The sequence below is a fragment of the Pedococcus sp. P2_D9 genome (assembly GCF_056404275.1).
Genome location: NZ_JBFUEI010000004.1, coordinates 516,001 through 573,048, shown reverse-complemented (window position 1 = coordinate 573,048; position 57,048 = coordinate 516,001). Strand labels below are relative to the sequence as shown.

Here is a 57,048-nt window from a genome sequence, read left to right as displayed (position 1 = left end):
CGTGTCTCACGGCCTAGCATGGGTACGCGCACCACCAACTGCACGACGACCGAAGGGAATGGCAGTGACCGCGGCAGAGGCAATCCGAGTGCTCGTCGCTGACGACGACCCGGATATTCGCGATCTCGTCGAGTTCAAACTCACCCAAGCCGGTTATGCCGTGCAGGCTGTTCCCGACGGACTGAGCGCCTGGGAGGCGTTCCAGGCCGAGGCGCCGGCGCTCGTCATCCTCGACGTGATGATGCCCGGCCTCTCGGGCATCGACGTCCTGCGCAAGATCCGGGACAGCGGTGCCGCCACCGTCCCGGTCCTGTTGCTCAGCGCGAAGTCGCGAGACAGCGACGTCGACACCGGCTTCGCCGTCGGCGCCGACGACTACGTCATCAAGCCATTCAGTCCACGAGAGCTGTTGCACCGGGTCAACGGGATCCTGGCGCGCGTCCGGTGACCCGGCACGACCTGCTGTGGGCCTCCTCAGCTCTGGTCCTGCTGGCCTGTCTTGCCCTGGTGCTGCTCATCGTGCTCACCAAGGTGTCGCGCACCGTCCGCGAGCGACGCACCGCTGAGCTCGTCGCACCCCATCGTGCGCACCTGCTCGCTGTCGCCTCCGGTGAGGACGATGACGGGAGCCATCGTGACGCCCTCATGGAGGTGGACGGTCCCGCCCGCGAGGCAGTGGATGACGTCGTCCTCGAGCTCCTGGGCAAGGTGCGCGGGGTCCCGGCAGAGGAGCTGGCGTCGGTGCTCCTCGTCCATGGCGCCGTGGACCGCGCACCCCACGACCTGCGCGACCGCAGCACCCTGCGTCGGGCACGGGCGGCGCACATCCTCGGCCTGTGCCATGTGGGCACGGCGCTGCCGCTGCTCGTCCAGGCGCTCGGCGACCCCGCGCCAGAGGTCCGCGTCGCCGCGACCAGGGCCCTGGGCCGGCTCGGCGAGCCGACGGCGTCGGCCGCCCTGCTCGTGGCCGTCGGGGCCGAGCGCGTGGTCCCGGCCGGGCCCGCTGCTGACGCCCTCGAAGGAATGGGGGTCGGCATCTCCGGATCGCTGGTGAACGCCCTGTCGGCGAGCAGCCCGACCACTCGCACGGTCGCGGCATACCTCAGCGGGGAGGGCAGCTTCTCGCGGTCCCTGGACGCGCTGCGCGTCGCCCTGGCGAGCGACGACGACCACACCGTGCGTGAGGCGGCGGCGGTCGCCCTCGGACGGATGGGCCGGGCCGAGGACGTGGCGGGGCTCCTGCGCCAGACCGCAGCGGACCGGCCACGATCACTGCGTCGGGCTTGCGCCGCGGCCTTGGGTGAGCTCGGCGAACCCTCTGCCGTCGACGGTCTGGGCGAGCTGCTGGGCGACCCGGATCCGCGGTTGGCCGAGATGGCGGCCACCTCGCTCCTTGCCCTGGGCCCGGCCGGGCGTGCCGTGCTCGAGTCGGCGCCGACCAACGCGTCTGTCGAGACGGCACTGGCCCTGGCCCGCCTGAAGGGGAGCGCGGCGTGAGCTGGGAGGGCTCCGTCGACGGCCTCCGGGCCGCGGTGGTCTGGGTGATGGACTTCAGCTCGGTGCCGATCCTTGTCTACTTCGCGGTCATCAACCTCTCCTACCTCCTGCTGATCGTCCTGGCCAGCATCGACTTCCGGGCCCAGCACCGCCGTCGCGAGGCCGTGGTCGAGACCTTCGGTGGTGCGCTGACCCCGGGGGTCTCACTCCTCGTGCCGGCCCACAACGAGGAGATGGGCATCGTGACCTCGGTGCAGGCGCTGCTCTCACTGCGCTATCCCCGGCACGAGGTGGTCGTCGTCGACGACGGCAGCTCCGACGCGACCTTCGAGCGACTGCGCGCGGCCTTCGACCTGGTCCCCATCCCGCGCGAGATCCCGCAGGACGTCCCGATCCGGGCGCGGATCATCGACGTGCACGTGCCCCGTGACGGTCGGACCCGGCTGCTCGTGGTGCGCAAGGAGAACTCCGGCCGGTCCGAGGCGATCAACGTGGCCCTCAACGCGGCCACCGAACCACTCGTCGCCATGATCGACGCCGACTCCATCCTCGAGCCCGACGCCCTGCTCCGGGTGACGCAGCCATTCGCCGACGACCCGATCCGCATGGTGGCGGCCGGGGGTGCCATCCGGCCCGTCAACGGCAGTCGGGTCGTCTCCGGGCGCATCGTCAAGGTCCAGATGCCGAAGCCGTGGCTGGCCCGCATCCAGGTGGTCGAGTACCTCCGCGCGTTCCTGCTCGGCCGGACCGGGTGGTCGCGTTTCGGGGCCCTCATCCTGATCAGCGGGGCGTTCGGCCTGTTCCGCCGCGACGTCGTCGTCGAGGTCGGTGGGCTCGACCCCGACAGCATCGGTGAGGACTTCGAGCTGGTCCTGCGCATCCACCGCAAGCTGCACGACGAGAAACGCGACTACCGCGTCGGGTTCGTCCCGGAGCCGGTCCTGTGGACCGAGGTCCCCTCGACCTTCTCGGTGCTGCGCAACCAACGGCGACGCTGGCACCGCGGGCTGTGGGAGACCCTGTGGGCCTACCGCGGCATGCTGCTGCGGCCCCGCTACGGCAAGGTCGGCCTGATCGCGTTGCCCTACTACTGGGTCTTCGAGCTCTTCGCCCCGCTGCTGGAGTTCTTTGGCATCATCATCGTGCCGCTCGCGCTGGTCCTCGGCGTGGTCAACATCCCCTACGCGCTGCTGTTCCTCGCGCTGGCCTACGGTCTCGCGGTCCTCGTGACGCTGTCGGCCATGGCCGCCGAGGAGTGGTCGTTCCACCGTCACGAACGGTGGCGCGACCTCGGGCTCACCCTGGTCGCGTCGGTGCTGGAGAACGTCGGCTACCGCCAGCTCACCGTGTGGTGGCGCCTCGAGGGCTGGTGGGCGAGCTTGCGGCGCAAGAAGCAGGTGTGGGGTGTGATGACCCGCACCGGCTTCGGCGAGGCGGGCGAGTGACCAAGCTCGGCAGCCGTTCGGTCTCCGGACAGCTCAGGGTCCTCGGGCTCTCGCTGGTCCTGTTGTTCCCCATCGTCGCGATCGCGTCGCTCTCGAACATCACCAGCCAGAGTCGCGACGTCCAGGCGCTGACGCTGTCCTACGGCCCCGCCTTCGACGCCAACAACGCCGTCCTCATCGAGATGACCGAGGCCAACGCCGGGTGGAGCCAGCTGATCGGCGGCTCCGCCCCGCTGACGCGCTACGACCTCAAGCGCGAGCCGGTCTCCGCGGACCTCGCCACCATCGAGCGCGCCCTGAGGTCCCCGACGATCCGCGCCGAGACCCGCTCGACGTATGCCGCGTTGCTGGGCACTCAGCGCGCTGCCGTCGACGCGTGGTTCAAGGCGGCGCGGGCAGCCGAGGTCGGCGCGCAGGGCACCCCGTCGGCGCGCAGCGTCCTCGAGGCCGACGCGATCGACCGGTTCCGGCAGTTCCGCGCCAGCAACCGGGGTCTGCACGAGGAAATCCGACTCGAGCGGGACGCGGCTCGGGAGGGCGCGCGGGACTCGGTCCAGAGGATCGTGGCGATCGCGGCCGGCACCATGGTGCTGGCCATGGCCATCGTGCTCGGTGGGTGGCGGCTGCTGGAGCGATCGGTCAGCGGCCCGCTGGAGCGGTTGCGATCGGTCGTCGAGCGCCAGCGTGACGGTGACCGCGACGCCCTGGCCGACGTCGAAACCGGCGCCGCGGAAGTTCGCGGACTGGCTGCCGACTTCAACGGACTGACCCGCTCCAACCAGGTGCTCCAGGAGCAGCAGTCGGTCGTCCTGCTCGCCCACCAGCTGGTGCTCGACGTCGCCCGGGTGGTGCACGGGGCGCCGGACATCGACTCCGCCCTGCACACCGTCTGCGCGATGCTCGGGCAGGGCCTGTCCGTCGACCGGATCATGCTCTACACCCACGACGAGTCGGGGGTGATCGACCAGCGGACCCAGTGGCACCGTGACGACCTGCCCGACCTCGGGGCGCTGCCACCATCCCTCGCCGGCGAGGTCAAGGAAGTCGGGGACGAGCTGCGCCGCGAAGCCACCGTGTTCGTCCTCTCGGACTTCCTCCACGCAGAGGTCCAGACACAGGACCGCGCCGGGCGGTTCTACCGCGCCACCGGCGCCAAGTCGCTCCTCATGGTGCCCGTGGGCATCGGCGAGCAGGGCCTGGGCGTGTTGTCCCTGATGACGGTCGACACCCCGAGGCGCTGGCGCCGCTACGAGATCCAGGCAGTCCAGCAGTGTGCGGGCTACGTCGCCCAGTCCATCGTCGACCTTCGGCTGCGCGAGATGCGCGAGGCGCAGGTCGACCAGCTCACCGCACTCGACCGGCAGAAGACCGACTTCATGGCCACCGTGTCCCACGAGCTGCGGACGCCGCTGACCTCCATCAACGGCTACCTCGAGCTCCTCGAGGACGGTGACTTCGGCGACCTCTCCACGGCACAACGTGGTGCCCTCGACATCATCGGACGCAACGCCAGCAGGTTGCGCGGCCTCATCGAGGACCTCCTCGTGCTCAACAAGATCGAGGCCACCGGGTTGCAGTCCTCGGTCGAGGAAGTCGCCGTGGACGAGCTGGTGGCGGACGTCGCCGACATGCTGCGCCCCGTGGCCGACGCGGCCGGCGTCACGCTGGTCGTCGAACCCATCGACCCCCAGCTCCTGATCCGGGTCGACCGGGGTCAGCTGGAGCGCAGCCTCATCAACCTCGGGTCGAACGCGGTCAAGTTCACCAGGTCCGGCGGGCAGGCAACCATCGGCGCAGCGGAAGCCAACGGTCGCGTCGTCGTCACGGTGGCCGACACCGGCATCGGCATCCCCGAGGGGGACCTGCCGCAGCTGTTCGGCCGCTTCTTCCGCGCCTCGAACGCCACAGCCGCCGCGATCCCCGGCACGGGTCTGGGGCTGGCAATCGTGCGGGCCATCGTCGAGGGCCACGGTGGCGAGCTGTCCATCGACTCGGTCGAGGGCGAGGGCACCGTCATCCGGGTGGCCCTGCCGACGGGGAATGTCGGCACCCTGTCCACCGTTTAGGAGATGTGCGCCGCTCTCTGGCACACTTGACTGCTGACCGGTTCACGGCATGGACACGTCCAGGGCAACCCGCCCAGCCGACCCGGCCACATGACTCAAGGAGCACGTTTTGCAGAAGGACATCCACCCCGAGTACGTCGAGACCACGGTCACCTGTACCTGTGGGTCCACGTTCACCACTCGCAGCACCGCGACCTCCGGCCAGATCCGCGCCGAGGTGTGCTCGCAGTGCCACCCGTTCTACACCGGCAAGCAGAAGATCCTCGACACCGGTGGCCGCGTGGCCCGGTTCGAGGCCCGCTACGGCAAGAAGGCTGCTGCCGAGAGCAAGTAGCTTTCCCGATGCGCCGGTCCTGACCTCTGGGGTCAGGGCCGGCGCATTGCTTTCCCCGCCTCGCCGTCCCTGCCACGTCGCCGTCCGCGCACCACCACCCGGCACCACCACCCGCACGACCTCAGGAGCCCTCATGTTGGAGTCCGCTGCAGCGCTCGTCCAGGAGCATGCCGACCTCGAGAAGCAGCTGGCGGATCCCGAGGTCTTCGGCGACCAGAACCTGGTCCGCAAGCTGAACAAGAGGTATGCCGCGCTGGCGCCGACCGTCGCGGCATACCACGCGTGGCATGCTGCGACCGACGACTTGGCGGCTGCGCGCGAGCTCGCCAAGGAGGACGAGGGTTTCGCCGCCGAGGTGCCCGGGCTCGAGGCACGTCTCACCCAGACCGAGGACACCCTCCGCAGGCTGCTCATCCCGCGCGACCCCGACGACGACCGCGACGTGATCCTCGAGGTGAAGGCCGGTGAGGGTGGCGAGGAGTCGGCCCTGTTCGCCGGCGACCTGTTGCGGATGTACCTGCGGTTCGCTGAGCGGCGCGGGTGGAAGACCGAGGTCATCGACGCGACCGAGTCCGACCTGGGCGGCTACAAGGACGTGCAGGTGGCGGTGAAGGCCAAGGGCACGCCGGCGCTGGGGGAGGGCCCCTGGGCGAGGCTGAAGTACGAGGGCGGCGTGCACCGCGTGCAGCGGGTGCCCGTCACGGAGAGCCAGGGCCGGATCCACACGTCCGCGGCCGGGGTCCTGGTCATGCCCGAGGCGGAGGAGGTCGAGGTCACCATCGACGCCAACGACCTCAAGATCGACGTCTACCGCTCGTCCGGGCCCGGCGGCCAGTCGGTCAACACAACCGACTCGGCTGTGCGGATCACCCACCTGCCGACGGGGGTGGTGGTGTCCTGCCAGAACGAGAAGAGCCAGCTCCAGAACAAGGAGTCGGCGATGCGGGTGCTGCGCGCTCGGCTCCACGCTGTCGCCAAGGAGGCCGCCGACGCCGAGGCGAGTGCGGCCCGACGGAGCCAGATCCGCACGGTCGACCGCTCGGAGCGGATCCGCACCTACAACTTCCCCGAGAACCGGCTGTCCGACCACCGCACGGGCTTCAAGTCCTACAACCTCGACGCCGTGCTCGACGGCGACCTCGAGGCAGTGGTCCAGTCCGCCGTCGACGCCGACGAGGCCGCGCAGATGGCGGCCGTCGCCGAGGGCGCCGGTCAGTGACGACCTTGCGATCGGAGGTCGTGCGGGCCACGGCTGAGCTCGCCGAGGAGGGTGTGCCCTCGCCCGAGGCGGACGCCGTCGCCCTGGCCGCGTTCGCCCTCGGCAGCGATGTCGCGGAGGTCAGGCGTCGCATGGTGATGCTCGACGAGGCCGATCCCGGTTTCCTCGATCGCTACGCAGGTCTGGTCGCGGAACGTGGTGCACGGATCCCGTTGCAACACCTGACCGGGCGGGCGGGGTTCCGCCGGCTCGAGCTCAGCGTGGGGCCCGGCGTCTTCGTGCCGCGGCCCGAGACCGAGTTCGTCGCCGGGCTGGCCATCGACGCCGCACTCGCACTGGAGGCGCCGCTGGTGGTGGACCTGTGCACCGGTTCGGGCGCGATCGCGCTCGCGGTCGCCGACGAGGTGCCGGCCGCGACCGTGTATGCCGTGGAGCTGGGTCGCGAGGCGCACGCCTGGGCCGAGCGCAACGTCGCCGACTCCGGCCTCGCGGTCGACCTGCGTCAGGGCGACGCCACCGAGGCCCTCCCCGAGCTGGAGGGGACGGTCGACGTGGTCGTGTCGAACCCGGCCTACATCCCGCTCGGCATGGTGCCGCTCGATCCCGAGGTCCGCGACCACGATCCCGAGCTCGCGCTCTATGGCGGCAGCGAGGACGGTCTTGCCATCCCCCTGGCTGTGGCGGCGCGCGCGGCTGTGCTGCTGCGCCACGGTGGGTTGCTGGTCATCGAGCACGCCGACAGCCAGGGAGTCACGCTGCCGGGTGCCCTGCGCCGGACCGGCGAGTGGACCGAGGTGGCCGACCACGACGACCTGACCGGTCGTCCGCGAGCCACCACCGCCATCCGGGCCTGACCCCGGCGCCGCGGCCCGGGTCGCAACGACAGCCCCGTCCGACCCGACGGCCGTCAGCGCAACAGGTAGAACCGCCAGAACCCGAAGTCCTCGATCGGCAGCACCTCGAGGGAGCTGAAGCCGGCCTGCTCGGCATAGCGACGAAGGGTCGAGGGACGCATCACCGTGCCCGTGCCGACGCTGTCGTGGCCGGACATGCCGTCGGGCAGGCAGATCAGCAGGCTGTAGCCGTACATGACGCGCTCGAGCTCGTCGCCGTCCGGCGCGAACTCCTCGGCGACTGCCTCGTCCATCACCACCATGAAGCCGTTCGGCGCGAGCGAGGCCCGCGCGGCGGCCAGCACCTCCACCGGGCGGGGCATGTCGTGGACGCACTCGAAGGCGAACGCCGCGGTGAACTGCCCCACCGGCATACCTGCGGCGTCACCGGCCGTGAACGTGACCCGGTCGGCCACGCCCTGCTCCGCGGCGTTGGCGGTGGCCATCGCCACCGAAGGGGCGTCGATGTCGTACCCGTGGACCGTGGCGCCGGGATAGGCCTTGGCCAGCGCGATGCTGGACCAGCCGGCCCCGCAGCCGACATCGGCGATCGTTGCCCCGGGAGCCGACAGGGGATCGTGCACGGACGGGACCGCGGCCAGGGCGTCAGCGAGCCGCAGCTCGTACCACGGCCGGTTGGCATCGGCCTGGGACTCACGGGCATCGGTCCCGAGCTGGTCCCAGCTCACCCCACCGCCGTGACGGTAGGCGTCGAGCAACCCGCCGAGCTGCGGACCCACGGCCGCGAACATGCGCRCCACGGGAGCCAGGTAGCTCAGGCTGCTCTCGTCCGTCAGCACCTCCTGGGCGGCCGCCGGGATCGAGTAGACGCGGGAGTCAGGGTCGTCGTCGGGGCGGTCGAGGGCCAGCAGGCCCGTCACGGCCTGCTGCTCCAGCCACTCGCGCGCGTACCGTGGGTGGGTGCCGGTGCGTTCGGCGAGGTCCGGTGCCGTGGCCGGTCCGTCAGCAGCGAGGGTGCGGTACCAGCCGAGCCGGTCGCCGAGGTAGATGGACATGATGTCGGCGGTGCCGAGCAGGGCCCCGAAGATCCGTTCGGCGAGCTCGTCGGTGGTCGGAGTCGTCGGCGGGGGCGTCGTGGGGGGCAAGGTGGTGTTGCTCATCCCGACATGGTGCCGCCGCTCGTGGGGCCCTGCCCTCGGCCACCTGACGTACTGACCTGCGACGGGTCCTAGGCTGGCGAGCATGAGTCCGGTCTATGACTGCAGCACCGAAGAAGGCCGTGTCGAGGGCGTCGCCAAGGCGGTCGAGGCGGTCCGCGCCGGGGAGATCGTCGTCCTGCCCACCGACACGGTCTACGGCGTCGGTGCCGACGCGTTCTCGGCCGAGGCGGTGGCGTCCCTGCTAGCTGCGAAGGGACGCGGTCGCGAGATGCCTCCGCCGGTGCTGGTGCCCAGCGTGCGCACCGTCGACGGGCTGGCGACCGACGTGCCGGCCTGGGCGCGCGACCTGATCCGCGAGTTCTGGCCAGGGCCACTCACCCTGGTCTTCAAGGCCCAGTCCTCGCTGATGTGGGACCTGGGCGAGACCAACGGCACCGTCGCGCTGCGGATGCCCCAGGACGACATCGCGCTCGCAGTGCTGAGCGAGGTGGGGCCGATGGCGGTGACGAGCGCCAACCTCACCGGCCAGCCGGCGGCCACGACCGTCACGGCGGCGGCCTCCCAGCTCGGTGCGGCCGTGACCGTCTACCTCGACGGCGGGCCGACCACGAGCACCGAGGTGTCGACGATCCTGGACTGCACCGGCGAGGAGTTCGTCCTGCTCAGGGCGGGAGCCATCACTGTCGAGCAGATCAGGGCCGTGCTCGAGACCGAGGACGCCTCGGAGGACGACGCGTCGGGCACCCCCGAGGACGCACACGACGAGGCAATAGAGTTGCCTGCGGATCCCACCGTCGACAGCCCCCTGCCAGGAGACACCCATGAGCGCTGACACCTTCTACGGTTCCGACTTCGGTGCCCTCGAGTCGTTCGATCCCGAGATCGCGGGGGTGCTCGTTTCCGAGCTCGACCGCATCCGCGGAGGTCTCCAGCTGATCGCGTCGGAGAACATGTCGAGCCCCCGGGTGCTCACGGCACTGGGCTCCACGCTGTCCAACAAGTACGCCGAGGGCTACCCGGGTCGCCGCTACTACGGCGGCTGCTCCGAGGTCGACAAGGCCGAGATCCTCGCGATCGAGCGGTGCAAGGCCCTGTTCGACGCCGACCACGCCAACGTCCAGGCGCACTCCGGCGCCAGCGCCAACCAGGCGGTCTACGGCGCGTTCATGCAACCCGGCGACACCATCCTCGCGATGGCCCTGCCGATGGGCGGCCACCTCACGCACGGCACCAAGGTGTCCTTCTCCGGCAAGTGGTTCAATGCCGTGCACTACGGCGTCGACAAGCAGACCGAGAACATCGACTACGCCGAGGTCGAGCGCCTCGCCAAGGAGCACCGACCCAAGGTCATCCTCGCCGGCGGGTCGGCGATCCCACGGCTCATCGACTTCGAGTTCTTCCGCAAGCTGGCCGACGAGATCGGCGCGATCTTCTGGGTCGACGCCGCCCACTTCATCGGCCTCGTCGCAGGCAAGGCGATCCCCAGCCCCGTGCCCTACGCCGACGTCGTCAGCTTCACGACCCACAAGGTGCTGCGCGGACCACGCTCGGGCGCTCTCGTCTGCAAGGAGGAGCACGCGGCCAAGCTCGACAAGGCCGTCTTCCCGATGATGCAGGGCGGCCCCCAGATGCACACGATCGCGGCCAAGGCGGTCAACTTCAAGGAGTGCGCGACTCCTGAGTACCAGGCCTACGCCAAGCAGGTCATCGAGAACGCCTCTGTCCTCGCGACCTCGCTGGGTGAGCGGGGGATCCGTCCGACGACCGGCGGCACGGACACCCACCTGAGCCTGCACGACCTCCAGGGTGTGGGCGTCACCGGCGCCGACGCCGAGGCGCGGGCCGACGCCGCGGGCATCGTCCTCAACAAGAACGCCATCCCGTTCGACCCGCAGAAGCCCAACATCGCCAGCGGCATCCGCGTCGGCACGCCGTGCGTGACCACCCAGGGCATGGGCACCGACGAGATGCGCGAGATCGCCGAGCTGATCGCCAAGGCCGTCACGGAGGGTGACGCCGACCCCGACCACGCCGTCTCCAAGGAGGTCCGCGCCAGTGTCACGGACCTCGTCACCAGGTTCCCGGCCTACCCTCGAGGCTGAGTCCCGACCCACCCGAGCTCTGGGAGACACGCCTAGGTGCGCGAGTACCTCCTCGTCCTGATGGTCGCCGCGGTGATCACGTATGCCGCGACGCCGCTGATGCGCGCTGTCGCGGTGCGGACGGGCGCCTTCACGCCGGTGCGTGACCGGGATGTCCACTCGACCCCGATCCCGCGGCTCGGGGGAGTGGCGATCTACCTGGGGTTCGCCGCCTCGATGGTCGCGGCGAGCCACCTGCCGTTCCTCGGCCAGGTCTTCCGGCTGGGGCCAGAGCTCCGGGGGGTGCTCGTGGGCGCCGGCATAGTCTGCGTGATCGGCGCGATCGACGACATCCGTGAGATGGACTGGTTGACCAAGATGGGCGGCCAGATGATCGCCGCGGGGATCATGGCCTTCAGCGGGGTGCTGCTCTACCAGCTGCCGATCGGCGGCGTGACCGTGCTCCCGCAGCCGATCATGGTGGGGCTGACGGTCTTTGCCGTCGTGCTGTTCACGAACGCGGTCAACTTCATCGACGGGCTCGACGGGCTGGCCGCCGGCGTCGTCGTGATCGCGGGTGCGGCGTTCTTCATCTACAGCTACGGCATCTCGCGCAGCTACGACCCGCCCAACGTCTTCTCGTCGGCGACCCTCATCTCGGCGGCGCTGATCGGCTGCTGCGTCGGGTTCCTCCCCCACAACTACCACCCGGCCCGGCTCTTCATGGGCGACTCGGGCGCCCTGCTGCTCGGGCTGCTGCTCGCCGCCGCGACGATCTCCACCACCGGAAACGTCACGCCCGCGCAGGTGAGCACGAACCCTGTCGCGGCGACCCTGTTGCCGCTGGTGGTCCCCGCGGCGATCATCCTGCTGCCCCTGGTCGACATCCTGCTGGCCGTGGTCCGCCGGACCCGGCGCGGCGAGCGACCGTGGCACCCGGACAAGCAGCACCTGCACCATCGCATGCTCCAGCTCGGTCACGGTCACCGCCGCGCGGTGTTCCTCCTGTGGCTGTGGGCCGCGGTCGCCGCGCTCGGGTCGGTGAGCTTCATCTTCATCGACGACGCCAGGGTCGCCGGCGGGGGAGTGCTGGCCGCCGTCGTCGTCACCGGGGTGCTGACCATCTGGCTGCCCCGCTGGTCCGTCCCGGGACACCGCCCGAAGCTGACTGACGCCGCCGGCTAGCTAGCCGCCCGGCATACCCAGTCGTCGTTCGAGGCCGGCCCGCACGGACGGCCACTCCTGCGCCAGCACGCTGAAGACCACCGTGTCGCGGAAGCTGCCGTCAGCGCGCTTGGTGTGCCGTCGCAGGATGCCCTCACGGGTGGCGCCGAGCTTGGCGATGGCCGCCTGCGAGCGCAGGTTGACCGCGTCGGTCTGGATCTTGACCCGACCGAACCCGCAGTCGAACGAGTGTCCCAGCAGCAGCAGCTTGCACTCGGGGTTGACCTGGGTGCCCCACCACCGGGACGCGTACATCGTCCAGCCGAGGTGCACCCGCTCGTTGGCGAGGTCGACGTCGCCGAGCGAGGAGGTGCCCACGATCGTGCCGGCCTCGCCGAGCCCACCCTCGCCTGTGAGCCGGACCGTGTATGCCGTGCGGCCGGCAGCGCGTGCCGCGATGTTCCCGGCGGTGTCCGCGCGGGTGGCGGCGAGGTCGGCCGGGGGCGGTCGCATGATGAAGCCCTGGTCGTAGACGGCCGGGTCGGTGTAGACCGCGTGCAGGCCTTCCGCGTCGCCGGGCGCCATCACGTCGAGGCGGACGAACCGGCCCGGGAGGGCGTCACCGGTCGGGGGAGTGGCTGACATGTCGGCAGGCTATCGGTGCCCGGAATCCCGTCACAGCCAAGGAGATCCGTGCCACGTGACGCGCGGCGGCATCCGGGCACGGACCCCCGGTAGCGGGGTCCAAACGCTTGTGATACCTTTCACAAGCACCCCAAGGAGGGTGCAGACCACCCCGTTCGCCAGGCACCGCAGCCCCGACGAATCAGGCAGGCCAGATCGATGAGCGAAGCTCCGCAGACCGACCGCGACCCGTTCGCGGTAATGCTGCGTGGGGCCTTCCTGCCGACGTTGGCCGTCGGACCAGTTGCCGTCGTCGTGGCGGCGGTCGTGGGCGGTGGCAAGGCGGCCCTGGGCGCTGCCCTCGGCTTCGCGATCGCCATGGTCTTCTTCGCCCTCGGCCTGCTGGTCATGCGCCGCCTGGGTGGGGCGTCAGACCCCCTGCGCTTCCTCGCCAGCGCCCTGGCCGTCTTCATGGGCCAGATGATCTTCCTGCTGCTCGTCATCATCGCGCTGCAGGACGCGTCCTGGCTGGACGGCACCGCCTTCGGTGTCGCCGTCCTCGCCGTCGCGCTGGTGTGGCAGGTGTTCCAGGTGATCGCCTTCGTCCGTTCCCGCAGGCTTGCTTTCGACGCACCGCAGGAAACCGGGCAGGATGGGGGCTCGGCCACATGACCATGGGAGCTCACCGTGACCACACCCTCCTCGCAGCCGTCGCCGGAGTCCCGGCAGACGCCGCTGCAGCAGGCAGACTCGGGTCATCAGCGGCTCGACGAAGCACGGATGTGGAACGTCGTGTCCTACCTCATCACCGGGCCGGCGATGTTCGGCGCGGCAGGGTGGGGACTGGACCGCTGGCTGGGCACGACGTGGCTGGTTGCCGTGGGGATCGTGGGTGGGATGGCCCTGTCGCTGTACCTCGTGTGGTTCCGGTACGGTACGCAATGACTTCCGCAGGTCAGCTCCCCCCTGTGTATGCCGGGCCCGGGCGCGAGAACGCTGCCTTCGTTGGCCCGTGGACTGTTTCGAACGCAAAGCTCAAGGAGAACCTGTGAGTCTGAACGTGCTGGGCACCATCAGCCTGGCTGCCGAGGGCGGTGAGGGCGAGGGCTTCCACGCCCCGACGCCGGCCGAGTTCTACCAGCCCCTGATCGGGCACGGCGACTTCGCGATCACCCGCCCGATGGTGGTCCTGGCCATCTCCGTGGGCTTGATCGCGTGGTTCCTCGTGGCGACGACCAAGCGTGCAGCGGTCGTTCCGGGCAAGGGCCAGTGGGTCACCGAGAACGCCTACAACTTCGTGCGTAACGGCGTGGCCCGCGACATCATCGGCAGCCACGACTTCCTCAAGTTCGTCCCGTTGCTGTTCAGCATGTTCATGCTGATCCTGGTCAACAACCTCTTCGGCATCATCCCGCCGATCCAGTACCCCACGATGAGCCGCATCGGCTTCCCGATCGCGCTGACCCTGCTGGTCTTCGTGATCTACCACGCTGTCGGCATCAAGAAGAACGGCGCGTGGGGACACGTCAAGCACATGATCCCGCCGGGGCTGCCCAAGGGCATCTACGTGCTGATCATCCCGCTCGAGCTGCTGACCTACTTCGTGACCCGCCCGCTGACGCTCGCGCTGCGACTGTTCGGCAACATGTTCGCCGGCCACATGCTCCTGCTGCTGTTCATCACCGGCGGCGAGTACATGCTGATCCACGGCGGGCTCGGGCTCAAGGTCGCGGGCGTCGGCTCCTTCGGCATGGCCTTCGTGCTGACCGCCTTCGAGGGACTGATCGAGTTCCTGCAGGCCTACATCTTCACGCTGCTCGCAGCCACCTACATCGCCGGCTCGCTCGCCGACGAGCACTGAGATCGTCCGGGCCTCGAGGCTCGGTGCAGGACCGCCAGACCCACAACTGAATACGCCACACGAACTCCCGCTCGGCGAGGTGCCGACGGATCTGATAACCGAAAGAGGACCTCTGACATGACTGGCAACATCGCCATCCTCGGCTACGGCCTGTCTGCGATCGGCCCCGGTGTGGGCATCGGCTTGATCTTCGCCGCCTACATCAACGGTGTCGCCCGCCAGCCCGAGGCGCGCGGCGTCCTCCAGGGCATCGCCATCCTCGGCTTCGCCCTCGCGGAGGCGCTGGCCATCTTCGGTCTGGTTCTCGCGTTCGTCTTCAAGTAAGCCGAACCACCCAGCCCAACGCCCCCTGGCACCACAGCACTAGGAGAACCCGTGCAGCACTTCACCGGCATCACGCAGGTGGTTGTCGCGGCCGCCGCCGAGGACAAGACCGGCGAACGCCTGCCGATCCTGCCCCTCTGGGGTGAGCTGATCTTCGGCGTCATCGCCTTCGCGATCCTGTACTGGGTCGTGGCCACCAAGGTCGTGCCCAACCTCGAGAAGGCGTACGCCGAGCGCACCGCCGCGATCGAGGGCGGGATGCAGCAGGCCGAGGAGGCCCAGCAGCAGGCCCAGGCGGCACTGGAGCAGTACCAGGCCCAGCTGACCGAGGCTCGTGCCGAGGCTGCGCGGATCCGCGAGGAGGCTCGCGAGCAGGGTGCGGCCATCGTCGTCGAGATGCGCGGTCACGCGCAGACCGAGGCGGCGCGCATCACCGAGGCGGCCCACAAGCAGATCGAGGCCGAGCGCCAGCAGGCGGTCGTCTCGCTGCGTGCCGAGGTGGGTCGCCTGTCGACCGACCTGGCCAGCCGCATCGTGGGTGAGTCGCTGCACGAGGAGACCCGCCAGAAGGGCATCGTCGACCGGTTCCTGGCCGAGCTCGAGGCCGGGGAGATCCAGCCCGAGAAGGTCGGGGAGGACGCCTGATGCGTGGATCGTCGCGTGCGGCCGCCATCGCCGGGAGCAAGGCGCTCGACGCCGCGCTCGCCGGTGGGGCAGACCCTCGCGCGCTCGGTGACGAGCTGCTCGCAGTCGTCGGTGTCATCGACGGGTCGGCCACCCTGCGCCGCGCCCTCGCCGACCCGTCCCGCGAGGGCGTCGAGAAGCAGACCCTGGCCGAGCGCCTGCTCGAAGGCAAGGTCTCGGCCGAGGCGATCGTCGTGGTCAAGAACCTCGTCGGGCAGCGCTGGTCCACCGAGCGTGACCTGTCCGACACCCTCGAGGAGCTTGCCGTCACGGCGATCCTCGCGGGCGCCGAGAAGGCCGGCCGGATCGACCGGGTCGAGGACGAGCTGTTCCGCTTCGAGCGCATCGTGGCGGGCAGCCCCGAGCTCCGCGACCGCCTCACCAACCGCCAGGGCGACGTCGACGCCAAGGCCGGCGTGGTGAGCCAGCTGCTCGACGGCAAGGCCAGCGAGGAGACGGTGCACCTGGCTCGCCAGGCCGTGCTGCATCCGCGTGGTCGCAAGCTGGACCGCACGCTCGAGCACTACCTCGGTCTCGCGGCCAGGCGTCGTGAGCAGATCACCGCGGTCGTGACGGCGGCGACCGACCTCACCGAGCAGCAGCGCGAGCGGTTGTCGGCGGCGTTGCAGAGCATCTACGGCAAGCCGGTCCTGCTCCAGGTCGTCATCGAGGAGCAGGTCCTCGGCGGCATCCGGGTCCAGGTCGGTGACGAGGTCGTCGACGGCACCGTGCTGCGGCGCCTGGACGAGGCCCGCCGGCACATCGCCGGCTGACCCACCGCCCCAGCGCCACGACACCAAGAACGTGGCATACCGCACCACAACTGAAGAAGCTGGACCACACCACAGACTTTGGCCCGACCCACCGGGCCAGCAATCGAGGAGAAGAGATCACATGACGGAGCTTTCGATCCGTCCGGAGGAGATCCGGGACGCGCTGGACAACTTCGTTCAGTCCTACGAGCCCGGGACGGCCTCGCGCGAAGAGGTCGGCCGGGTCAGCGACGCCGGTGACGGCATCGCGCACGTCGAGGGCCTGCCGTCGTGCATGACCAACGAGCTGCTCGAGTTCGAGGACGGCACGCTGGGCCTCGCGCTCAACCTCGACGTCCACGAGATCGGTGTGGTCATCCTCGGTGACTTCTCCAAGATCGAGGAGGGCCAGGAGGTCAAGCGCACCGGAGAGGTCCTGTCGGTCCCGGTCGGCGACGCGTTCCTCGGTCGCGTGGTCAACCCCCTCGGCCAGCCGATCGACGGCCTCGGCGCGATCGAGACGACCGAGCGTCGCGCCCTCGAGCTCCAGGCGCCCACGGTGGTCCAGCGCAAGTCGGTGCACCAGCCGCTGCAGACCGGCCTCAAGGCCGTCGACGCCATGACCCCCATCGGTCGCGGGCAGCGCCAGCTCATCATCGGTGACCGCCAGACCGGCAAGACCACGGTCGCGGTCGACACGATCATCAACCAGAAGCAGAACTGGGACTCCGGCGACCCGGAGCAGCAGGTCCGCTGCATCTACGTCGCCATGGGCCAGAAGGGCTCCACCATCGCTGCCGTCCGCGGCACCCTGGAGGAGGCCGGCGCGCTGGAGTACACCACGATCGTCGCGGCCCCCGCGTCCGACTCGGCGGGCTTCAAGTACCTCGCGCCCTACACCGGTTCGGCCATCGGCCAGCACTGGATGTACCAGGGCAAGCACGTCCTCATCGTGTTCGACGACCTGTCCAAGCAGGCCGAGGCCTACCGCGCCGTGTCGCTGCTGCTACGCCGCCCGCCGGGCCGCGAGGCCTACCCCGGTGACGTGTTCTACCTGCACTCCCGCCTGCTCGAGCGTTGCGCCAAGCTCTCCGACGACCTGGGCGCGGGCTCGATGACCGGTCTGCCGATCATCGAGACCAAGGCCGGCGACGTCTCGGCGTACATCCCGACCAACGTCATCTCCATCACCGACGGCCAGATCTACCTCCAGGCCGACCTGTTCAACGCCAACGTGCGTCCCGCGATCGACGTGGGTGTCTCCGTCTCCCGAGTCGGTGGCGCCGCGCAGATCAAGGCCATGAAGGACGTCTCCGGTCGTCTGAAGCTCGACCTCGCGCAGTTCCGCGCGATGGAGGCCTTCGCGATGTTCGCCTCGGACCTCGACCCGGCCTCCCGCGCCCAGCTCGCGAAGGGTGCCCGCCTCGTCGAGCTCCTCAAGCAGCGCCAGGCCGCGCCGTTCCCGGTCGAGGAGCAGGTCGTGTCGATCTGGGCCGGCACCGCGGGTCAGATCGACTCCGTCGCCGTCGAGGACGTGTCCCGCTTCGAGAGCGAGTTCCTGGACTACCTGCGCCGCGAGAAGTCCGGTCTGCTGAGTGCGATCCGCGAGTCCAAGAAGTTCGAGGACGAGACCCGCGCCGGACTCGAAGAGGCCGTGACCAAGTTCAAGGAGCAGTTCCAGGCGTCCGGCGCCGAGAACACCCCCGTGGGCCACGAGGCCGACCCGGGTGCGCTCGAGCACGACGTCGAGCAGGAGAAGATCGTCAAGCAGAAGCGCTGACCGGTATGCCGGGTGCGCACCTCGTGCGCACCCGGCACCGCAGCGACCGTGCCGCCCACGCGGCATACCCGACAGTGCAGGACCAAGACGTGCAGCACACGACGACACGAAACTGAGAGAGGCGGCAACATATGGGAGCGCAGATGCGGGTCTACCGCCAGCGCATCCGGTCCGTCCAGGCGACCAAGAAGATAACGCGCGCCATGGAGCTGATCGCAGCCTCCCGCGTGGTGAAGGCGCAGCAGCGGGTGCGGGAGTCCTCGCCCTATGCGCGCGCCCTGACCCGAGCGGTCTCGGCCGTCGCGACCTTCTCCAACGTCGACCACCCGCTGACCACCGAGCACGAGGACGTCCGCCGTGCGGCGGTCCTCGTGGTGACGTCCGACCGCGGTCTGGCCGGCGCCTACAGCTCCTCGGTGCTCAAGGAGAGCGAGCGCCTGATCGGCGACCTGCGGGGCGCCGGCAAGGAGGTCGTCCCCTACCTCGTCGGCCGCAAGGCGGTGGGGTTCTACAAGTTCCGCAAGCGTGAGTTCGCGGACGAGTGGACCGGGTTCACCGACCAGCCGACCTTCGAGGTGGCGCGGGAGATCGGCGACGCGCTCGTCGCCGCGTTCAACCAGGACTTCGCCGAGGGCGGGGTGGACGAGGTCCACATCGTCTTCACGCGCTTCGTCAACATGGTGACGCAGGAGCCCGACGTCATCCGCATGCTGCCGCTCGAGGTGGTCGAGGGTGAAGAGGCCCCCGCCGAGGACGACGTCCTGCCCCTCTACGAGTTCGAGCCGAGTGCCGAGCAGGTGTTGGACGCGCTGCTGCCCAAGTACGTGGGTGCGCGCATCTACAACTGCCTCCTGCAGGCTGCCGCGTCCGAGCTGGCCTCGCGCCAGCGGGCCATGAAGTCGGCCACGGACAACGCCGAAGAGCTCATCAAGAAGTACACCCGGCTGGCCAACCAGGCTCGCCAGGCCGAGATCACCCAAGAGATCAGCGAGATCGTGGGCGGCTCCGACGCCCTCGCCGACGCCAGTTGAGAAGGTAGAGAGAAACCAATGACTGCCACTGTCACTGAAGAGACCAAGGCCGCCACCCCCGGTGGCATCGGCCGCATCTCCCGCATCATCGGCCCGGTCGTCGACGTCGAGTTCCCCGCCGACGCGATGCCCGAGCAGTACAACCTGCTGACCACCACGGTCGAGCTCTCGGGTGAGAAGAACAACCTCAACCTCGAGGTCGCCCAGCACATCGGCGACAACATGGTCCGCGCCATCTCGCTCCAGCCGACCGACGGCCTCGTCCGCGGCACGCAGGTGCAGGACACCGGCGGCCCCATCACGGTCCCCGTGGGCGACGCGACGCTCGGCAAGGTCTTCAACACGACCGGTGACGTCATGAACCTCGCCGAGGGTGAGACCTTCGAGGTCAAGGAGCGCTGGGGCATCCACCGCAAGGCCCCTGCCTTCGACCAGCTCGAGTCCAAGACCGAGATGTTCGAGACCGGCATCAAGATCATCGACCTGCTGACCCCCTACGTGCAGGGTGGCAAGATCGGCCTGTTCGGCGGCGCCGGCGTGGGCAAGACGGTGCTCATCCAGGAGATGATCGCCCGTGTCGCCCGCGACCACGGTGGTGTGTCGGTGTTCGCCGGTGTCGGCGAGCGCACCCGTGAGGGCAACGACCTCATGGTCGAGATGGAGGAGGCCGGCGTCCTCGGCCAGACCGCCCTCGTCTTCGGCCAGATGGACGAGCCGCCGGGCACCCGCCTTCGTGTCGCGCTCTCCGCGCTGACGATGGCGGAGTACTTCCGCGACGTGCAGAACCAGGACGTGCTGCTCTTCATCGACAACATCTTCCGCTTCACCCAGGCCGGTTCCGAGGTCTCCACCCTCCTCGGCCGGATGCCGTCCGCCGTGGGCTACCAGCCGACCCTGGCCGACGAGATGGGCACGCTCCAGGAGCGGATCACCTCGACGCGTGGTCACTCGATCACCTCGATGCAGGCGATCTACGTGCCGGCCGACGACTACACCGACCCGGCCCCGGCGACGACCTTCGCCCACCTCGACGCGACGACCGAGCTGTCCCGCGAGATCGCCTCGCTCGGCATCTACCCGGCGGTGGACCCGCTCAGCTCCACCTCGCGGATCCTCGACCGCCGCTACATCGCGGAGGACCACTACTCCACCGCGGTGCGGGTCAAGCAGATCCTGCAGCGCAACAAGGAGCTCCAGGACATCATCGCGATCCTCGGGATCGACGAGCTCTCCGAAGAGGACAAGATCCTCGTCAACCGCGCCCGTCGCATCCAGCGCTTCCTCGGTCAGAACACCTACGTCGCCAAGCAGTTCACCGGCATCGAGGGTTCGACCGTGCCGCTGGCCGACACGATCGAGGCGTTCACCAAGATCGCCGACGGCGAGTACGACCACGTGCCGGAGCAGGCGTTCTTCATGTGTGGTGGCCTCGACGACGTCGAGCGCCAGGCCGCCGAGATCGAGAACAGCCTCTAGGTCGGCGGACGCCGTCCCTGAGGACAACGAGACGTAACTGGAATGCCACTGGGGCCGGCCGCACTGGGTCGGCCCCACGGCATACCACTGGTCGGCGGGGCACCCACCGCGGGCCGATAGACTTCACACGCACCACTCGTGCCGTACCACCGGAGGACACCGTGAGCACCCTGCAGGTTGAACTCGTCGCAGCGGACCGCAAGGTCTGGGAAGGCGACGCCGACATGGTCGTGGCCCGCACGGTCGACGGCGAGCTGGGCATCCTGCCCGGCCACACCCCGCTGCTCGGCGTCCTGGTCGAGGGTGAGGTCCGGATCAAGTCCGGCGAGGGTTCGCAGTCCGCCACCATCGACGGCGGGTTCCTGTCCGTCGACCGCGACAAGGTGATCATCATCGCCGAGGCCGTCGACGCCTCGGCCTTCAAGGCCTAGCCGCCGGGACACTCAGCCGGGACACTCGGAAGGAGAGAGCATGTCGCCCGTCATCTCCGCGGAGATCGTCGCCGGCGCGCTCATCCTGCTTGCGGTCCTCGCGCTCACGTACATCTTCGTGCGGCGCCGGCTGCTCGCCTCCGGTGCGCCGCTCATGCTCTGCGCGCTCCAGCCCCACGGTCGGTCTCAGTACCGCCTGGGGCTGCTGCGGTTCTCGGGCTCCAGCCTCGAGTGGTACACCCTGATCGGCCCGTCGCCGCGGTCGGCCAGGACGTGGGACCGGACCCGTCTCGAGCTCGGGCCACCAACGCTACCGGAGACCACGATCGCCGGGCTCCCCGAGGCCGTGACCGTGGACTGCCACTACGGCACCGACACCTTCTCCCTCGCCCTGGCGCCTTCTGCCTACACGGCCATGCGCAGCTGGCTGGAGAGCTCGCCTCCCGGCTTCAACGTCAACGTCGCCTGAGGGCAGGCGCTCTGGTCGCCAGCGGGCCGGCGCGGTCGGTGCGCGCTAGGCCTTCCGTTTGCCAGGACCCTCGGCACGGCCGCCGCCGGGCTGCCAGAGGACGTCACCCCCGATGGGGAGGTTGGCGACGCGGGCGAGCACGAACAGCAGGTCGGACAGCCGGTTGAGGTACTTCGCGGTCAGGACGTTCACGCCACCCTCGCCCTTGGTTCCAGAGCCGGGCTGGTCGCCGTAGGCCGCGATGGCTGCCCAGGCCTGCCGCTCCGCGCGGCGGACCACCGTGGTGGCGACGTGCAGGTGGGCCGATCCCACGGTGCCGCCGGGCAGGATGAACGAGCGGAGCTTCTCCACCCGTTCGAGGTAGTGGTCGCAGTCGGTTTCGAGCTCGTCGATCCAGGCGGCCTCGACGCGCAACGGTGGGTACTCGTACGTCTCCTGGAGCGGCGTGCACAGGTCGGCGCCGACGTCGAACAGGTCGTTCTGGACCCGCAGCAGGGTGGCTCTGATGTCGTCGGGCAGCTCGCCTGCCGCCAGGGCGACCCCGATGGCGGCGTTGGCCTCGTTGACGTCGGCGTACGCGAGCAGCCGCACGTCGGTCTTGCTCGTCCTGCTCATGTCACCGAGGTGGGTCTGGCCGTCGTCGCCCGTGCGGGTGTAGATGCGCGTGAGGTTGACCATGGCTGCAGCCTCTCAGACGGCGGCGTCGAGGACGTCACCACCCGGCATACCCGTGCCTGTGCACTCGCATAGGGTGGGCGGGTGGCAGAACGTTTCCGGGTCGTCGGCGGCACCAGGCTGCGCGGCGAGGTGGCCGTCTGGGGCGCCAAGAACAGCGCCCTCAAGCTCATGGCGGCAGCGCTGCTCGCGGTGGGTCGCACCCGGCTGACCAACGTCCCGGCCATCCTCGACGTGACGATCATGGCCGAGCTCCTGCGCCGACTCGGCTGCACCGTCGACTACGACGCCGTCGCCGGTGTCGTGGAGATCGAGGTGCCGGACCAGATCGGGCACCGCGCCGACTACGACCTGGTCCGCGCCCTGCGAGCCTCGACCGCCGTGCTGGGCCCGCTGGTCGCGCGCACCGGTGCGGCCGACGTCGCGATCCCCGGTGGTGACGCCATCGGGTCGCGTGGCCTGGACCTGCACGCCGCAGGACTCGAGGCGTTGGGCGCCAGGGTCCACGTCACCCACGGCTTCCTCGTCGCGGAGGCGCCCGGGGGGCTCGACGGGGCCGAGATCCGCCTCGACTTCCCGAGCGTCGGCGCCACCGAGAACGTCCTGACCGCCGCGGTCCTGGCGCGGGGGACGACCCGCCTGGAGAACGCCGCCCGCGAGCCCGAGATCGTCGACATCGCGGAGATGCTCATCGCGATGGGCGCCCGGATCAGCGGGGCCGGCTCGTCGGTGATCGACATCGAGGGCGTCCGGTCGCTGCGACCCACCGAGCACGCCGTCGTCCCCGACCGGATCGCGGCAGGCACGTGGGCGTTCGCGGCGGCCGCCACGCGCGGCGACGTCGAGGTGGTGGGAGCCCGGCCGGAGCACCTCCTCAGTGCCCTGGAGCTGGTCAGGGCGAGCGGCGCCACCGTGACGACGACGGACCGTGGGTTCCGGGTGGACTCCGGAGGCCGTCGACCGCAGGCCTTCGACGTGGCCACGCTGCCCTATCCCGGCTTTCCCACCGACCTCCAGCCGTTCGCCCTGGCGTGCAACGCGGTGGCCGAGGGGTCGGCGATGATCACCGAGAACCTCTTCGAGGCTCGGTTCCGCACCGTCCAGGAGCTCAACCGGCTCGGTGCCGAGACCCGCATCGACGGCCACCACGTGATGGTCCACGGTGTGGAGACGCTGTCGGGAGCGCCGGTCGAGGCCAGTGACATCAGGGCGGGGGCGGCCCTGGTGATCGCGGGGCTCGTGGCCGACGGGATCACGACGGTGAGCGGTGCCCAGCACATCGACCGCGGCTATGCCGGGTTCGCCGAGAGCATGCAGGGGCTGGGGGCGGACGTCACGCGTGAGCCGGATGACGACCCCTTCGTCTGAGCCGTCTCAGCACCTTTACCAGATCTTGATCTGGGTCGCGGCAACCGAAGCCCCCCAACCAGGCGTCCTTGTGGGTGAATGTTCACGGACAAGGGGGTTCGCATGTCGATCAGCGCTACCGGGGCTCTTCCGGTCCAGGTTCGTGCCATGCACACCGGCCAGGAGGTCGCGATCATCGGCCGGATCGACGTGCACTCCGTCCCCGACGTACGACTACTCCTGCACGAGATCATCGACACGGGTTGCGGGGACGTCCACATGAGGCTCGCGGGCGCCGAGATCGGCGACGCCACCGGGCTGGGAGTCCTCGTCGAGGCCTACAACCGAGCCCGCCGTGCGGGTCGCCGGCTGGCCGTCGTCGACATGACGGAGCGCACCGGTCGGCTGTTGCGTGCATCACGCCTGGACCGTGCGCTGGTGCTCCGCGAGGCCGTCCCCGCCGCCACTGTGGTGGCCGTCACCGCCTGAACGGCTCCCTCGGCGCACACCGCCGCCGGTACCTTCGGCCCTATGGCTGAGCACAGTGACGTCCCGACCTCCCCCTCAGCGTCGCCCGTCAGCCCGGCGTCCGTGACCGATGCGTCAGCACCGTCCCGTCCGGAGCGTGACCGCCCCTGGGTGATGCGCACGTATGCCGGCCACTCGAGTGCCGCTGCCAGCAACGAGCTCTACCGTCGCAACCTCGCCAAGGGCCAGACCGGCCTGTCGGTCGCCTTCGACCTGCCGACCCAGACCGGTTACGACCCTGACCACCCTCTGGCGCGCGGCGAGGTCGGCAAGGTGGGTGTCCCGATCTCGCACATCGGTGACATGCGCGCGCTGTTCGACCAGATCCCCCTGGACCAGATGAACACGTCCATGACGATCAACGCCACGGCGATGTGGCTGCTCGCGATGTACCAGGTCGTGGCGGAGGAGCAGGCCGAGGCGACCGGCGCCGACCCGCTTGCGGCCGTCCGCGCCCTCGCCGGCACGACGCAGAACGACATCATCAAGGAGTACCTGTCCCGCGGGACCTACGTCTTCGCGCCGGGCCCCTCGCTGCGCCTGATCACCGACATGGTCGCCTACACCGTCTCCGACATCCCCAAGTGGAACCCGACCAACATCTGCAGCTACCACCTCCAGGAGGCGGGCGCGACTCCGGTACAGGAGATCGCGTACTCGATGTGCACCGCCATCGCCGTGCTCGACGCGGTGCGCGACTCCGGCCAGGTGCCGCCGGAGCGGTTCGGCGAGGTCGTCGCCCGGATCTCCTTCTTCGTCAACGCCGGCGTGCGGTTCGTCGAGGAGATGTGCAAGATGCGGGCCTTCGTCGAGCTGTGGGACGAGCTGACCCGCGAGCGCTACGGCGTCACGGACGCCAAGCAACGCCGTTTCCGCTACGGCGTCCAGGTCAACTCCCTCGGCCTGACCGAGGCCCAGCCCGAGAACAACGTGCAGCGGATCGTGTTGGAGATGCTCGCCGTCACGCTGTCGAAGGACGCCCGCGCCCGGGCGGTGCAGCTCCCGGCCTGGAACGAGGCGCTGGGCCTGCCGCGACCGTGGGACCAGCAGTGGTCGCTGCGGATGCAGCAGGTGCTGGCCTTCGAGTCCGACCTGCTCGAGTACGACGACCTGTTCACCGGGTCCCTCGTCGTGGAGGGCAAGGTGGCCGAGCTCGTCGCCGGCGCCAAGGCCGAGATCGCCCGGGTGGAGGAGCTGGGCGGGGCTGTCCCGGCCGTCGAGAGCGGTTACATGAAGTCGGCCCTCGTGGCCTCGCACTCGCTGCGTCGTCAGCGCATCGAGGCCGGCGAGGACGTGGTCGTGGGCGTGAACCGGTTCCAGACCACCGAGCCCAACCCGCTCACGGCGGACCTAGACGCGGCCATCCAGACCGTCGACCATGACGTGGAGGCCAAGGCGGCAGCGGCTGTCCGGGAGTGGCGCGAACGGCGTGACGCCGAGCCGCGTGGCCGGGAGCGCGCGGCCGCGGCCCTCGCTGCCCTCGGCGCCGACGCCCGCAGTGGAGCGAACCTCATGCCGGCGTCGCTCGAGGCCGCGCGTGCCGGGGTGACCACCGGTGAGTGGGCCCAGGCGCTGCGAGAGGAGTTCGGCGAGTTCCGCGCCCCGACGGGGGTCTCGGGTTCGGTCGGTGTCTCCAGCGGCGGCAGTGACGAGCTGAAGGCGGTTCGGGAGGAGGTCAGCCGAACCGGTGAGGAGCTGGGGGAGAAGCTGCGTGTCCTCGTCGCGAAGCCGGGGCTCGACGGTCACAGCAATGGCGCCGAACAGGTCGCCGTCAGGGCGCGCGATGCCGGTTTCGAGGTCGTCTACCAGGGGATCCGGCTGACGCCGGAGCAGATCGTCGCAGCCGCGGTCGCCGAGGACGTGCACCTGGTCGGGATCTCGATCCTGTCGGGCTCGCACATGGAGCTGGTGCCCGAGATCCTCGCCGGCCTGCGAGCGGCAGGTGCCGGCGACGTGCCCGTGATCGTCGGAGGGATCATCCCCGACACCGACGCCCGCGCGTTGCGCGCCCTCGGCGTGGCCGCGGTCTTCACTCCGAAGGACTTCGGACTCAACGACATCATGGGCCAGTTCGTGACGATCATCAGGTCCGCACGCGGGCTGGAGACGGCCGCCGCGACCGGCTGAGGGACCGACACGCAAAAAGTTTTGTGCGCGTTGTGGCGATTCGCGTCCGGCTCGCGCCGCAATGGCCTAATTTCAGCGACGGCGTGGTGAACCAGTGGGGGCGCGTGTCCTTCACACGTGACGGGCGATCCCCGGGGCGAATGGTCGTGGCCGCGCGCAGAAGGAGACCACGTGTCGATGGAATCTCAGGGAAGGCGCCGCGGCTACACAGCTGTCGTCGGCGTCAGTGCCCTGTCGATAGTGGCTGCGGCAGCCCTCAGCGCTGCGCCGGCCATGGCGAGCACCCAGCCCAGCCCGGTCAAGCACCGCGGGACCGCCCACAAGGTTCCCGCAGGACTCACCGGTGCGGGCTCCTTCGGGTTGGGCACCCAGCGGTCACAGGCGGAGAAGCTCGACCGCAGCCTCGTGGGTGCCAAGGGCCCGGTCGACGTCATGATCGAGCTCGACCCGGCACCCGCGTCGGCTGCCTACGGCCAGGCTCGGTCGCGGGGTGGCTCGGCAGCCCGGCTCGCTGCGCGCACCCAGACGGCCACGATCAAGCGCGCCCAGGCGTCGGTCGAGGCCCGCTTCGGGGAGTCGCAGACCAAGGCGCGCACCCTCTACCGCGCGCACGCCCTGTACTCCGGTATCGCCGTGCGCACCGATGCGAGCAAGCTGAAGGCACTCGCCGCCATCCCCGGCGTGAAGGCGGTCCACCGCATCACGCCCAAGTCCCCGTCCAACTCCTCGTCGGTGCCGCTCATCGGAGCCCCGGAGGTCTGGAAGGGACGCAGCGAGACCGGTGAAGGCGTCCGAGTCGGCGTCATCGACACCGGCATCGACTACACGCACGCGGACTTCGGCGGACCTGGCACCGGCGCGGCATACGCCACCGCCAAGGCCTCGAACACCTTCACGCCCACCGCCAAGGTGGTCGGCGGCTACGACTTCGCGGGTGACGCCTACAACCCCGGTGACGGCGTTGCCGTTCCGGTGCCCGACCCCAACCCGCTGGACTGCGAGGGCCACGGCTCCCACGTCAGCGGCACGGCGGCCGGTCTCGGCGTGACGAAGGCGGGGGCGACCTACACCGGTGGCTACGCCACCGACATCGACCCCGCGTCCCTGGCCATCGGTCCCGGCGTCGCACCCGGTGCGTCGCTCTACGCACTCAAGGTGTTCGGCTGCGAGGGCGACACCAGCGTCGTGGGCCAGGCCCTCGACTGGGCGGCCGACCCCAATGGCGACGGTGACCTGTCCGACCGCCTCGACGTCGTCAACATGTCGCTGGGTTCCAGCTACGGCTCCCCGGACGACCCGGACGCAGTCGCGTCCAACAACCTCGCCGCCCTCGGCACCGTCGTCGTCGCCTCGATCGGCAACAGCGGCGACGTCTACGAGGTGGGCGGCTCGCCGGGCAACGCCACGCGCGTGCTCGCCGTCGCCGCGTCCGACGACCGCGACTCGGTCGTCGATGGCCTCAAGGTCGAGAGCCCCAGCGGCATCGAGCCGGCCGACACCGTCGACGGCACCCAGGACAACGTGTTCGGCGCCCTGAAGTCGGTGGCCTACGACTGGGCGACCAAGCCCGGCCTGACGAACACCGACGTCGTCACCCTCGGCGACTGGAGCCAGACGGCCTCGGCCACGAACAACACGGATGGCTGCTCGGCCTTCTCCACCGCGGATGCGGCCAAGGTCGTGGGCAAGATCGTCATGACCAAGTGGTTCGACGGCACGGGCCGTCGCTGTGGCTCGGTCGGTCGTTCGGGTCAGGCCAAGGCGGCCGGCGCAGCCGGGGTCATCTTCGGCAGCGACGTGAATGCGTTCTCTGCCGGCGTGACCGGTGACGTGGACATCCCGGCGATGCTCACCGTCAACCAGGCGACCGTCGCGATCAAGGGACAGCTCGACGGGGGAACCCCGGTCAAGGTGACGATGACCAACGCGCTGCGCAACAGCGTGACCATCGTCAGCCCGGGCGCCGTCGACCAGGTCGCGGGCTTCTCCTCGCGGGGTGTCGGCATCGCCGGCAACGTCAAGCCCGACGTCGCAGCCCCCGGTGTGACCACGTTCTCCGTCGCCGTCGGCACGGGCAACGAGGGGATCGCCGAGAGCGGCACCTCCATGGCTTCTCCGCACGTGGCCGGCGAAGCCGCGCTGGTGCGTGGCGCCCACTCCACGTGGACCTCCGAGGAGGTCAAGGCCGCCATCATGAACACGGCGACCCAGGACGTCTTCGTCGGCCCGAACCACACGGGTGCGGTCTACGGACCTGAGCGTGTCGGTTCCGGTCGCGTCAAGGCCGACGACGCCGTCGACACCACGACCCTGGCCTACGTCAAGGACACCCCCGGTGCCGTCAGCGTCTCCTTCGGGCCGGTTGCAGTGACTGCGGCCACCACGACCCTGACCAAGACCGTGCACGTCGTCAACAAGCGCCCCACCGGGTCGGCGTCGTACACGATCGGCTACCAGGCGGCGCACCCGTCCCCGGGTGTGACGTACTCCTTCAGCCCCAGCCAGGTCAGCCTCCCGGCCGGCGGTTCGGCTGACGTCACGGTCACGGCCACCATCACGCGCTCGGCGCTCACGGCGGTCCAGGACCCCACGACGGCAAAGGACCCGCTGACCTACGGCATCGACCGCAGCTACCGCGCTGACGCCAGTGGCCGCATGGTGCTGACGCCTGCCGGTCTCACGCCGGGCTCGGCCCTTCGCGTGCCGGTGTGGTCCGCTCCCCGCCCGGCCTCGGCCATGGCGGCCGCGGCCAAGAGCACGGTCACGGGCGCGGGTGCGGTCAAGAACGGCACGCTGGCCCTCGGCGGCCTGGGTGTCTCCCAGGGCGTTGGCACGACCGGCTACGAGTCGACCGTGTCCACCTTCCAGCTGCAGGCCAGCAGCCCGAAGATCCCGAGCTGCTCCTCGGCCCTGGTCGTCGACTGCATCGCCTTCGCCGACGACCGCTCGGCCGACCTGCGCTACGTCGGTACGGGTTCGGACGCCTTCTTGTACGCCCCCGCCGACATCGGCGGCTCGAAGCTCAGCTTCGGGGTCAGCAGCTACGGTCCCTGGCGCACGCCGGCCTCGTACACCGAGTTCGACGTGTACCTCGACACCAACCCGTCGACCCCGGGCCCGGAGGCCGTTGCCTACAACACCAGGGTGTCCACCACGGACGACTACGACTACTTCGTCGTGGACGTCGTCGACCTTCGCACGGGGCCGAACCGGTTCCACTCGATCTTCGACTCGTCCGAAAACTACGGCCCGGAGTCCGTCAACAACGTCGACGGTTCCTTCGACACCAACCTCTTCAACAGCGACTCACTGGCCCTTCCGGTCTCCGTGGGTGCGCTGAGCGAGGCAGGTCTGGTCGCGGGTGCAACGCCCAAGATCAAGTACTGGGTCGAGTCCTACACCGCCGAGGCCGGTCAGGTCGACGCGGTTGGTTCCCAGGCTGCTCCGATGACCCTCAGCGTGGCCTCGCCCGCGCTGGCGGCCTACAGCGACGACTACGGCACGATGCTCAGCACCGACGCCCCGGGCGCCGTGCTGAACGTCCGTCGCGACGACGCGTCGTACGCCTCGGACAAGCCGCAGGGTCTGCTGCTCATCCACCACCTCAACACCGATGGTGCGAGGGCACAGGTCGTCGCGGTGAAGGCTGCGTCGTCGACCAGGCTCACCTCGAGCTCGACGTCGTACACCTACGGCGGCAAGCCGGTCTTCACGGCCTCGGTCACGCCGTCCACCGCGACCGGGACGGTGTCCTTCAAGGACGGCGGCAAGGTCGTCAAGACGGTGGCGGTCAGCGGTGGCAAGGCGATGTGGACCGCTTCGGGCCAGACCCGTGGGACGCACTCGATGACGGCCACCTACAACGGAGATGCGATCACGAACGCCAGCACCTCCGCCGTCGTCAAGGTCACGGTCAAGGGGCTGGTGAGCAAGACCTCGCTCAGTGCCAACGACCGCGACTTCTTCAAGGGCTACCGCCCGACCCTGACCGCCACGGTCAGCCCGTCGGCTGCCACCGGAACGGTGACGTTCCGGGACGGCTCGAAGGTGCTGGCCAAGGTCGTGGTGACCAAGGGCAAGGCCGTCTACCGGGCGCCGGTCCTGGCGCGCGGCACGCACAAGCTGACGGCGACCTACAACGGGTCAGGGGTCTACAACCCCTCGGCCTCGGCGGCGGTCTCGGTGGTCGTTCGCTGACAGCAACTCAGCAAGGCTGAGCTCTGGGCCCCTGCCTCTCGGCGGGGGCCCAGAGCCGTCTCGGCCAGAAGTGGAAAGGCGTGGGTCAGAGCCAGGTGCCGCGTCGCAGCACCCGCTGCACCGACAGGTCCTCGTCAACGACGACGAGGTCGGCTGCGGATCCTGCCGACAGCGACCCGACCTCTGGCAGCGCCAGCGCCCGCGCCGGGGTCGCCGAGGCCGCCTTCACCGCATCGGCCAACGGGACGCCCAGCCCGTCGACCAGCCAGCGCACCTGGTCCACGAGGGTGCTCACCCCGCCGGCGAGGCTCCCGCTGTCGGTCAGGCGGGCGGCCCGATCGCGGACCGTGACGTCGAGGCCGCCCAGCGAGTAGGCGCCGTCAGGGAGGCCGCTGGCAGCCATCGCGTCGCTGACCAGGGCGATGTGGTCGGCTCCCACGGCGTCGAACACCATCCGCACCGTGCCACCGTCGAGGTGGACGCCGTCGGCGATCAGCTCGAGCACCGCCTCGCCCCGCGCGGCTGCGGCGATCGACGCGGCGACCGGTCCCGGTGCCCGTGACAGGAGCGGTGGCATGCCGTTGAAGAGGTGGGTCACGAGCGGCAGCCCACCCCGGGCGCGTTGTGCCGCAACGGATTCCAGAGCGCGCGAGGCGAGGCTGTAGTCGGCGTCGGTGTGCCCCAAAGAACCCAGAGCGCCGACGCGAGCGAGTGCCGTGGGCACGGCGTCGCCCCCGGCGCGCTCGGGCGCCCACGTCATGTGGGCGAACGAACCCTCCCCGCCCGCCTCGGCCAGGGCTTCGACCAGGGCGACGTCGGCGTCGATGAGGGCGGCAGGGTTCTGGGCGCCGCACCGGACCGTGGACAGGAACGGCCCTTCGAGGTGTATGCCGGCCAGCTCGCCACCGCGCACCAGCTCGCCCAGGGCGTGCGCCCCGTCGAGCAAGGTCCGTGCCGGAGCCGACACGAGTGACCCGATGACCGTGGTCGAACCGTGGTCGTGGTGGTGCGTGGCGGCCCTGCGCCCGCTCTCGACATCCGGCCCGAACTCGCCACCGTTCCCACCATGGCAGTGGATGTCGACCAGACCCGGCAGCAGGGTCAGTCCCGCGCGCCAGCCCTGCGGCGAGGCGACGCCCACCCAGTCGGGAGGCAGGGAGCTGCGCTCACCGGCATACGAGACGACGGTGTCCGTGACGGCGACGGCGCCGTCGGCCACGACGCGGTCCGGCAGGACGACGGTGCCGGTGAGCAGGATGCGGTGGGCGCTCGGGGTCGCAGGGGTCACGTGAGGATGATGGACCGTGACAGGTGCCGGGGTCGATCCGGGTCCACGCCGGCCTGCTCCGCCTTGGCGACGCAGAGTCGGTGCAGGCGCACGAGGTCGGCCAAGGGGTCGATGTCCCGGTGCTCGAAGTGGGCACCGGTGGCGCGGACGTCCTCCGGCAGCCCCTCGGGGACCTCTCCGAAGGCCCACGTCGCCCGTCCCGCGTTCGCGATGCTGATGGGGCCGTGGCGGTACTCCATGGCGGGGTAGGCCTCGGTCCAGAACTGCGCCGACTCGCGCAGCTTCAGGGCTGCCTCCTGGGCGAGCCCGTTGGTCCAGCCGCGTCCCACGAAGGTGATCTGCTCGACGTCACGCAGGCCTGCGAACGCGGTGTCCGCGTCCTGCGCGAGGACGTCCTCGGCGTCGGCGATGGCACCCGTGAGGTCCTCGCCCAGCGCGGCTCGCAGCAGCGCGAGGGTCGTGGTGGCGAAGCGGGTCTGGACGACCGACCGCTCGTCGACCTCCGGCAGCATCAGCTGGTGGGTGCTCAGGGAGGGGATCGGGGTTCCCTCGGTCGCGACGATGGCGGTGGTGACCTGTCCGCGGGCGTTCAGCGCCTCGAGGAGCTCCACCACCTCGGTCGTCGTGCCCGACCTGGAGATGGCCACGACGTGGTCGTAGGTGCGCTCGAGCGGGAACTCGCTGGCCGCATGGGCGTCGGTGTGGCCGAGGCCCGCCGACTCGCGCAGGGCGGCATACGCCTGGGCCATGTAGAAGGACGTCCCGCACCCGGTGACGGCGACGCGGGCGCCGTCGGAGGGGAGGGCCGCGCGGGCCTCGGGCACCCGGCTCAGGACGGCTCGCCAGTCGGCGGGCTGGGTGGCGATCTCGGCGGCCAGATGCGTGGTGGACACGACGCGGAACTCCTTCAGTGAGTGGATAAGACCGAACTAGATGGTCTTCCATCAGATTCGATCAGTCAAGAGGATGACCCATTTACCCCGGTTTGTTTGGATTGACGCCTGAGATTGCTTTCAAATTCCTCCGCCAGGAGGCTTGACTGGGCAACGGTGTGGGGCCAGTGTGTTGTCGAGCCTCGCTGATCCTGAGCGAAGCGCGCGTTAACCGCTACGAAACGATCAATGTTGAGAGATCAGGGGCGAAACCGGTCAGGCAACGGCGCCTGATCGTCCACGAGAGATGTGAGGTATGACGTGAGCACCAGACGACACCTGCCGGTTGCAGGTCTGATCGCGGGGACCGCGGTCGTGGCACTCGGCCTCGCGGCCTGCGGAGGCGGGACGGGAGCCGGTTCCACCGACGGCGGAGGAGGATCGAAGAAGGGGACGACGATCAAGCTCGTCGCAGCCGAGTACTCCAAGGACCACACCAAGGCCTTCTGGGACCAGTTCGCCACGGCGTACAAGGCCAAGACGGGCAACACCCTCGAGGTGCAGATCGTCAGCTGGGACGACATCGACCAGCAGAGCTCGACGATGGTCCAGAACAACAACCCGCCGGACATCCTCAACCTCAACGCCTACGCGAGCTACGCCAAGGACGACCTGCTGTACAGCTCCGACGAGGTGCTGTCCGACTCGGTGAAGTCCGACCTGCTCGACGCGTTCGTGAAGTCGGGCACCTACAACGGCAAGATGTACGGCATGCCCGACCTCAGCTCGGCCCGGGCGATGTTCTACAACAAGACCCTCTTCAAGGAGGCCGGCATCGCCGCGCCGCCCAAGACCTGGGCCGAGTTCGAGGCGGACGCCCAGAAGATCAAGGACCTCGGCAAGGGCACCATCGGCTACGGCCTGCCACTCGGCCCGGAGGAGGCCCAGGGTGAGTTCTCGATCTGGCTGTTCAACAACGGCGGTGACTGGAAGAAGGACGGCAAGTGGGCCATCAACAGCCCCGAGAACGTCGAGACGCTGACCTTCCTCAAGAGCCTGGCCACCAAGAAGCTGACCCAGAACAACCCCGGCAAGTCCAACCGGCAGGACGCCTTCGACCTGTTCGCGTCCGGCAAGGTCGGCATGGTCGTCGGCTTCTCCCCGCTGGCCGGGACGCTCGACAAGGACAAGAAGGTCGACTACGCCGTGGCGCCGATGCCGACCAAGGCTGACGGTGGGACGCCGCAGACGTTCGGCGTCACCGACTACCTCATGGCCTTCAAGAAGAAGGGGAACCAGGACGCGGTCAAGGCGTTCTACGACCTCTACTACCAGAAGGACCAGGTCAACACCTTCATCAAGGCAGAGGGCTTCCTGCCGGTCACCAAGTCCGGCATCCAGGAGTTCTCCTCCGACGCCGCGCTGAAGACCTACCTCGAGACCCTGCCGAACGCCCACCTCACGCCGACCGACGACCCCACGTGGGACAAGGTCAAGCTCGCGGTGCAGCAGAACCTCGGAACGGCTGTCACCGGCGACCCGAAGGCGGTCCTGGACAAGCTCCAGCAGTCCGCCGAAGCCGGCGGCTGAGCGTGACCCAGCCCATCGGTGCTGGAGCGGGTGTGGTCGGGCAACCGGCCGCACCCGCACCATCCGCCCCGCCCTCGCCGCCGAGCCGTCGTCGGGGAGTCCGGTCCGCACGGCACGGTCGCGGCGGACGAGTCTCCGGCTGGACCGCGCTGCTGTGGCTCGGCCCGGCGCTCGCCCTGATCTTCGGGGTGGTCGTCTGGCCCGCGGTGGAGCTCGTGCGGGCTTCGCTCTCGCGGTACTCGATCACCGGGCTGCGCAAGGGTGACGCCGGGCTGGACAACTACCGCAACGTCCTGGCCAACGAGAGCCTCGGCACGGTCCTGACCAACACCCTCGTCTGGGTCGTGGCCGTCGTGGTGCTGACCATCCTGATCAGCCTGGGTCTGGCCCAGTTCCTGACCAAGGACTTCTGGGGTCGCCGGCTGGTCCGATGGGCCGTGATCGTGCCGTGGGCGGCGTCGCTGGTCATCACCGCGCGGCTGTTCACCCTGATCTACAGCTACTACTACGGCACCATCAACGCCGTGCTGCTCGACCTGCACATCGTCGACACCCCGATCGACTTCCTCGGGAGCGACCGCCTGATCATGTCCTCGATGGTGGCTGTCGGCGTCTTCGTGTCGATCCCGTTCACCGCGTACGTCTTCGTTGCCGGCCTCAACGCGATCCCGACCGACGTCTACGAGGCGGCCCGGATCGACGGGGCGTCGCCGTGGAAGATCTGGCGACTGATCACCCTGCCCCTGCTGCGGCCGGCGATCCTCGTGGCCACGGTGCTCAACATGATCTACGTCTTCAACAGCTTCCCGATCATCTACACGCTCAACGAGTCCAACCCGGGCTTCAGCCACGACACGACGATCACGTTCATGTACAAGCTCGCCTTCAAGAGCGCGGAGAAGGACGTGGGGCAGTCGGCTGCGGCCGGCCTGTTCAACGTCTGCCTCATCCTCGTGGCGGTGCTTGTCTACCTGCGGGTCTCCCGCTGGCGCGAGGAGGAGTCGTGACCGCCACGACCACGACCAGGGGTATGCCGCGCAGCGCGGCACCCGAGCCCGCCCGTCCGAGCGGCTGGCGCGGCATCCGCCCGTGGGCGATGCCCCTCATCGGCCTCGGCGTCGCGTTCGCCTTCGTCTGGCCCTACCTCGTCATGCTGCTCGACGCGTTCCGTCCGAGCAGCGACGTGGTGCGGACACCGCCCTCGGTCCTGCCAGAGGTGTGGAAGTGGACGACGTTCTCCGAGGTCCTCGGCGACGAGCGCTTCCTCCACTGGCTCCGGACGTCGGTGATCGTGGCCGTCGCCTCCACGGCGATCGTCGTCGTGGTCGCCATCCCAGCGGCCTACTTCACCGCACGCTTCAAGTTCCGTGGGCGGATGGCCTTCCTGTTCCTGGTCCTGGTCACCCAGATGTTCTCGCCGACCTCCCTGGTGGTGGGCATCTACCGCGAGTTCTTCACGGTCAACCTGGTCAACACCTACCTCGCCCTCATCCTCACGAACGCGGCGTTCAACCTGGCCTTCGCGATCTGGATCCTGCACGGCTTCTTCGCCTCGATCCCGCGCGAGCTCGAAGAGGCGTCGGAGCTCGACGGCTGCGGGAGGCTCGGCACCCTGTGGCGGGTCATGCTTCCGCTCACGCTCCCCGGTCTGGTGACGGCCACGATCTTCACCTTCATCGCAGCGTGGAACGAGTACGTCGTGGCGCTGACCCTGATGCTCGACGACGCCAAGAAGCCGCTCACCGTCGGGATCAACTCCTACGTCACGGGCTACGAGCAGAACTGGGACCAGCTGTTCGGGGCCTCGATCATCGCGATCGTCCCTGTCGTGATCCTCTTCGCCCTCATCGAGAAGCACCTCGTGGGCGGCCTCACCTCCGGAGCGGTCAAGTGAGCGAGCCGGACGGGCGCAGCATGGACCGCGGCGCGCGCTGGAGTGCGTTGCTCGGCCTGCTCGCCGAGCACGGGCGGCTCAGCGTCGCCCAGGTGGTGGAGTCGCTGGGCGTCTCCGAGGCCACCGTGCGTCGCGACTTCGGGGACCTCGCGGCCCAGCAGCTCGTGACCCGCACCCACGGCGGCGTGGTGGCCAGCGCGGTGGCCTACGACCTGCCCGTGCGCTACAAGCAGGGGGGCGGCGACTCGGCCAAGGAGCGGATCGCCGCCTGCGCCGCCGACCTCATTCCGGAGGGTTCCGTCGTGGGCTTCAACGGCGGCACGACGACCAGCGCCACCGCGCGCAAGCTCGCGGCGAGGGCCGACCTCGCGGCGTCGTCCCGGCGTCCCTCGATCACGGTCGTGACCAACGCCCTCAACATCGCGACCGAGATGGTGCTGCGGCCGTTCATCCGCTGCGTCTCGCTCGGTGGGGTGGCGCGGCCCGAGTCCTACGAGCTCTCGGGCCCGCTGGCCTCGATGGTGCTCAGCGAGCTGTGGCTGGACACCGTGGTCCTGGGCGTCGACGGCGTGTCCGCCGTCGGGGGCGCGACGTGCGAGCACGAGGGCGAGGCCGGGATCAACTCGCTCATGGTCCAGCGCGCCGACCGCGTGGTGGTCGTGAGCACTGGGGACAAGGTGGGTCGACGCGCCTTTGCCCGGATCTGCTCCTCGGAGCGGATCCAGGTGCTCGTGACCGACGCCACTGCACCGGCTGCCGCGCTGGCCGAGTTCCGGGCGGCCGGCGTCACGGTCGAGATCGTCTGAACCGCACCCCTCACACCCGCGCCAGGCGGCATACCCACCATCGCTCGGTCGCTCGGTCGCTCGGTCGCTCGGTCGCTCGGTGCTCGGTCGCTCGGTCGCACGGTCGCACGGTCACTCGGGAGCCGCTGCGGGTTCTACCCTCGAAGCCATGAGCGACCTGCACTGCGCCGCGACCCTGCTCATCGCGCGCCACGGCGACGCCGAGTACGGCCACCCGTCGGTGCTGTCCGACGAGGGTGGCTGGCTGTCGCCGAAGGGGGTCAAGCAGACCGAGTCCCTGGCCGCCGCGGTGGCCGCCCGCAGGATCGCCCGGGTCTACACGAGCACCTTCGCCCGGGCCATCGAGTCGGGCGCGATCGCCGCGCGGACCCTCGGGGTCGAGCCGCGGGCCGTCCCCGGGCTGGAGGAGTTCTCCGTCGGGGCCCTGGCCGGTCGGCCGCACGACGACCCGGAGCTCGCCTCGGTCTTCAAGTCCTGGCTGCACGGCGACCTGCGACGGTGCATCCCCGGCGGGGAGACGGGGGAGGAGGTCGTGGCCCGGTATCGCGAGGCGCTGCAGGGGATCGCCGACCAGTTCAGGGGTGAGACCGTGCTGGTCTTCTCGCACGGCGGCGTCATGTCGTTCGTCCTGCCGCGGATCTCCGGGAACGTCCGCGACGACCTCGCCGCCGCCAAGTACCTCCCCAACTGCGGCGTGGCCGAGGTGTCGGTGGACGGGGACGGCTTCGAGGTGCTCAGCTGGCCGGGATCGACCGACCGCGCCGTCGTCTAGCTCGTCCAGTCGGTCGTGCCGCTGCGTCCCCGGCTAGAACAGGCGGTGCTCGCTGTTGTCGATGCCCTTGAGGGCGTCGTAGTCGAGCGTGACGCAGCGGATGCCACGGTCCGTGGCCAGGGTGCGCGCCTGGGGCTTGATCTCCTGGGCGGCGAAGACGCCCGTCACGGGGGAGAGGTGCGGGTCGCGGTTCATCAGCTCGAGGTAGCGGGTCAGCTGCTCGACACCGTCGATGTCGCCCCGGCGCTTGATCTCGACGGCGACCGAGCCGCCCGTGGCGTCCTTGCAGAGGATGTCGACCGGGCCGATGGCCGTCATGTACTCACGTCGCACGAGGCTGAAGCCCTCGCCCAGGGTGTGGATGTGCTCGGCCAGCAGCTTCTGGAGGTGAGCCTCGACGCCGTCCTTGATCAGCCCCGGGTCGACGCCCAGGTCGTGCGCGGAGTCGTGGAGCACCTCGTGGATGAGCACCCGTAGCCGGTCCTCCGACTTCGCGTGCTGCACCTGCCACACGGCGGTGACCCCGTCGGCGGCCTCGTGGGTCTCGGGCTCGACCTCGGCCATCGCGCACGGGGGCGACATCCAGTTCAACGGCTTGTAGGAGCCGCCGTCGCTGTGGACGAGCACGGAACCGTCCGCCTTGACGAGCAGGAGCCTCGTCGCCAGGGGGAGGTGGGCCGAGAGACGTCCGTCGTAGTCCACCGAGCACTTCGCAATGACCAACCGCACGAGGGGTCACTCTACGGCCCGCGGACCGTTGCGCGTGCCGGGGTGCTGAGCGCACACTCATGGGCAAGAGGTGAGTGGTATGCCGTCCGTCCTGGGCAACGTTGCCGGTCTCGCCCTCGTGATGGGCACCCTCGTGAGTGGGGTGCGCTGGCTCACCACGGGCCAGCCACCCAGGCTGCTCGAGCCCACCGTCACCAGGGCGCAGTCGTGGCGCGCCTCGCGGCGCCCAGCGGTGGAACCCATCCCGCCCGTCCTGCTGGCCCTGGAGCTCAGCCGTCTCGCCGCGCACATCCGCCGGGTCGAGGAGGGGGACCAGCCCCGCAAGGCCGAGCGGCTGATGTCGGCGCGACTGGCCTACGACCACGCGTTGCGTGACTACTGCAAGGCGGTGGACATCCCGGTGCCGACCGCGATCCGCGGGCTGTCCCGCGAGCAGCGCTTCCACATGGAGTCCGCACTGATCGGGGCCGGTCACGACTGGTGAGGCCTGGTGACCGAGCAGGCAGGGTGGTGACCGTCACGCTGCCCGGGGGTCCACGCGGCATACCTGCTCTGCCAGACTCGCGGCATGGCTCGTGAGTTCAGCAAGGTCGGAGTAATCGGTCTCGGCACCATGGGTGCGGGCATCGTCGAGGTGTTCGCCCGCAACGGCATCGACGTCGTGGCAGTCGAGGTCGACCAGGCGGCGGTCGAGAAGGGCCGCGGAGTGCTCGAGCACTCCACGGGCCGGGCAGTCAGCCGCGGCAAGCTGAGCGAGGAGGACCAGGCGGCGCTGCACGCGCGAGTGCACTTCACGTCGAGCCTCGACGAGCTCGCCGACTGCCAGCTCGTGGTCGAGGCGGTGCCGGAGCACCTGGAGCTCAAGAAGGAGCTCTTCGGCAAGCTCGACGCGATCGTCGGCCCCGATGCCGTCCTCGCGACCAACACGTCGTCGCTGTCGGTCACCGAGATCGCGGTGGCGACCGGCAACCCCAAGCGGGTCGTCGGCATGCACTTCTTCAACCCCGCCCCCGTCCTGCAGTTCGTCGAGGTGATCCGCACCGTCGTCACCGAGGACGAGGCGTTCGAGGACGTCAAGGCGCTCGCGATCCGGCTCGGGAAGCAGCCGGTCATCGTGGGGGACAAGGCGGGCTTCATCGCCAACGCCCTGCTGTTCGGCTACCTCAACCACGCCGTCTCGATGTTCGAGTCGCGCTATGCCAGCCGCGAGGACATCGACGCGGCGATGAAGCTGGGCTGCGGCTACCCGATGGGTCCGCTGGCGCTGATGGACCTGATCGGACTCGACACCGCCTACGAGATCCTCGACACGATGTACAAGCAGGGCCGCGACCGCCTGCATGCCCCGAGCCCGGTCATCAAGCAGATGGTCAGCGCCGGACTCAAGGGTCGCAAGAGCGGCCGTGGGTTCTACACCTACGCCGAGCCCGGCAGCAGCCAGGTCGTCGACGACGGGCTCACCCCGGCGTCGGCCGGCGAGTCCGGGGCCACCCTGCGCGAGGTGCGCACCGTCGGCGTCGTGGGTTCGGGAACCATGGCGACCGGCATCATCGAGGTCTTCGCCAAGGCCGGCTACGACGTCGTCTACGTCACCCGCAGCCAGCCCAAGGTCGACGCGGTGACAGCGGCCATCACCAAGTCGCTCGAGAAGGCCGTCCAGCGCGGCAAGCTCAGCGAGGAGGACCGCGCCGCGGCCCTGGGCCACCTGACCGGTACCACGTCCCTGGACGACCTGGCCACCGCCGACCTCGTGGTCGAGGCCGTCGTCGAGGACCTGGCGGTGAAGAAGGCTCTCTTCGAGAACCTCGACGAGATCTGCAAGCCGGGCGCGATCCTGGCCACCACGACGTCGTCGCTGCCCGTCGTCGACTGCGCGGCCGCCACCTCGCGCCCGCAGGACGTCATCGGGATGCACTTCTTCAACCCTGCCCAGATCATGAAGCTCGTCGAGGTCGTCCACACGGTCTCGACCGCGCCGGACGTCGTGGCGACCGTCCAGGACGTCTGCGCCAAGGTCGGCAAGCACGCCGTCACGTGTGGCGACCGCTCGGGGTTCATCGTCAACGCCCTGCTGTTCCCCTACCTCAACGACGCCGTCAAGATGCTCAACGCCAACTACGCCACGGCCGACGACATCGACACCGCGATGAAGACCGGCTGCGGGCTGCCCATGGGGCCGTTCGAGCTGCTCGACGTCGTCGGCAACGACGTGTCACTGGCGATCCAGCGCGAGCTCTACCTCGAGTTCCGCGAGCCCGGTTTCGCGCCGGCCCCGCTGCTCGAGCACATGGTCACGGCCGGCTACCTCGGTCGCAAGACCGGGCGCGGCTTCCGCACCTACGCCTGAGCGCCGCCGTCGCCGTCGCCGCGGCGAAGGCGCTGGTGCGGTTCTGCGAGAATCGGATCCATGCCCCGAGCCAACCGGCGTCGCCGTGACGACGCCCCGCTGAACCTCGACCGCGCGGTCGGGGGGACCGCACGTCGGGAGGGGTATGCCGGGGGCGAGTGGTTCGTTCGCCGCGTCACCGGCAGTGCTGCGAGCCGCGCCTACCTGTGTCCGGGCTGCCAGCAGAACATCCCGATGGGCACGCCGCACGTGGTGGCGTGGCCCGCCGAGGGGATGGGTGGCCTGGACGACCGTCGGCACTGGCACACGCCCTGCTGGGAGGCGCGCGACCGCCGGCACACCCGCGGCGCCACCCGCTGACCCACCCCAGACCCCGGCGTCCTCGGCCGTCGATCTGGGGCGTCAGTGGCACGGATGAACGTGACAGGCGCGGTTCCAGGTCGATCCGTGGCGCTGGTGGCGCGGATGGCCGCACCAGCACGCTGGCCAGCGAGATCAGTGACGGCGCTGCCGCGGCAGCAGGACCTCTTCGTAGAGCAGCAGCAGGCCGGCTGCCACCGGGATCGCGAGCAACGCACCGAGGACACCCAGGAGCGTGCCGCCGGCGAGGGCTGCCACCACGGTGACGGCGCCCGGAACCGACACGGTGCGCTGCATGATCCGGGGCGCGACGACGTAGTTCTCGACCTGCTGGTAGACCACGTAGTAGATGATCGCGATCACGGCCTTCTTGGGTTCGTCGAACACCGCGACCAGGCAGACGACCGAGGCCCCGATCGTGGCACCGACCATCGGGATGAGCCCGAGGAAGCCGACCGCCACCGCCAGCACCGCGGCATACGGGATGCCGACGATCAACATCATGATCCACGAGCAGATGGCATTGATGGTCGCGACGGCGACCTGGCCCGCAGCGTAGGAGCCCGTCCTGCGCATGATCTCCTCTGACAGCGAGATGACCCGGGGACGACGCGAGGCCGGGACGATCGCATAGGCCCCCTGCTTGACCCGCGGGAAGGACGCGAGGAGGAAGAGCGTCAGGACGAGCACGGTGAAGGTCTGGAAGATGCCGCCGATGACGGCGGCCCCGACGCCGAGCACGCCGCCGAAGACCTGGCTGATGAAGTTGCCGTCGGTGATCCGCTTGTTGAACTCGGCCTGGATCTTGTCGACGACGTCGTAGTGCCGGTCGAGGTCCTTGACGAAGTTGCTGCGCAGGATCTGGTCGAGGTAGTCGGGCGCCTTCTGCGCGAGGTCGCTGCCCTGGGTGATGACTGGTGGGACGACCACGAGTCCGAGCAGGGTGAAGACGGCCACGACGCCGGCGAAGACCACCGCCACGGCTCCGCCGCGGCGCATGCCGTGGCTGGTGAGGAACTCGACGAGCGGGTTCAGCGTGAGGGCGAGGAAGAAGGCGATGACGACGAGCGTGAGGACCGTGGTGAGCCGACCCATGGTCTGCCACAGCAGCAGCGCGGTGAGCACGCCGATGCCCCCGACGAAGCCCATGTAGAACGGTGACTGCCGGTTGAGCGGTCTCCCGGCCTGTCCGTAGCGGCGGCCCCGCCCCTGCTGCTGGCCACGCCCACGCTCCTGGTCGCCGCCCTCGTCGGCGTCGTCGCCCTCGTCGATGCGGTTGTCTCTCCCGTCGGCGAGTCCTTGGTCGCGGCCCCGGTCAGGGCGTCCGTCCGCGCCCGCTCCGGCCTCCCCGTCGTCGCCCGCTCCGGCCTCCCCGTCGTCGCCCGACCGGCGAGCGGGCAGGATGTCCGCGAGCAAGCCGGTCGGCGAGAAGGTCGTCTCGGACTCCGCGACCTGGTGCGGATGGTTGCTGGCGAGCAGGGCGGCGCGCTGAGCGCGGCGGAACTCACGCCACCTGTCCAGGGCTGACATGGGTCCGAGCCTATGGCACGGCAGTAGGACGCTCGGGCATCGCCGCAGGTCAGGTGTTGCGGAACCGGTCGATCTGCGGGAGCAGGGCGGCCCGCTTCTCGGCGTCCGTCACGCCGAGCCCAGCCTCGGGGGAGAGGGTGAGCACGCCGACCTTGCCCTGGTGGGCGTTCCGGTGCACGTCGAGCGCAGCCTGCCCGACCTCGTCCATGGTGTAGGTCTTGGAGAGGGTGGGGTGGATGAGGCCACGGTTGATGAGCTCGTTGGCCTCCCACGCCTCGCGGTAGTTGGCGAAGTGGCTCGAGATGATCCGCTTGAGGTTCATCCACAGGTAGCGGTTGTCGTACTCGTGCATGTAGCCCGACGTCGAGGCACAGGTGACGATGGTGCCGCCCTTGCGCGCGACGTAGACGCTGGCCCCGAAGGTCTCGCGCCCGGGGTGCTCGAAGACGATGTCCACGTCGTGACCGCCAGTGAGCTCACGGATCTTCTTGCCGAGCCGCTGCCACTCACGCGGGTCCTGCGCGGTGTTGTCGTCGTTCCAGAACTTGTAGCCCTCGGCGCTGCGGTCGATGATCAGCTCGGCGCCCATGTCGCGGCAGATCTGGGCCTTCTCCGGCGAGGAGACGACGCAGATCGGGGTGGCGCCACCGGACAGCGCCATCTGGGTGGCGTAGGACCCCAGACCACCTGAGGCGCCCCAGATCAGGACTCGGTCGCCGAGCTTCATGGCGGCGCCGTTCTTGGAGATCAGCTGGCGGTATGCCGTGGAGTTCACCAGGCCGGGAGAGGCCGCCTCCTCCCACGTCAGGTGGGCCGGCTTGGGCATCAGCTGGTTGGACTTGACGATGGCGAGCTCGGCGAGGCCACCGAAGTTGGTCTCGAAGCCCCAGATCCGCTGCTGCGGGTCGAGCATGGTGTCGTTGTGGCCCTCGGCATCCTCGAGCTCGACCGACAGGCAGTGCGCGACAACCTCCTGACCCGGCGTCCACTTGGTGACTCCGGGCCCGGTCCGCAGGACGACGCCGGCGAGGTCGGAGCCGACCACGTGGTAGGGCAGGTCGTGCCGCTTGGCGAACTCGGAGGTGCGGCCGTAGCGCTCGAGGAACCCGAAGGTCGACACCGGCTCGAAGATGGAGGTCCACACGGTGTTGTAGTTGATGGCGCTGGCCATGACGGCGACGAGCGCCTCACCGGGCGCGAGCTCGGGCACCGGGACGTCGTCGAGGTGCAGCGACTTGCGCGGATCCTTCTCCTTGGTGGCCAGGCCCTCGAAGATGCCCACCTCGTCCTTGTGCACCGTCACGGCGCGGTAGGTCTCGGGAATGGCCAACCCGGCATACGTCTCCCGGGTGCGGTCCCCGGAGAGGATGGCGTCGCGGATTTCCTGCATGGGTCTGTCTCCTCGGCGTCGTCGGCACGGCTGCAGGCGAAACTACTGCGGAGTAAGGCAATCGGGATGCTGGTGAGACTCCGGTCACGCGGTGACCTACCTCACGCCAGCCGTCAGTGGGTCTCGTGGGCAGGCTGGACGAGCTCGACCAGGATGCCGCCAGCGTCCTTGGGGTGGATGAAGTTCACCCTCGAGTTGGACGTGCCGCGCCGCGGCTCGTCGTAGAGCAGCCGCAGACCGCGGTCGCGCAGCACCTGGCTGACCGCCTCGACGTCCTCCACGCGGTAGGCGACCTGCTGGACGCCCGGCCCGGAGCGGTCGAGGAACTTCGCGATCGTCGACTCCGGTGACAGGGGCGCCAGCAGCTGGATGTGCGACCCGCTGCCGCCGACCGCCATCATCGCCTCGCGGACGCCCTGCTCCTCGTTGACCTCCTGGTGCGCCAGCGTCATCCCGTAGGTGTCGCGGTAGAAGGTGATCGCCTCGTCGAGGTCGCGCACCGCGACCCCCACGTGGTCGATCGCGGTGAAGAGCTCGGTGGGCAGTTCAGTCATGGTCGCCAGCCTAGGCCGAGCCGGGTATGCCGCGACATGAGCGATGCGTCACGCTCCAGACCGCGCCCCTAGACTGGCGACCATGTCCGCACTGTCCCGGGACGACGTCGCGCACCTCGCCGGCCTCGCCCGCATCGACCTGTCCGATGCCGAGCTCGACCGGATGGTCGGAGAGCTCGGCGTCATCCTCGAGTCCGTCGCCAAGGTGCAGGAAGTCGCCGCGGACGACATCGAGCCGATGTCCCACCCGCTGCCGCTCACCAACGTCACCCGCCCGGACGAGGTCCGTCCGTCGCTCGGGGCGCAGGCGGCCCTGTCCGGGGCGCCGGAGCAGGAGCTGCAGCGCTTCTCGGTGCCGCGCATCCTCGACGAGGACTGACGGGCCACGCCAGACCGAGCCCCGCCGCGCCCACTGCGGCCCACTGCGGCCCACGCCGCCGACCCCATGTCCGCGTCCCACCAGCGACAGACCGAGGACCACCACCCGTGAACTCCGACATCACCCGTTCCAGCGCCGCCGAGCTCGCGCATGCGCTGAGCTCCCGCGAGCTCAGCTCCGTCGAGGTAGTGCAGGCCCACCTCGACCGCATCGCGGCCGTCGACGCCGACGTGCACGCCTACCTCCACGTGGACGGCGAGGGTGCCCTCGCGGCGGCCCGTACCGTGGACGAGCGGCGCGCATCGGGGGAGGAGCTCCACGTCCTCGCCGGCGTGCCGATCGCCGTCAAGGACGTGATGGTGACCCAGGGACTGCCGACGACCTGCGGGTCCAGGATCCTCGAGGGGTGGATCCCGCCCTATGACGCCACCGTCGTGGCCCGGCTCAAGTCGGTCGGCATGCCGATCCTCGGCAAGACCAACATGGACGAGTTCGCGATGGGCTCGTCCACCGAGCACTCCGCCTACGGCCCGACCCACAACCCGTGGGACCTCACCCGCATCCCCGGCGGGTCGGGAGGTGGCTCCTCAGCCGTCGTCGCGGCATACGAGGCGCCGTTGGCGATCGGCACGGACACCGGTGGCTCGATCCGCCAGCCGGCCTCGGTCACGGGCACCGTCGGGGTCAAGCCGACCTACGGCGGGGTGTCCCGCTACGGCCTCGTGGCGCTCGCCTCCAGCCTCGACCAGGCGGGCCCGTGCACGCGCACCGTCCTCGACGCTGCGCTGCTGCACTCGGTCATCGGCGGGTACGACCCGATGGACTCCACCTCGATCAACGCCCCGGTGCCCTCGGTCGTCGAGGCCGCACGCCGCGCGGACGTCAGGGGGCTCAGGGTCGGGGTGATCAAGGAGCTCGGTGGCGAGGGCTACCAGGCTGGCGTGCGCGCCCGCTTCGACGAGTCCGTCGCCCTGCTCCAGGAGGCCGGTGCCGAGGTCGTCGAGGTGTCGTGCCCGAGCTTCGACTACGCGCTCGCTGCCTACTACCTGATCCTGCCCAGTGAGGCGTCCTCCAACCTGGCCAAGTTCGACGCGATGCGGTACGGCCTGCGGGTGCTGCCCGAGGGCCTCGACGACCCCAGCGCCGAGCAGGTCATGGCGGCCACCCGTGACGCCGGCTTCGGCGACGAGGTCAAGCGCCGCATCATCCTCGGCACGTACGCGCTCTCGAGCGGTTACTACGACGCCTACTACGGCCAGGCCCAGAAGGTCCGCCGGCTGATCGCGAACGACTTCGAGGCCGCCTTCGGTCAGGTCGACGTGCTGGTCAGCCCGACGGCACCCACCACCGCGTTCAAGCTGGGCGACAAGCTCGACGACCCGATGTCGATGTACCTCCAGGACGTCGCCACCATCCCCGCCAACCTCGCCGGGGTGCCCGGGATGTCACTGCCGAGCGGCCTGGCCGACGAGGACGGCCTGCCCACCGGCATCCAGATCCTGGCGCCGGCAACGAAGGACGAGCGGCTCTACAACGTGGGCGCGGCCCTCGAGAAGATGCTCGTCGACAGGTGGGGCGGCTCACTGCTGGCCAAGGCCCCCCAGCTGACCGCGAAGGGAGCGTGACCACGATGAACACCGCTACGGCCACCGCCGAGGAGATCGTCGACTACGACGAGGCGCTCGAGCGCTACGACCCCGTGATGGGTCTCGAGGTGCACGTCGAGCTCAACACCGCGACCAAGATGTTCTGTGGGTGTGCCACCGAGTTCGGCGCCGAACCCAACACCCAGGTCTGCCCGGTCTGCCTGGGGCTGCCGGGTGCGCTGCCCGTCGTCAACGAGAAGGCGGTGGAGTCGGCCATCCGGATCGGCCTCGCGCTCAACTGCGAGATCGCGCAGTGGTGCCGGTTCGCCCGGAAGAACTACTTCTACCCGGACATGCCGAAGAACTTCCAGACCAGCCAGTACGACGAGCCGATCGCCTTCGAGGGCCACCTCGACGTCGAGCTGTCCGACGGCACGGTCTACCGCGTCGCGATCGAGCGCGCGCACATGGAGGAGGACACCGGGAAGTCGCTGCACATCGGTGGCGCCACGGGACGCATCCACGGCGCAGACCACTCGCTGGTCGACTACAACCGGGCCGGCATACCCCTCATCGAGATCGTCACCAAGCCGCTGACCGGTGCCGGTGAGAGGGCGCCCGAGGTGGCCAAGGCGTACGTCGGTGCGCTGCGCGAGCTGCTGCGCGCCCTGGGGGTCTCCGACGTCAAGATGGAGCAGGGGTCGCTGCGCTGTGACGCCAACGTCTCGTTGCGCCCCAAGGCCACCGGGGACCAGAGCCAGGACGACGTGCCGCTCGGCACCCGCACCGAGACCAAGAACGTCAACTCCCTGCGCAGCGTCGAGCGCGCGGTGCGGTACGAGATCACCAGGCACGCGGCGATCCTCGACAAGGGCGACAAGATCATCCAGGAGACACGACACTGGCACGAGGACACCGGGGTCACGACGAGTGGCCGCGAGAAGTCCGACGCTGAGGACTACCGGTACTTCCCGGAGCCTGACCTCGTGCCCGTCGCACCGACGCGCGAGACGGTGGAGGAGCTCCGCGGCACCCTGCCCGAGGCCCCTGGCCTTCGCCGCAAGCGGCTCCAGGCCGAGTGGGGCTACAGCGACCTCGAGATGCGTGACGTCATGAACGCCGGGGCGGTCGCGCTGATCGAGGAGACGGTGGCTGCGGGCGCGACCCCGGCCGGCGCACGCAAGTGGTGGACCGGTGAGCTGGCCCGTCGCGCCAACGTCGACGGCACCTCCGTGGAGGACTTCGGCGTCACGCCTGCCCACATCGCCGAGCTCGACGGTCTGGTCCGTGGGGGCCGCCTCAACGACTCGATGGCCCGCCAGGTCCTCGACGGCGTCATCGACGGTGAGGGCACGCCCACCGAGGTCGCCGACGCCAGAGGGCTCGAGCTGGTGCAGGACGACGACGCCCTCGAGGCGGCTGTCGACAAGGTCATCGAGGCCAACGCCGACGTGGCCCAGAAGGTGCGCGACGGCAAGGTCCAGGCCGCCGGTGCCCTCATCGGTCAGGTGATGAAGGAGATGCGGGGCCAGGCCGACGCAGGCAAGGCCCGCGAGCTGATCCTGGCCAAGCTCACCTGAGTTCGTCGCCCCTGTTGGAAGGGGGACTTCCGGATATCCGGACGTCCCACTTCCAAAGACGGGGTGAGGTATGCGCGGGCGCTAGAGGGTTGCCAGGTTGAGCGCGACCAGCTTGTCGTCGCCGGCCCGCGGGCTGCCGCGGAAGGTGTTGCTGGTCAGCACCCACAGCCGTCCGTCCGGACCCGCCACTGCGTCACGGAGCCTGCCGTAGCGGCCGTGAAGCAGTCGCTTGGGGGTGCCGATGCCATTGGCAGTCAACGGAACTCGCCACAGTGACTGACCCCGCAGGGCTGCCATCCAGACCGCGCCGTTCGCCACGGCGATCCCACTCGGAGACGCGTCGGAGGTCGCCCACTGGGCGAGGGGGTCCGTGAACTTCGAGCGACCCGCCCGTCCCTCGACGACCGGCCAGCCGTAGTTGCGACCCGGCACGATCAGGTTGAGCTCGTCCCAGGTGTTCTGTCCGAACTCGCTCGCGAACATCCGTCCGTCGGGGGCCCAGGCGATGCCTTGCACGTTGCGGTGCCCGTACGTCCAGACGGGGGAGTTGCCGAACGGGTTGCCCGGCGCGGGTCTGCCGTCGGTCGTGATGCGCAGGATCTTCCCGCCGAGGGCGCGCTCGTCCTGGGAACGCTCGGAGTGGCCGGCGTCGCCCGTGGTGACGTAGAGGTAGCCGTCCGGGCCGAAGGCAAGTCGCCCGCCGTTGTGGTTGCCTGCCTTGGGTATGCCGCGCAGCACCACGGTCGGCTTCGTCGCCTTCCCGCCGCTGAAGGTCAGCCGGACGACCCGGTTGTCGTCCGCGGCGGTGAAGTAGACGAAGATGCTCTTGTCGCTGGCAAACCGTGGTGACACCGCCACGCCCAGCAGCCCGCCCTCGCCATCGGGTCGCACACCCGGGATCTCGCCGAGCACCGTCGGCGCGCGGCCGCTGCGGAGGTGCAGCAGCTGCGCCTTGTCGCGCAGCGTGACCAGGGCGGAGCCGTCCGGGAGGAACGCGATGGCCCACGGGACGTCGAGGTTGGTCGCGAGGGTGGAGGTCGCGGGGATCGCCCTGGTTGGGGTCGTTGTCGGGGTCGTCGTGGCGCCACTCGTGGTCGAGCCGGTCGGCGTCGAGGTGGCCGTGGTCGAGGAGGTCAGCACGGGCGCGGAGACGGTCGTCCCGTCGCCCGACCCGTCTGTGCCCGAGCACCCGCAGACCAGCAGCACGGCAGCCACCCCGGTGGTGGCAGCCGCCCCTGCGGAGGTGCGCCGGCGACGAAGCGGTGCACGCGGCATACCCCATTGTGCGTGACGGGGGCGCGTTCCACCTGACAGCGGCGGGTACTCGCCCCCGGGCGGACGTGCCGCCACCGCGTGGGGTCTCGGGGCTAGCGTGGGAGACATGACGCTGGTGACCCTGCCGGGGCAGGAATGGGTGAACGTGGTGGGACCGATCACGGGGGTCGAGCTCGCCGTGTGGGAGCTCGACGGCGCTCCGGACCGGGCCGAGGAGATCAGGGTCGTCGTGCCGCCGTACATCGGGGCCGGTGGTCGGCTGGGCGCCCTCTCGCACGTGCCCAACCTCGAGCTCGTGCAGCTCCTGACGGCCGGTTACGACGACGTGCAGGCCGTGCTGCCCGACGGAGTGAGGCTCGCGAACGCCACCGGGGTCCACGACGCCTCGACGGCAGAGCTGGCGGTGGCGCTCACGCTGGCGAGCCTGCGCGACTTCCCGGACTTCTTTGCGGCCCAACGGGAACGCACCTGGCTGCCCTCGACGTTCCACCACGCCCTGGCCGACAAACGGGTGCTGGTGCTGGGCTACGGCGCCATCGGGCGGGCGATCGCTGCCCGGCTCACGCCGTTCGAGGTCCAGGTGACCGCGGTGGCGAGCCGTGCGCGGGCGGGCGACGAGCTCGTGCGGTCCGTCCACGGGGTCGACGAGCTGCCGGACCTGCTGCCGCTGCATGACGTCGTCATCGTGATCGTGCCGTTGAGCGCGCACACAGCGGGCCTGGTCGACGACGACTTCCTGGCTGCCATGCCCGACGGTGCCCTGGTCGTCAACGTCGCGCGGGGCGGTGTCGTCGACACCGACGCGCTGGTGCGGCACGCGGCGGCCGGCCGGATCCGGGCTGCCCTGGACGTCACCGACCCCGAGCCGCTGCCCCCCGACCACCCCTTGTGGACCACGCCGGGAGTGATGATCACTCCGCACGTCGGCGGGGCCTCGACCGCGTTCATGCCACGCGCCGCGCGCCTGCTGCAGGAGCAGCTGGGGGCGTATGCCGCCGGGAGACCGTTGCGCAACCTGGTCTGACCACTCGCGCTGGCACGGAGGATTCCGGCCTGCGCTCCGATGAGTTCTGCGGTGCTTCCGGGTCGATATCGACAACACGTGTCGGACGGCCAGAGGAGTGCCAGTATGGGAAACATGGGTGAGACCGTCGTCGGAATAGGCACACGCAAGGGCTTGTGGCTGGCTCGCAGTGAGGACCGGCAGTCATGGCGGGTCGAGGGTCCGCACTTCCTGATGAGCGAGGTGCTGTCGCTGCTGTTGGACACCCGCACCGACCCCACCAGGCTGCTCGTGGGGTTCCGCTCGTCGCACTGGGGTCCGTCGTTGCAGCACTCCGACGACCTCGGGGCCAGCTGGGTCGAGCACCCCGACGGGTCGATCCGCTTCCCGGAGGACACCGACACCGCGCTCAAGGCCACGTGGCAGCTGGTGGCCGACCCGCACGACTCGTCCGTGGTCTGGGCCGGCACCGAACCCCAGGGGCTGTGGCGCAGCGCAGACCGGGGAGAGACGTTCGAGCTCAACCGGGGGCTGTGGGAACACCCCCACCGCCCCGAGTGGGGCGAGGGCTTCGGTGGCGGAGCCATCCACACCGTCCTGCCGAGCCCGGTCGACGCCGACAGCATGCTCGTCGCGATGAGCACCGGTGGCGTCTACAACACCCGTGACGGCGGGGCGTCGTGGAACCCCGGCAACACTGGCATCCACGCCTACTTCCAGCCGCACGACGAGTGGCCCGAGTTCGGGCAATGCGTCCACAAGGTGGTGCGCGACAGCGGCACCCCGACCCGGCTCTACGCCCAGAACCACAGGGGCGTCTACCGTTCGGACGACGACGGGGTCACCTGGACGTCGATCGAGGCGGGGCTGCCGACGAACTTCGGCATGACCGCCCTGGCGCATCCCCGTCGCGGGGACACCATGTGGCTGGTGCCGATCGCCTCCGACGGTGAGCGCATCCCACCGGGAGCCGAGCTCCAGGTCCAGCGCACCGACGACGCCGGGGCGACCTGGCGCACCCAGCACGACGGACTGCCCTCCCCGTGCTACACGAACGTGCTGCGTGATGCCGCAGGCCTGGACGACCACCCCGAGGAACCGGGCCTGTACCTCGGCACGCGCAACGGCGAGGTCTACGCGTCGGTCGACGGCGGCGACTCGTTCACGCGCGTCGTCGAACAGCTGCCGGACGTGCTCTGCGTGCGGGCGGTCACGCTTCCATGACCGCTCGCGTGGTGCTCCCGGGCCTGTTGCGCGAGCTGGCCGACGGTGCGGCCGAGCTGCCCGTCGAGCTGGGCGCCCAGGCCTCGCTCGCCGATGTGCTCGACCGGGCGTTCGAGCCGTGGCCGATCCTGGCGTCGCGCGTGCGGGACGAGCGCGGCGAGATCCGCCGACACGTCAACATCTTCGTGGACGGTGAGGACGCCAAGCGTGCCGACGGGGTGCAGACCGCGGTCACCCCGAACTCGACGGTCCACGTCATCAACGCCGTGTCCGGCGGCTGATCGCCCCCACTTGTTGCCACCTCGTCGTCACCAACCGCCGATTTCGGCTCCCGGTGACGAGCGCGCGGCAACAAGTCGTGGACCTCAGGCGGTCCAGGCCCCTTCGTCCCACGCCGCTCGCAGCACGGCGAGGTGGGGTTCGAGGTCCCACCCTCGCTCGGCGAGCCAGGCGTCGTTGCGATAGGTGCCGGCATACCTCTCCGAGCCGTCGCAGAGCAGCGAGACGATGCTCCCGCCTTCGCCCCGCTCGGCCATCTCGCACGCGAGGCGCAACGCGCCGAACAGGTTGGTGCCGGTCGATGCGCCGCCGCGCAGCCCCGTGCGTTCGGTAAGGAAACGCATCGCCGCGACGGAGGCGGCGTCGGGCACCAGCATCATCCGGTCCACGACGCTCGGGACGAAGCTCGGCTCGACCCGCGGCCGGCCGATGCCCTCGATGCGCGACCCGCATGCTGCCGTGACGCCGGCGTCGTCGCCGCAGAACGCCGGGAGGAAGGCCGAGTGCTCGGGGTCGACGACACACACCTGGCTGGCCAGGCCCCGATAGCGGACGTACCGCCCGATGGTCGCGCTGGTGCCGCCGGTGCCCGCGCCCACGACGACCCAGTGGGGGACCGGGTGCCGCTCGCGACCCATCTGCTCGAAGATCGACTCCGCGATGTTGTTGTTGCCGCGCCAGTCGGTCGCGCGCTCGGCATAGGTGAACTGGTCGAGGTAGTGGCCGTCACGCTCCTCCGCGAGCTGTCGCGCGACCTCGTAGACCTCGCCAGCGTCGTCCACGAAGTGGCACCGGCCGCCCTCGCGCTCGATGAGGGCGATCTTCTCCGGGCTGGTCGTCCGCACCATGACGGCGATGAAGGGCAGGCCGAGCATCCGGGCGAAGTACGCCTCGCTCACCGCCGTGGAACCGCTCGACGCCTCGATGACCGTGGTCCCGTCGTGCAGCTCACCGTTGCACAGGGCGTAGAGGAACAGGGACCTCGCGAGGCGGTGCTTGAGGCTGCCGGTGGGGTGCGTCGACTCGTCCTTGAGGTAGAGGTCGACGTCGGGCAGCCCCGGGAGCGGCACGTGCACGAGGTGGGTGTCGGCGCTGCGGTTGGCGTCGGACTGGATCCGGCGGATCGCCTCGTCGAGCCAGGGCCGGTCGGTCGGTGCGGTCGCCCTGACGTCGATCAGGGCGGGCGGCTGCTCCATCGGTCGTTCCTCACTGGGCGGAGAGGTATGCCGCGGCCGCGGGTTCACTGCCTCGGGTCCACCTCGTCGTGGTGGGACGAAGGGTAGCGGGCCGAGGTGGCTGGCTCGCTCAGCCGTGGCGGCTGATCCGGGGCGGCAGTCGCCGCGCCCTGAGCGCTGCTGTCAAGACTGGTTGTTGAGGTCCAACGGGTCCATGCTCGGGGTATGACCCTCGCCAGTGATGACAAGGTGCTCATCCTCTTCCGCCACGCCAAGGCTGAGCAGGTCATCGGCAAGCCGGACCACGAGCGCGCGCTCACCGGCCGGGGCAGGCGCGATGCCCGGGCGGCCGGCGTCTGGATGCACGAGCATGAGCTCGGTCCCGAGCTGGTGCTGTGCTCGACGGCGATGCGCACCCGACAGACGTGGGCCGCGGCGGTCGAGGGAGGAGCCTGCGGCGAGACCATCGAGTACGCCGACGGCATCTACTCCGGCGGCGCGCAGACCGTGCTCCAGACGGTTCGGGAATCGGCGGGGGAGGCGCAGGTCGTGATGGTGGTTGGGCACAACCCCACGATGGCAGCCCTCGCCAGCGGGCTGTCCGAGGGCGACGGCTCGTCGGCGGCGCACGAGTGCCTGGCCGCCGGGTTCCCGACGTCGTCGCTCGCCGTCCTGCGCTATGCCGGGCCCTGGTCCGGGCTCGACTTCGGAACGGCCGCGCTTGAGCGCTGCCACGTCTCTCGCGGCTGACCGCGCAGGTGGCCCCGCTGGTGTCCGCAGGGCTGGCGGCGCTGGGAACCGCACGGCATACCCGGCGGTTTTCGGCTTGTGAGACCGGCGTCCCACCCTGTGGACCCGAGTTCTAGACTCGGCCCATGACGACCACCGAACCCGCCACGGGGGCAGCCACCAACGGCGTCGACATCAAGCCGCGCAGCCGTGACGTGACCGACGGCATCGAGAAGACCGCCGCGCGCGGCATGCTGCGCGCGGTGGGCATGGGTGACGACGACTGGGTCAAGCCGCAGATCGGCGTGGCCAGCTCGTGGAACGAGATCACGCCCTGCAACCTGTCCCTCGACCGGCTCGCCAAGGCCGTCAAGGACGGCGTGCACGCGGCCGGTGGTTACCCCCTCGAGTTCGGCACCATCTCGGTCAGTGACGGCATCTCGATGGGCCACGAGGGCATGCACTTCTCGCTGGTGAGCCGCGAGATCATCGCCGACTCCGTCGAGACCGTCATGAACGCGGAGCGGCTCGACGGCTCGGTCCTGCTCGCCGGCTGCGACAAGTCGCTGCCGGGAATGCTCATGGCCGCGGCGCGCCTCGACCTGGCCAGCGTCTTCCTGTATGCCGGGTCGATCCTCCCGGGGATCGCCAAGCTCTCGGACGGCTCCGAGAAGACGGTGACGATCATCGACGCCTTCGAGGCCGTCGGGGCGTGCGCCGCGGGGCTGATGTCGCGGGCCGACGTCGACGCGATCGAGCGCGCGATCTGTCCGGGCGAAGGTGCCTGCGGCGGCATGTACACCGCGAACACGATGGCTTCGGTCGCCGAGGCCATCGGGATGTCCCTGCCCGGGTCGGCGGCGCCGCCCGCCACCGACCGCCGCCGCGACGGGTTCGCCCGCAAGTCGGGTGAGGCTGTCGTCGGTCTTCTGCGGCGGGGCATCACGGCACGCGACATCATGACCAAGGAGGCGTTCGAGAACGCCATCGCCGTCGTGATGGCCTTCGGTGGCTCGACCAACGCCGTGCTGCACCTGCTCGCGATCGCCAACGAGGCCGAGGTCGACCTGACTCTTGACGACTTCTCGCGCATCGGGGCCCGGGTGCCGCACCTGGCCGACGTCAAGCCGTTTGGCCAGTACGTCATGACCGACATCGACCGGGTCGGGGGAGTGCCGGTCGTGATGCGCGCGCTGCTCGACGCGGGGCTCCTGCACGGCGACTGCCTGACCGTCACCGGCAAGACGATGGCCGAGAACCTCGCCCACATCGCCCCGCCCGACGTCGACGGCAAGGTCGTCCGGGCGATGAAGGAGCCGATCCACAAGACCGGTGGGATCACGATCCTCAAGGGCTCGCTGGCCCCCGAGGGCGCTGTGGTCAAGTCGGCCGGCTTCGACTCCGACGTCTTCGAGGGCACCGCCAGGGTGTTCGACGGCGAACGCGCTGCGATGGACGCCGTCGCGCAGGGATCCCTCCAGGCGGGCGACGTCGTCGTCATCCGTTACGAAGGACCCAAGGGCGGCCCGGGGATGCGCGAGATGCTGGCCGTGACCGGTGCCATCAAGGGTGCCGGGCTGGGCAAGGACGTGCTGCTCCTGACCGACGGCCGCTTCTCCGGCGGTACCACCGGTCTGTGCGTGGGACACGTGGCGCCGGAGGCGGTCGACGGCGGACCCATCGCGTTCGTCCGGGACGGTGACCGCATCACGCTCGACGTGGCGAACGGCGTGCTCGACGTCCACGTCGACGAGGCAGAGCTGGCTCGTCGCGCAGAGGGCTTCGTGCCGCCGGAGTCCAAGTACCCCCGCGGCGTCCTGGCCAAGTACCGCAAGCTCGTCGGCAGTGCCAGCGGCGGGGCCGTCTGCGGCTGAGGGTCTGTGACTGAGACGACAGGTCCGGATCGTGGGACCCGTTGTCTCGCACGTTGACACCCTTCGGGCCGCGCGGGAGAGTTCTCGTGTGGCACGAATTCTCGTACTTCATTAGCGCGCAGGCTCCTTGAGCCAGCGCGCTGCCCTCCGTCGTCCTCACCCGAGGACTGGAGGGCTTTTTTGTGAGCAGGCACAGCGTGAGCAGGCACAGCGTGAGCAGATCAGCGTGGTCCAGCACCAGCGAGAACCGAAAGCGGTAGAGACGTGAGCGACACGAAACCGGCCCCGAGTCCGGCCCCGAGTCCAGCCAGCGCGCCCAGCCCGCCCAGCCCCTCCAGGCTGGCCGAGCAGGCGAGGGCGAAGGTTCCCGCCCAGGTGACCGGCGCCCAGAGCCTCGTGCTCTCCCTCGAGGCCATGGAGGTCGACACGGTCTTCGGCATTCCCGGCGGGGCGATCCTGCCGGCCTACGACCCGCTGCTCGACTCGGTCAAGGTCCGCCACATCCTGGTCCGCCACGAGCAGGGCGCCGGCCACGCGGCGGAGGGATACGCCAGCGCGACCGGCAAGGTCGGGGTCTGCATGGCGACGTCCGGTCCGGGTGCCACCAACCTCGTGACCGCCATCGCCGACGCCTACATGGACTCGGTGCCGATCGTGGCCATCACCGGCCAGGTCGCCTCCGCCGCCATCGGCACGGATGCCTTCCAGGAGGCCGACATCCGTGGCATCACGATGCCGATCACCAAGCACAACTACCTGGTCACCGACGCCTCGCAGATCCCTCGTGTCATCGCTGAGGCGTTCCACATCGCCTCCACGGGCCGGCCCGGCCCCGTCCTCGTCGACATCTCGAAGGATGCGCTCCAGGCGAAGACCACCTTCGCGTGGCCGCCCAAGTACGACCTGCCCGGCTACCGGCCCGTCGCCCGGCCGCACAACAAGCAGATCCGCGAGGCCGCTCGACTCATCGCCCAGGCCAAGCGGCCCGTGTTCTACGTCGGTGGCGGCGTGATCCGCGGCAATGCCTCCGACGCCCTGCGCGAGTTCGTCGAGCTGACCCAGATCCCCGTCGTGACCACCCTGATGGCGCGGGGCGCCGTCCCCGACAGCCATCCGCTCCACCTCGGCATGCCGGGCATGCACGGCTCGGTCGCCGCGGTCACGGCCCTCCAGAAGTCCGACCTGCTGATCACCCTCGGTGCGCGCTTCGACGACCGGGTGACCGGCCAGCTGTCGACGTTCGCACCAGAGGCCAAGGTCATCCACGCCGACATCGACCCCGCCGAGATCTCCAAGAACCGCAACGCCGACGTCCCGATCGTCGGCGACGTGCTCGAGGTCATCAGTGAGCTGGTCAAGGCGGTGGCTGCCGACCACGAAGCCGGGACGGTCGGCGACTACGACGCCTGGCGCGAGCAGACGGCCGGCTGGAAGTCCACCTTCCCGCTCGGCTACACCTCGCCCGAGGGCGAGGAGGGCGTGCCGCCGCAGTACGTCATCGAGCGCATCGGCGCCCTCAGCGGACCCGAGTCGATCTACGTCGCCGGCGTCGGCCAGCACCAGATGTGGGCGGCCCAGTTCGTCCAGTACGAACGCCCGAACGCCTGGCTCAACTCCGGGGGCCTCGGGACGATGGGGTATGCCGTGCCGGCCGCCATGGGTGCGAAGGTCGCCCAGCCGGACCGT

The 57,048-nt window shown here is 69.8% G+C and carries 53 protein-coding genes (1 of these 53 only partly in view); 42 read left to right on the top strand and 11 right to left on the bottom strand.

Going from position 1 to position 57,048, the window contains the following annotated elements; translation table 11 throughout:
* Positions 1–64: 64 nt before the first annotated feature.
* The 7 genes from AC1DXJ_RS10065 (at position 65) to prmC (ending at position 7,415) form a co-directional block, all read left to right on the top strand.
* A complete protein-coding gene (locus AC1DXJ_RS10065; protein WP_477615594.1) occupies positions 65–448 on the top strand; it encodes a response regulator transcription factor in 384 nt (127 codons plus the stop codon).
* Positions 445–1,497, top strand: coding sequence for a HEAT repeat domain-containing protein (locus AC1DXJ_RS10060; RefSeq protein ID WP_477615593.1), 1,053 nt, complete (start codon positions 445–447; stop codon positions 1,495–1,497). The genes AC1DXJ_RS10065 and AC1DXJ_RS10060 overlap by 4 nt, the downstream gene beginning before the upstream one ends.
* On the top strand, positions 1,494–2,942 hold the full coding sequence (locus AC1DXJ_RS10055; protein ID WP_477615592.1) for a glycosyltransferase family 2 protein: 1,449 nt from the start codon (positions 1,494–1,496) through the stop codon (positions 2,940–2,942). Before AC1DXJ_RS10060 ends, AC1DXJ_RS10055 begins: the two co-directional genes overlap by 4 nt.
* Positions 2,939–5,008: a sensor histidine kinase gene (locus AC1DXJ_RS10050; protein ID WP_477636874.1), complete on the top strand. Its 2,070-nt coding sequence runs from the start codon at positions 2,939–2,941 to the stop codon at positions 5,006–5,008. Before AC1DXJ_RS10055 ends, AC1DXJ_RS10050 begins: the two co-directional genes overlap by 4 nt.
* 109 nt (positions 5,009–5,117) lie before the next feature.
* Entirely contained in the window at positions 5,118–5,342 is a 225-nt protein-coding gene (gene rpmE / locus AC1DXJ_RS10045) for a 50S ribosomal protein L31 (protein WP_179420590.1), read from the top strand.
* Between the two features lie 133 nt (positions 5,343–5,475).
* On the top strand, positions 5,476–6,561 hold the full coding sequence (gene prfA / locus AC1DXJ_RS10040) for a peptide chain release factor 1 (RefSeq protein WP_477615590.1): 1,086 nt from the start codon (positions 5,476–5,478) through the stop codon (positions 6,559–6,561).
* A complete protein-coding gene (prmC, locus tag AC1DXJ_RS10035; RefSeq protein WP_477615589.1) occupies positions 6,558–7,415 on the top strand; it encodes a peptide chain release factor N(5)-glutamine methyltransferase in 858 nt (285 codons plus the stop codon). The genes prfA and prmC overlap by 4 nt, the downstream gene beginning before the upstream one ends.
* A 53-nt stretch (positions 7,416–7,468) precedes the next feature.
* On the opposite strand, the gene AC1DXJ_RS10030 is transcribed toward prmC, so the two are convergent.
* Positions 7,469–8,575, bottom strand: coding sequence for a class I SAM-dependent methyltransferase (locus tag AC1DXJ_RS10030; protein ID WP_477636873.1), 1,107 nt, complete (start codon positions 8,573–8,575; stop codon positions 7,469–7,471).
* Between the two features lie 82 nt (positions 8,576–8,657).
* Here AC1DXJ_RS10030 and AC1DXJ_RS10025 point away from each other — a divergent pair, with 82 nt between their 5' ends.
* From AC1DXJ_RS10025 to AC1DXJ_RS10015, 3 genes are read left to right on the top strand one after another with little or no spacing between them, the layout of a single operon-like run.
* The gene (locus AC1DXJ_RS10025) at positions 8,658–9,407 is read left to right on the top strand and encodes an L-threonylcarbamoyladenylate synthase (RefSeq protein WP_477615587.1); all 750 of its coding nucleotides are present in this window, start codon (positions 8,658–8,660) and stop codon (positions 9,405–9,407) included.
* Positions 9,397–10,677 (top strand): serine hydroxymethyltransferase, encoded by a 1,281-nt coding sequence (locus AC1DXJ_RS10020; protein ID WP_477615586.1) that lies wholly within the window; start codon positions 9,397–9,399, stop codon positions 10,675–10,677. Before AC1DXJ_RS10025 ends, AC1DXJ_RS10020 begins: the two co-directional genes overlap by 11 nt.
* 36 nt (positions 10,678–10,713) lie before the next feature.
* The gene (locus AC1DXJ_RS10015) at positions 10,714–11,841 is read left to right on the top strand and encodes an MraY family glycosyltransferase (RefSeq protein WP_477615585.1); all 1,128 of its coding nucleotides are present in this window, start codon (positions 10,714–10,716) and stop codon (positions 11,839–11,841) included.
* Here the strand turns inward: AC1DXJ_RS10015 and AC1DXJ_RS10010 are convergent, their stop codons facing one another.
* Complete coding sequence (locus AC1DXJ_RS10010) at positions 11,842–12,465, bottom strand: GNAT family N-acetyltransferase (RefSeq protein WP_477615584.1); 624 nt, start codon at positions 12,463–12,465, stop codon at positions 11,842–11,844.
* A gap of 198 nt (positions 12,466–12,663) precedes the next feature.
* Between AC1DXJ_RS10010 and AC1DXJ_RS10005 the strand changes: the two genes are divergently transcribed.
* The 11 genes from AC1DXJ_RS10005 (at position 12,664) to AC1DXJ_RS09955 (ending at position 21,252) form a co-directional block, all read left to right on the top strand.
* Positions 12,664–13,116 carry a hypothetical protein gene (locus AC1DXJ_RS10005; protein WP_477615583.1) on the top strand — a complete coding sequence of 151 codons (453 nt, stop codon included), beginning with the start codon at positions 12,664–12,666 and terminating at the stop codon, positions 13,114–13,116.
* A 15-nt stretch (positions 13,117–13,131) separates the two neighbouring features.
* Entirely contained in the window at positions 13,132–13,389 is a 258-nt protein-coding gene (locus tag AC1DXJ_RS10000) for an AtpZ/AtpI family protein (RefSeq protein WP_477615582.1), read from the top strand.
* Between the two features lie 103 nt (positions 13,390–13,492).
* Positions 13,493–14,305, top strand: a complete 813-nt coding sequence (atpB, locus tag AC1DXJ_RS09995) for a F0F1 ATP synthase subunit A (RefSeq protein WP_477615581.1) — start codon at positions 13,493–13,495, stop codon at positions 14,303–14,305.
* Positions 14,306–14,422: 117 nt separating this feature from the next.
* Positions 14,423–14,629 (top strand): ATP synthase F0 subunit C, encoded by a 207-nt coding sequence (gene atpE, locus AC1DXJ_RS09990; protein WP_056883533.1) that lies wholly within the window; start codon positions 14,423–14,425, stop codon positions 14,627–14,629.
* A 69-nt stretch (positions 14,630–14,698) separates the two neighbouring features.
* Complete coding sequence (locus AC1DXJ_RS09985; RefSeq protein WP_477615615.1) at positions 14,699–15,274, top strand: F0F1 ATP synthase subunit B; 576 nt, start codon at positions 14,699–14,701, stop codon at positions 15,272–15,274.
* On the top strand, positions 15,274–16,086 hold the full coding sequence (locus AC1DXJ_RS09980; protein WP_477615580.1) for a F0F1 ATP synthase subunit delta: 813 nt from the start codon (positions 15,274–15,276) through the stop codon (positions 16,084–16,086). The genes AC1DXJ_RS09985 and AC1DXJ_RS09980 overlap by 1 nt, the downstream gene beginning before the upstream one ends.
* Before the next feature lie 121 nt (positions 16,087–16,207).
* Positions 16,208–17,845 (top strand): F0F1 ATP synthase subunit alpha, encoded by a 1,638-nt coding sequence (gene atpA / locus AC1DXJ_RS09975; protein WP_477615579.1) that lies wholly within the window; start codon positions 16,208–16,210, stop codon positions 17,843–17,845.
* 131 nt (positions 17,846–17,976) lie between these two features.
* Positions 17,977–18,876 carry a F0F1 ATP synthase subunit gamma gene (locus AC1DXJ_RS09970; RefSeq protein WP_477615578.1) on the top strand — a complete coding sequence of 300 codons (900 nt, stop codon included), beginning with the start codon at positions 17,977–17,979 and terminating at the stop codon, positions 18,874–18,876.
* Positions 18,877–18,894: 18 nt separating this feature from the next.
* On the top strand, positions 18,895–20,352 hold the full coding sequence (gene atpD, locus AC1DXJ_RS09965) for a F0F1 ATP synthase subunit beta (RefSeq protein WP_477615577.1): 1,458 nt from the start codon (positions 18,895–18,897) through the stop codon (positions 20,350–20,352).
* 161 nt (positions 20,353–20,513) lie between these two features.
* Complete coding sequence (locus AC1DXJ_RS09960; RefSeq protein ID WP_477615576.1) at positions 20,514–20,783, top strand: F0F1 ATP synthase subunit epsilon; 270 nt, start codon at positions 20,514–20,516, stop codon at positions 20,781–20,783.
* A 40-nt stretch (positions 20,784–20,823) separates the two neighbouring features.
* A complete protein-coding gene (locus AC1DXJ_RS09955) occupies positions 20,824–21,252 on the top strand; it encodes a DUF2550 family protein (protein WP_477615575.1) in 429 nt (142 codons plus the stop codon).
* 45 nt (positions 21,253–21,297) lie between these two features.
* Here AC1DXJ_RS09955 and AC1DXJ_RS09950 read toward each other — a convergent pair whose 3' ends face one another.
* Positions 21,298–21,930, bottom strand: a complete 633-nt coding sequence (locus AC1DXJ_RS09950) for a cob(I)yrinic acid a,c-diamide adenosyltransferase (RefSeq protein WP_477615574.1) — start codon at positions 21,928–21,930, stop codon at positions 21,298–21,300.
* Between the two features lie 81 nt (positions 21,931–22,011).
* Between AC1DXJ_RS09950 and murA the strand changes: the two genes are divergently transcribed.
* From murA to AC1DXJ_RS09930, 4 genes are all read left to right on the top strand, one after another.
* Positions 22,012–23,295 (top strand): UDP-N-acetylglucosamine 1-carboxyvinyltransferase, encoded by a 1,284-nt coding sequence (gene murA, locus AC1DXJ_RS09945; protein WP_477623296.1) that lies wholly within the window; start codon positions 22,012–22,014, stop codon positions 23,293–23,295.
* Positions 23,296–23,397: 102 nt separating this feature from the next.
* On the top strand, positions 23,398–23,763 hold the full coding sequence (locus AC1DXJ_RS09940; protein ID WP_477615572.1) for an STAS domain-containing protein: 366 nt from the start codon (positions 23,398–23,400) through the stop codon (positions 23,761–23,763).
* Positions 23,764–23,916: 153 nt separating this feature from the next.
* Positions 23,917–25,929, top strand: a complete 2,013-nt coding sequence (locus AC1DXJ_RS09935; protein ID WP_477615614.1) for a protein meaA — start codon at positions 23,917–23,919, stop codon at positions 25,927–25,929.
* Positions 25,930–26,106: 177 nt separating this feature from the next.
* The gene (locus tag AC1DXJ_RS09930; protein WP_477615613.1) at positions 26,107–30,126 is read left to right on the top strand and encodes a S8 family serine peptidase; all 4,020 of its coding nucleotides are present in this window, start codon (positions 26,107–26,109) and stop codon (positions 30,124–30,126) included.
* An 85-nt stretch (positions 30,127–30,211) separates the two neighbouring features.
* Here the strand turns inward: AC1DXJ_RS09930 and AC1DXJ_RS09925 are convergent, their stop codons facing one another.
* Entirely contained in the window at positions 30,212–31,414 is a 1,203-nt protein-coding gene (locus AC1DXJ_RS09925; RefSeq protein ID WP_477615571.1) for an N-acetylglucosamine-6-phosphate deacetylase, read from the bottom strand.
* A complete protein-coding gene (locus tag AC1DXJ_RS09920) occupies positions 31,411–32,307 on the bottom strand; it encodes an SIS domain-containing protein (RefSeq protein WP_477615570.1) in 897 nt (298 codons plus the stop codon). Before AC1DXJ_RS09920 ends, AC1DXJ_RS09925 begins: the two co-directional genes overlap by 4 nt.
* 300 nt (positions 32,308–32,607) lie before the next feature.
* Between AC1DXJ_RS09920 and AC1DXJ_RS09915 the strand changes: the two genes are divergently transcribed.
* From AC1DXJ_RS09915 to AC1DXJ_RS09895, 5 genes are all read left to right on the top strand, one after another.
* Positions 32,608–33,876: an extracellular solute-binding protein gene (locus tag AC1DXJ_RS09915; RefSeq protein ID WP_477615569.1), complete on the top strand. Its 1,269-nt coding sequence runs from the start codon at positions 32,608–32,610 to the stop codon at positions 33,874–33,876.
* Positions 33,877–33,878: 2 nt separating this feature from the next.
* Complete coding sequence (locus AC1DXJ_RS09910; protein ID WP_477615568.1) at positions 33,879–34,883, top strand: carbohydrate ABC transporter permease; 1,005 nt, start codon at positions 33,879–33,881, stop codon at positions 34,881–34,883.
* Positions 34,880–35,770, top strand: coding sequence for a carbohydrate ABC transporter permease (locus AC1DXJ_RS09905; protein WP_477615567.1), 891 nt, complete (start codon positions 34,880–34,882; stop codon positions 35,768–35,770). Before AC1DXJ_RS09910 ends, AC1DXJ_RS09905 begins: the two co-directional genes overlap by 4 nt.
* Complete coding sequence (locus tag AC1DXJ_RS09900) at positions 35,767–36,576, top strand: DeoR/GlpR family DNA-binding transcription regulator (protein WP_477615566.1); 810 nt, start codon at positions 35,767–35,769, stop codon at positions 36,574–36,576. The genes AC1DXJ_RS09905 and AC1DXJ_RS09900 overlap by 4 nt, the downstream gene beginning before the upstream one ends.
* Positions 36,577–36,724: 148 nt before the next feature.
* Positions 36,725–37,348 (top strand): histidine phosphatase family protein, encoded by a 624-nt coding sequence (locus AC1DXJ_RS09895; RefSeq protein ID WP_477615565.1) that lies wholly within the window; start codon positions 36,725–36,727, stop codon positions 37,346–37,348.
* Between the two features lie 33 nt (positions 37,349–37,381).
* On the opposite strand, the gene nucS is transcribed toward AC1DXJ_RS09895, so the two are convergent.
* The gene (nucS, locus tag AC1DXJ_RS09890) at positions 37,382–38,077 is read right to left on the bottom strand and encodes an endonuclease NucS (RefSeq protein ID WP_477615564.1); all 696 of its coding nucleotides are present in this window, start codon (positions 38,075–38,077) and stop codon (positions 37,382–37,384) included.
* Between the two features lie 79 nt (positions 38,078–38,156).
* On the opposite strand from nucS, the gene AC1DXJ_RS09885 reads away from it, so the two are divergent.
* From AC1DXJ_RS09885 to AC1DXJ_RS09875, 3 genes are all read left to right on the top strand, one after another.
* Positions 38,157–38,561 (top strand): hypothetical protein, encoded by a 405-nt coding sequence (locus AC1DXJ_RS09885; RefSeq protein ID WP_477615563.1) that lies wholly within the window; start codon positions 38,157–38,159, stop codon positions 38,559–38,561.
* Positions 38,562–38,645: 84 nt separating this feature from the next.
* Positions 38,646–40,424 (top strand): 3-hydroxyacyl-CoA dehydrogenase family protein, encoded by a 1,779-nt coding sequence (locus AC1DXJ_RS09880; RefSeq protein WP_477615562.1) that lies wholly within the window; start codon positions 38,646–38,648, stop codon positions 40,422–40,424.
* A 60-nt stretch (positions 40,425–40,484) separates the two neighbouring features.
* Positions 40,485–40,784, top strand: a complete 300-nt coding sequence (locus tag AC1DXJ_RS09875; RefSeq protein WP_477615561.1) for a hypothetical protein — start codon at positions 40,485–40,487, stop codon at positions 40,782–40,784.
* A 135-nt stretch (positions 40,785–40,919) separates the two neighbouring features.
* Here the strand turns inward: AC1DXJ_RS09875 and AC1DXJ_RS09870 are convergent, their stop codons facing one another.
* The 3 genes from AC1DXJ_RS09870 to mce form a co-directional block, all read right to left on the bottom strand.
* Positions 40,920–42,314, bottom strand: a complete 1,395-nt coding sequence (locus AC1DXJ_RS09870; protein WP_477615560.1) for an AI-2E family transporter — start codon at positions 42,312–42,314, stop codon at positions 40,920–40,922.
* Positions 42,315–42,363: 49 nt separating this feature from the next.
* Positions 42,364–43,704 carry a crotonyl-CoA carboxylase/reductase gene (ccrA, locus tag AC1DXJ_RS09865; protein WP_477615559.1) on the bottom strand — a complete coding sequence of 447 codons (1,341 nt, stop codon included), beginning with the start codon at positions 43,702–43,704 and terminating at the stop codon, positions 42,364–42,366.
* Between the two features lie 113 nt (positions 43,705–43,817).
* Entirely contained in the window at positions 43,818–44,258 is a 441-nt protein-coding gene (gene mce, locus AC1DXJ_RS09860) for a methylmalonyl-CoA epimerase (RefSeq protein WP_477615558.1), read from the bottom strand.
* Positions 44,259–44,340: 82 nt separating this feature from the next.
* Here mce and gatC point away from each other — a divergent pair, with 82 nt between their 5' ends.
* The 3 genes from gatC to gatB all read left to right on the top strand — a co-directional run bounded on the left by gatC (position 44,341) and on the right by gatB (position 47,803).
* Positions 44,341–44,637 carry an Asp-tRNA(Asn)/Glu-tRNA(Gln) amidotransferase subunit GatC gene (gatC, locus tag AC1DXJ_RS09855; RefSeq protein ID WP_477615557.1) on the top strand — a complete coding sequence of 99 codons (297 nt, stop codon included), beginning with the start codon at positions 44,341–44,343 and terminating at the stop codon, positions 44,635–44,637.
* A 107-nt stretch (positions 44,638–44,744) separates the two neighbouring features.
* Entirely contained in the window at positions 44,745–46,262 is a 1,518-nt protein-coding gene (gene gatA, locus AC1DXJ_RS09850) for an Asp-tRNA(Asn)/Glu-tRNA(Gln) amidotransferase subunit GatA (protein WP_477615556.1), read from the top strand.
* Positions 46,263–46,267: 5 nt separating this feature from the next.
* On the top strand, positions 46,268–47,803 hold the full coding sequence (gene gatB, locus AC1DXJ_RS09845) for an Asp-tRNA(Asn)/Glu-tRNA(Gln) amidotransferase subunit GatB (protein WP_477615555.1): 1,536 nt from the start codon (positions 46,268–46,270) through the stop codon (positions 47,801–47,803).
* An 81-nt stretch (positions 47,804–47,884) separates the two neighbouring features.
* Here gatB and AC1DXJ_RS09840 read toward each other — a convergent pair whose 3' ends face one another.
* Positions 47,885–49,078, bottom strand: coding sequence for a PQQ-dependent sugar dehydrogenase (locus tag AC1DXJ_RS09840; protein WP_477615554.1), 1,194 nt, complete (start codon positions 49,076–49,078; stop codon positions 47,885–47,887).
* Positions 49,079–49,184: 106 nt separating this feature from the next.
* Here AC1DXJ_RS09840 and AC1DXJ_RS09835 point away from each other — a divergent pair, with 106 nt between their 5' ends.
* The 3 genes from AC1DXJ_RS09835 to AC1DXJ_RS09825 all read left to right on the top strand — a co-directional run bounded on the left by AC1DXJ_RS09835 (position 49,185) and on the right by AC1DXJ_RS09825 (position 51,586).
* Positions 49,185–50,102, top strand: coding sequence for a 2-hydroxyacid dehydrogenase (locus AC1DXJ_RS09835; RefSeq protein ID WP_477615553.1), 918 nt, complete (start codon positions 49,185–49,187; stop codon positions 50,100–50,102).
* Between the two features lie 114 nt (positions 50,103–50,216).
* Positions 50,217–51,305, top strand: coding sequence for a WD40/YVTN/BNR-like repeat-containing protein (locus AC1DXJ_RS09830; RefSeq protein WP_477615552.1), 1,089 nt, complete (start codon positions 50,217–50,219; stop codon positions 51,303–51,305).
* Positions 51,302–51,586, top strand: coding sequence for a MoaD/ThiS family protein (locus AC1DXJ_RS09825; protein WP_477615551.1), 285 nt, complete (start codon positions 51,302–51,304; stop codon positions 51,584–51,586). Before AC1DXJ_RS09830 ends, AC1DXJ_RS09825 begins: the two co-directional genes overlap by 4 nt.
* 84 nt (positions 51,587–51,670) lie before the next feature.
* On the opposite strand, the gene AC1DXJ_RS09820 is transcribed toward AC1DXJ_RS09825, so the two are convergent.
* Complete coding sequence (locus AC1DXJ_RS09820) at positions 51,671–52,780, bottom strand: PLP-dependent cysteine synthase family protein (RefSeq protein WP_477615550.1); 1,110 nt, start codon at positions 52,778–52,780, stop codon at positions 51,671–51,673.
* 204 nt (positions 52,781–52,984) lie between these two features.
* Between AC1DXJ_RS09820 and AC1DXJ_RS09815 the strand changes: the two genes are divergently transcribed.
* From AC1DXJ_RS09815 to AC1DXJ_RS09805, 3 genes are all read left to right on the top strand, one after another.
* Positions 52,985–53,509, top strand: coding sequence for a SixA phosphatase family protein (locus AC1DXJ_RS09815; protein ID WP_477615549.1), 525 nt, complete (start codon positions 52,985–52,987; stop codon positions 53,507–53,509).
* A gap of 125 nt (positions 53,510–53,634) precedes the next feature.
* Positions 53,635–55,362 carry a dihydroxy-acid dehydratase gene (gene ilvD / locus AC1DXJ_RS09810; protein ID WP_477615548.1) on the top strand — a complete coding sequence of 576 codons (1,728 nt, stop codon included), beginning with the start codon at positions 53,635–53,637 and terminating at the stop codon, positions 55,360–55,362.
* A gap of 264 nt (positions 55,363–55,626) precedes the next feature.
* Positions 55,627–57,048: the 5' portion of an acetolactate synthase large subunit gene (locus AC1DXJ_RS09805; protein ID WP_477615547.1), read on the top strand. 477 nt of this gene lie beyond the right edge of the window; the window shows 1,422 of its 1,899 coding nt (coding positions 1–1,422); its start codon is at positions 55,627–55,629; its stop codon lies beyond the right edge, outside the window.

Coding starts and splice junctions, on each gene's coding strand:
- AC1DXJ_RS09870 (WP_477615560.1), bottom strand. CDS start 42,314: ATGTCAGCCCTGGACAGGTGGCGTGAGTTCCGCCGCGCTCAGCGCGCC.
- AC1DXJ_RS09950 (WP_477615574.1), bottom strand. CDS start 21,930: ATGGTCAACCTCACGCGCATCTACACCCGCACGGGCGACGACGGCCAG.
- prfA (WP_477615590.1), top strand. CDS start 5,476: ATGTTGGAGTCCGCTGCAGCGCTCGTCCAGGAGCATGCCGACCTCGAG.
- AC1DXJ_RS09875 (WP_477615561.1), top strand. CDS start 40,485: ATGCCCCGAGCCAACCGGCGTCGCCGTGACGACGCCCCGCTGAACCTC.
- AC1DXJ_RS09820 (WP_477615550.1), bottom strand. CDS start 52,780: ATGGAGCAGCCGCCCGCCCTGATCGACGTCAGGGCGACCGCACCGACC.
- gatB (WP_477615555.1), top strand. CDS start 46,268: ATGAACACCGCTACGGCCACCGCCGAGGAGATCGTCGACTACGACGAG.
- ccrA (WP_477615559.1), bottom strand. CDS start 43,704: ATGCAGGAAATCCGCGACGCCATCCTCTCCGGGGACCGCACCCGGGAG.
- atpE (WP_056883533.1), top strand. CDS start 14,423: ATGACTGGCAACATCGCCATCCTCGGCTACGGCCTGTCTGCGATCGGC.
- ilvD (WP_477615548.1), top strand. CDS start 53,635: ATGACGACCACCGAACCCGCCACGGGGGCAGCCACCAACGGCGTCGAC.
- AC1DXJ_RS09825 (WP_477615551.1), top strand. CDS start 51,302: ATGACCGCTCGCGTGGTGCTCCCGGGCCTGTTGCGCGAGCTGGCCGAC.
- AC1DXJ_RS10005 (WP_477615583.1), top strand. CDS start 12,664: ATGAGCGAAGCTCCGCAGACCGACCGCGACCCGTTCGCGGTAATGCTG.
- AC1DXJ_RS09835 (WP_477615553.1), top strand. CDS start 49,185: ATGACGCTGGTGACCCTGCCGGGGCAGGAATGGGTGAACGTGGTGGGA.
- AC1DXJ_RS09830 (WP_477615552.1), top strand. CDS start 50,217: ATGGGTGAGACCGTCGTCGGAATAGGCACACGCAAGGGCTTGTGGCTG.
- AC1DXJ_RS09895 (WP_477615565.1), top strand. CDS start 36,725: ATGAGCGACCTGCACTGCGCCGCGACCCTGCTCATCGCGCGCCACGGC.
- AC1DXJ_RS09955 (WP_477615575.1), top strand. CDS start 20,824: ATGTCGCCCGTCATCTCCGCGGAGATCGTCGCCGGCGCGCTCATCCTG.
- AC1DXJ_RS09980 (WP_477615580.1), top strand. CDS start 15,274: ATGCGTGGATCGTCGCGTGCGGCCGCCATCGCCGGGAGCAAGGCGCTC.
- AC1DXJ_RS10010 (WP_477615584.1), bottom strand. CDS start 12,465: ATGTCAGCCACTCCCCCGACCGGTGACGCCCTCCCGGGCCGGTTCGTC.
- atpA (WP_477615579.1), top strand. CDS start 16,208: ATGACGGAGCTTTCGATCCGTCCGGAGGAGATCCGGGACGCGCTGGAC.
- AC1DXJ_RS09930 (WP_477615613.1), top strand. CDS start 26,107: ATGGAATCTCAGGGAAGGCGCCGCGGCTACACAGCTGTCGTCGGCGTC.
- AC1DXJ_RS09815 (WP_477615549.1), top strand. CDS start 52,985: ATGACCCTCGCCAGTGATGACAAGGTGCTCATCCTCTTCCGCCACGCC.
- AC1DXJ_RS09840 (WP_477615554.1), bottom strand. CDS start 49,078: ATGCCGCGTGCACCGCTTCGTCGCCGGCGCACCTCCGCAGGGGCGGCT.
- atpD (WP_477615577.1), top strand. CDS start 18,895: ATGACTGCCACTGTCACTGAAGAGACCAAGGCCGCCACCCCCGGTGGC.
- AC1DXJ_RS10025 (WP_477615587.1), top strand. CDS start 8,658: ATGAGTCCGGTCTATGACTGCAGCACCGAAGAAGGCCGTGTCGAGGGC.
- AC1DXJ_RS09885 (WP_477615563.1), top strand. CDS start 38,157: ATGCCGTCCGTCCTGGGCAACGTTGCCGGTCTCGCCCTCGTGATGGGC.
- AC1DXJ_RS09880 (WP_477615562.1), top strand. CDS start 38,646: ATGGCTCGTGAGTTCAGCAAGGTCGGAGTAATCGGTCTCGGCACCATG.
- AC1DXJ_RS09940 (WP_477615572.1), top strand. CDS start 23,398: ATGTCGATCAGCGCTACCGGGGCTCTTCCGGTCCAGGTTCGTGCCATG.
- AC1DXJ_RS10020 (WP_477615586.1), top strand. CDS start 9,397: ATGAGCGCTGACACCTTCTACGGTTCCGACTTCGGTGCCCTCGAGTCG.
- gatC (WP_477615557.1), top strand. CDS start 44,341: ATGTCCGCACTGTCCCGGGACGACGTCGCGCACCTCGCCGGCCTCGCC.
- mce (WP_477615558.1), bottom strand. CDS start 44,258: ATGACTGAACTGCCCACCGAGCTCTTCACCGCGATCGACCACGTGGGG.
- AC1DXJ_RS09970 (WP_477615578.1), top strand. CDS start 17,977: ATGGGAGCGCAGATGCGGGTCTACCGCCAGCGCATCCGGTCCGTCCAG.
- AC1DXJ_RS09935 (WP_477615614.1), top strand. CDS start 23,917: ATGCGCACGTATGCCGGCCACTCGAGTGCCGCTGCCAGCAACGAGCTC.